At 68.2% G+C, this 54,486-nt stretch carries 54 protein-coding genes and 1 pseudogene (2 of these 55 running past the window's edge); 27 read left to right on the top strand and 28 right to left on the bottom strand.

Annotated elements, in window-relative coordinates; translation table 11 throughout:
• The 3 genes in view from ACSQ9A_RS03140 to ACSQ9A_RS03130 are tightly spaced (at most 41 nt apart) and all read right to left on the bottom strand, a layout consistent with a single transcriptional unit that may run on beyond the window.
• Positions 1–946, bottom strand: partial view of a Bug family tripartite tricarboxylate transporter substrate binding protein gene (locus ACSQ9A_RS03140; protein ID WP_436302651.1) — the 5' portion only. It extends 29 nt beyond the left edge of the window; the window shows 946 of its 975 coding nt (coding positions 1–946); it begins with the start codon at positions 944–946; its stop codon lies off the left edge, out of view.
• Positions 947–987: 41 nt separating this feature from the next.
• On the bottom strand, positions 988–1,218 hold the full coding sequence (locus tag ACSQ9A_RS03135; protein ID WP_093105183.1) for a hypothetical protein: 231 nt from the start codon (positions 1,216–1,218) through the stop codon (positions 988–990).
• Positions 1,215–2,963: an FAD-dependent monooxygenase gene (locus tag ACSQ9A_RS03130; RefSeq protein ID WP_436302650.1), complete on the bottom strand. Its 1,749-nt coding sequence runs from the start codon at positions 2,961–2,963 to the stop codon at positions 1,215–1,217. Before ACSQ9A_RS03130 ends, ACSQ9A_RS03135 begins: the two co-directional genes overlap by 4 nt.
• A gap of 74 nt (positions 2,964–3,037) precedes the next feature.
• On the opposite strand from ACSQ9A_RS03130, the gene ACSQ9A_RS03125 reads away from it, so the two are divergent.
• Both ACSQ9A_RS03125 and ACSQ9A_RS03120 read left to right on the top strand, forming a co-directional pair.
• Entirely contained in the window at positions 3,038–3,835 is a 798-nt protein-coding gene (locus tag ACSQ9A_RS03125) for a response regulator transcription factor (protein ID WP_436302649.1), read from the top strand.
• Positions 3,836–3,938: 103 nt separating this feature from the next.
• A complete protein-coding gene (locus ACSQ9A_RS03120; RefSeq protein WP_436306248.1) occupies positions 3,939–4,109 on the top strand; it encodes a hypothetical protein in 171 nt (56 codons plus the stop codon).
• On the opposite strand, the gene ACSQ9A_RS03115 is transcribed toward ACSQ9A_RS03120, so the two are convergent.
• Positions 4,100–5,122 (bottom strand): fumarylacetoacetate hydrolase family protein, encoded by a 1,023-nt coding sequence (locus tag ACSQ9A_RS03115; RefSeq protein WP_436302648.1) that lies wholly within the window; start codon positions 5,120–5,122, stop codon positions 4,100–4,102. The two genes, ACSQ9A_RS03120 and ACSQ9A_RS03115, sit on opposite strands and share 10 nt — an antisense overlap.
• Positions 5,123–5,220: 98 nt before the next feature.
• Here ACSQ9A_RS03115 and ACSQ9A_RS03110 point away from each other — a divergent pair, with 98 nt between their 5' ends.
• Positions 5,221–6,339, top strand: a complete 1,119-nt coding sequence (locus tag ACSQ9A_RS03110) for a DUF3108 domain-containing protein (RefSeq protein ID WP_436302647.1) — start codon at positions 5,221–5,223, stop codon at positions 6,337–6,339.
• 88 nt (positions 6,340–6,427) lie between these two features.
• The gene (locus ACSQ9A_RS03105) at positions 6,428–6,739 is read left to right on the top strand and encodes a BTH_I0359 family protein (protein ID WP_093105174.1); all 312 of its coding nucleotides are present in this window, start codon (positions 6,428–6,430) and stop codon (positions 6,737–6,739) included.
• Here ACSQ9A_RS03105 and ACSQ9A_RS03100 read toward each other — a convergent pair.
• Positions 6,733–7,806 (bottom strand): AbrB family transcriptional regulator, encoded by a 1,074-nt coding sequence (locus tag ACSQ9A_RS03100; protein ID WP_436302646.1) that lies wholly within the window; start codon positions 7,804–7,806, stop codon positions 6,733–6,735. The two genes, ACSQ9A_RS03105 and ACSQ9A_RS03100, sit on opposite strands and share 7 nt — an antisense overlap.
• A 62-nt stretch (positions 7,807–7,868) precedes the next feature.
• Between ACSQ9A_RS03100 and ACSQ9A_RS03095 the strand changes: the two genes are divergently transcribed.
• Positions 7,869–8,684: a ChaN family lipoprotein gene (locus ACSQ9A_RS03095; protein WP_436302645.1), complete on the top strand. Its 816-nt coding sequence runs from the start codon at positions 7,869–7,871 to the stop codon at positions 8,682–8,684.
• On the opposite strand, the gene ACSQ9A_RS03090 is transcribed toward ACSQ9A_RS03095, so the two are convergent.
• On the bottom strand, positions 8,668–10,002 hold the full coding sequence (locus ACSQ9A_RS03090; RefSeq protein ID WP_436294433.1) for an aminotransferase class III-fold pyridoxal phosphate-dependent enzyme: 1,335 nt from the start codon (positions 10,000–10,002) through the stop codon (positions 8,668–8,670). The two genes, ACSQ9A_RS03095 and ACSQ9A_RS03090, sit on opposite strands and share 17 nt — an antisense overlap.
• Positions 10,003–10,093: 91 nt before the next feature.
• Here ACSQ9A_RS03090 and purU point away from each other — a divergent pair, with 91 nt between their 5' ends.
• Genes purU through ACSQ9A_RS03070 form a run of 4 tightly spaced genes read left to right on the top strand, consistent with a single transcriptional unit; the run spans position 10,094 to position 13,525 of the window.
• Positions 10,094–10,939: a formyltetrahydrofolate deformylase gene (gene purU, locus ACSQ9A_RS03085; RefSeq protein ID WP_093105164.1), complete on the top strand. Its 846-nt coding sequence runs from the start codon at positions 10,094–10,096 to the stop codon at positions 10,937–10,939.
• Positions 10,940–10,952: 13 nt separating this feature from the next.
• A complete protein-coding gene (locus tag ACSQ9A_RS03080; RefSeq protein WP_436302644.1) occupies positions 10,953–12,428 on the top strand; it encodes an FAD-linked oxidase C-terminal domain-containing protein in 1,476 nt (491 codons plus the stop codon).
• A gap of 17 nt (positions 12,429–12,445) precedes the next feature.
• The gene (locus ACSQ9A_RS03075; protein WP_093105159.1) at positions 12,446–12,796 is read left to right on the top strand and encodes a CidA/LrgA family protein; all 351 of its coding nucleotides are present in this window, start codon (positions 12,446–12,448) and stop codon (positions 12,794–12,796) included.
• 3 nt (positions 12,797–12,799) lie between these two features.
• A complete protein-coding gene (locus ACSQ9A_RS03070; RefSeq protein WP_436302643.1) occupies positions 12,800–13,525 on the top strand; it encodes an LrgB family protein in 726 nt (241 codons plus the stop codon).
• Between the two features lie 41 nt (positions 13,526–13,566).
• Here the strand turns inward: ACSQ9A_RS03070 and ACSQ9A_RS03065 are convergent, their stop codons facing one another.
• The 4 genes from ACSQ9A_RS03065 to ACSQ9A_RS03050 all read right to left on the bottom strand — a co-directional run bounded on the left by ACSQ9A_RS03065 (position 13,567) and on the right by ACSQ9A_RS03050 (position 20,363).
• The gene (locus tag ACSQ9A_RS03065) at positions 13,567–13,983 is read right to left on the bottom strand and encodes a YXWGXW repeat-containing protein (protein WP_093105154.1); all 417 of its coding nucleotides are present in this window, start codon (positions 13,981–13,983) and stop codon (positions 13,567–13,569) included.
• A 119-nt stretch (positions 13,984–14,102) separates the two neighbouring features.
• The gene (locus ACSQ9A_RS03060; RefSeq protein WP_436302642.1) at positions 14,103–15,383 is read right to left on the bottom strand and encodes an SGNH/GDSL hydrolase family protein; all 1,281 of its coding nucleotides are present in this window, start codon (positions 15,381–15,383) and stop codon (positions 14,103–14,105) included.
• Positions 15,384–15,447: 64 nt separating this feature from the next.
• Entirely contained in the window at positions 15,448–18,744 is a 3,297-nt protein-coding gene (locus ACSQ9A_RS03055) for a carboxyl transferase domain-containing protein (protein ID WP_436302641.1), read from the bottom strand.
• Positions 18,744–20,363: an AMP-binding protein gene (locus ACSQ9A_RS03050; RefSeq protein WP_436302640.1), complete on the bottom strand. Its 1,620-nt coding sequence runs from the start codon at positions 20,361–20,363 to the stop codon at positions 18,744–18,746. The genes ACSQ9A_RS03055 and ACSQ9A_RS03050 overlap by 1 nt, the downstream gene beginning before the upstream one ends.
• A gap of 74 nt (positions 20,364–20,437) precedes the next feature.
• On the opposite strand from ACSQ9A_RS03050, the gene ACSQ9A_RS03045 reads away from it, so the two are divergent.
• The 3 genes from ACSQ9A_RS03045 (at position 20,438) to ACSQ9A_RS03035 (ending at position 25,692) form a co-directional block, all read left to right on the top strand.
• On the top strand, positions 20,438–21,094 hold the full coding sequence (locus ACSQ9A_RS03045; protein WP_436302639.1) for a TetR/AcrR family transcriptional regulator: 657 nt from the start codon (positions 20,438–20,440) through the stop codon (positions 21,092–21,094).
• A gap of 30 nt (positions 21,095–21,124) precedes the next feature.
• A complete protein-coding gene (locus tag ACSQ9A_RS03040; protein ID WP_436302638.1) occupies positions 21,125–22,375 on the top strand; it encodes a branched-chain amino acid ABC transporter substrate-binding protein in 1,251 nt (416 codons plus the stop codon).
• Between the two features lie 98 nt (positions 22,376–22,473).
• A complete protein-coding gene (locus ACSQ9A_RS03035; RefSeq protein WP_436302637.1) occupies positions 22,474–25,692 on the top strand; it encodes a bifunctional cytochrome P450/NADPH--P450 reductase in 3,219 nt (1,072 codons plus the stop codon).
• A gap of 11 nt (positions 25,693–25,703) precedes the next feature.
• On the opposite strand, the gene ACSQ9A_RS03030 is transcribed toward ACSQ9A_RS03035, so the two are convergent.
• The 7 genes from ACSQ9A_RS03030 to ACSQ9A_RS03000 all read right to left on the bottom strand — a co-directional run bounded on the left by ACSQ9A_RS03030 (position 25,704) and on the right by ACSQ9A_RS03000 (position 29,682).
• The gene (locus tag ACSQ9A_RS03030) at positions 25,704–26,096 is read right to left on the bottom strand and encodes an iron chaperone (protein WP_436302636.1); all 393 of its coding nucleotides are present in this window, start codon (positions 26,094–26,096) and stop codon (positions 25,704–25,706) included.
• Between the two features lie 13 nt (positions 26,097–26,109).
• Positions 26,110–26,478, bottom strand: a complete 369-nt coding sequence (locus tag ACSQ9A_RS03025; protein ID WP_093105462.1) for a VOC family protein — start codon at positions 26,476–26,478, stop codon at positions 26,110–26,112.
• Between the two features lie 336 nt (positions 26,479–26,814).
• On the bottom strand, positions 26,815–27,042 hold the full coding sequence (locus tag ACSQ9A_RS03020; RefSeq protein WP_436302635.1) for an addiction module protein: 228 nt from the start codon (positions 27,040–27,042) through the stop codon (positions 26,815–26,817).
• 57 nt (positions 27,043–27,099) lie between these two features.
• Entirely contained in the window at positions 27,100–27,873 is a 774-nt protein-coding gene (locus tag ACSQ9A_RS03015) for an esterase/lipase family protein (protein ID WP_436302634.1), read from the bottom strand.
• A 72-nt stretch (positions 27,874–27,945) separates the two neighbouring features.
• Positions 27,946–28,581 carry a TetR/AcrR family transcriptional regulator gene (locus tag ACSQ9A_RS03010; RefSeq protein ID WP_093105131.1) on the bottom strand — a complete coding sequence of 212 codons (636 nt, stop codon included), beginning with the start codon at positions 28,579–28,581 and terminating at the stop codon, positions 27,946–27,948.
• A 27-nt stretch (positions 28,582–28,608) separates the two neighbouring features.
• Positions 28,609–29,082, bottom strand: coding sequence for a phasin family protein (locus tag ACSQ9A_RS03005; protein WP_436302633.1), 474 nt, complete (start codon positions 29,080–29,082; stop codon positions 28,609–28,611).
• A gap of 48 nt (positions 29,083–29,130) precedes the next feature.
• A complete protein-coding gene (locus tag ACSQ9A_RS03000; protein ID WP_093105125.1) occupies positions 29,131–29,682 on the bottom strand; it encodes a hypothetical protein in 552 nt (183 codons plus the stop codon).
• A 205-nt stretch (positions 29,683–29,887) separates the two neighbouring features.
• Here ACSQ9A_RS03000 and ACSQ9A_RS02995 point away from each other — a divergent pair, with 205 nt between their 5' ends.
• A complete protein-coding gene (locus ACSQ9A_RS02995; protein ID WP_436302632.1) occupies positions 29,888–31,465 on the top strand; it encodes a WS/DGAT/MGAT family O-acyltransferase in 1,578 nt (525 codons plus the stop codon).
• Here ACSQ9A_RS02995 and selD read toward each other — a convergent pair.
• Both selD and senB read right to left on the bottom strand, forming a co-directional pair.
• Positions 31,455–32,516, bottom strand: coding sequence for a selenide, water dikinase SelD (gene selD / locus ACSQ9A_RS02990; RefSeq protein ID WP_436302631.1), 1,062 nt, complete (start codon positions 32,514–32,516; stop codon positions 31,455–31,457). The genes ACSQ9A_RS02995 and selD overlap by 11 nt on opposite strands.
• A 25-nt stretch (positions 32,517–32,541) precedes the next feature.
• Positions 32,542–33,501, bottom strand: a complete 960-nt coding sequence (gene senB / locus ACSQ9A_RS02985; RefSeq protein WP_436302630.1) for a selenoneine biosynthesis selenosugar synthase SenB — start codon at positions 33,499–33,501, stop codon at positions 32,542–32,544.
• On the opposite strand from senB, the gene senA reads away from it, so the two are divergent.
• The 7 genes from senA (at position 33,494) to ACSQ9A_RS02950 (ending at position 39,375) form a co-directional block, all read left to right on the top strand.
• The gene (gene senA / locus ACSQ9A_RS02980) at positions 33,494–34,714 is read left to right on the top strand and encodes a selenoneine synthase SenA (RefSeq protein ID WP_436302629.1); all 1,221 of its coding nucleotides are present in this window, start codon (positions 33,494–33,496) and stop codon (positions 34,712–34,714) included. The genes senB and senA overlap by 8 nt on opposite strands.
• 32 nt (positions 34,715–34,746) lie before the next feature.
• Positions 34,747–35,610: a putative selenate ABC transporter substrate-binding protein gene (locus ACSQ9A_RS02975; RefSeq protein ID WP_436302628.1), complete on the top strand. Its 864-nt coding sequence runs from the start codon at positions 34,747–34,749 to the stop codon at positions 35,608–35,610.
• A 16-nt stretch (positions 35,611–35,626) separates the two neighbouring features.
• A complete protein-coding gene (locus tag ACSQ9A_RS02970) occupies positions 35,627–36,466 on the top strand; it encodes a phosphonate ABC transporter ATP-binding protein (protein ID WP_244503819.1) in 840 nt (279 codons plus the stop codon).
• Entirely contained in the window at positions 36,463–37,296 is an 834-nt protein-coding gene (locus ACSQ9A_RS02965; RefSeq protein ID WP_436302627.1) for a PhnE/PtxC family ABC transporter permease, read from the top strand. Before ACSQ9A_RS02970 ends, ACSQ9A_RS02965 begins: the two co-directional genes overlap by 4 nt.
• Before the next feature lie 5 nt (positions 37,297–37,301).
• Positions 37,302–38,111, top strand: a complete 810-nt coding sequence (phnE, locus tag ACSQ9A_RS02960) for a phosphonate ABC transporter, permease protein PhnE (protein WP_436306247.1) — start codon at positions 37,302–37,304, stop codon at positions 38,109–38,111.
• Between the two features lie 22 nt (positions 38,112–38,133).
• Complete coding sequence (gene rocF, locus ACSQ9A_RS02955) at positions 38,134–39,048, top strand: arginase (protein ID WP_436294418.1); 915 nt, start codon at positions 38,134–38,136, stop codon at positions 39,046–39,048.
• Positions 39,049–39,147: 99 nt separating this feature from the next.
• Positions 39,148–39,375, top strand: a complete 228-nt coding sequence (locus tag ACSQ9A_RS02950) for a hypothetical protein (protein WP_093105107.1) — start codon at positions 39,148–39,150, stop codon at positions 39,373–39,375.
• A gap of 4 nt (positions 39,376–39,379) precedes the next feature.
• Here the strand turns inward: ACSQ9A_RS02950 and ACSQ9A_RS02945 are convergent, their stop codons facing one another.
• From ACSQ9A_RS02945 to ACSQ9A_RS02930, 4 genes are all read right to left on the bottom strand, one after another.
• On the bottom strand, positions 39,380–40,009 hold the full coding sequence (locus ACSQ9A_RS02945; RefSeq protein ID WP_436302626.1) for a DUF2242 domain-containing protein: 630 nt from the start codon (positions 40,007–40,009) through the stop codon (positions 39,380–39,382).
• Positions 40,010–40,104: 95 nt separating this feature from the next.
• Positions 40,105–40,722, bottom strand: coding sequence for a nucleoside/nucleotide kinase family protein (locus tag ACSQ9A_RS02940; RefSeq protein WP_436302625.1), 618 nt, complete (start codon positions 40,720–40,722; stop codon positions 40,105–40,107).
• Complete coding sequence (locus ACSQ9A_RS02935; RefSeq protein ID WP_436294415.1) at positions 40,719–41,990, bottom strand: Glu/Leu/Phe/Val family dehydrogenase; 1,272 nt, start codon at positions 41,988–41,990, stop codon at positions 40,719–40,721. Before ACSQ9A_RS02935 ends, ACSQ9A_RS02940 begins: the two co-directional genes overlap by 4 nt.
• Positions 41,991–42,075: 85 nt before the next feature.
• Positions 42,076–45,039, bottom strand: a complete 2,964-nt coding sequence (locus tag ACSQ9A_RS02930; RefSeq protein ID WP_436302624.1) for an L-glutamate gamma-semialdehyde dehydrogenase — start codon at positions 45,037–45,039, stop codon at positions 42,076–42,078.
• A gap of 93 nt (positions 45,040–45,132) precedes the next feature.
• Between ACSQ9A_RS02930 and ACSQ9A_RS02925 the strand changes: the two genes are divergently transcribed.
• The gene (locus ACSQ9A_RS02925; RefSeq protein WP_436302623.1) at positions 45,133–45,612 is read left to right on the top strand and encodes an Lrp/AsnC ligand binding domain-containing protein; all 480 of its coding nucleotides are present in this window, start codon (positions 45,133–45,135) and stop codon (positions 45,610–45,612) included.
• An 88-nt stretch (positions 45,613–45,700) separates the two neighbouring features.
• On the top strand, positions 45,701–46,396 hold the full coding sequence (locus ACSQ9A_RS02920; protein WP_436302622.1) for a hypothetical protein: 696 nt from the start codon (positions 45,701–45,703) through the stop codon (positions 46,394–46,396).
• On the opposite strand, the gene ACSQ9A_RS02915 is transcribed toward ACSQ9A_RS02920, so the two are convergent.
• On the bottom strand, positions 46,389–47,087 hold the full coding sequence (locus tag ACSQ9A_RS02915) for a YggS family pyridoxal phosphate-dependent enzyme (protein WP_436302621.1): 699 nt from the start codon (positions 47,085–47,087) through the stop codon (positions 46,389–46,391). The two genes, ACSQ9A_RS02920 and ACSQ9A_RS02915, sit on opposite strands and share 8 nt — an antisense overlap.
• A gap of 39 nt (positions 47,088–47,126) precedes the next feature.
• On the opposite strand from ACSQ9A_RS02915, the gene ACSQ9A_RS02910 reads away from it, so the two are divergent.
• Genes ACSQ9A_RS02910 through ACSQ9A_RS02900 form a run of 3 tightly spaced genes read left to right on the top strand, consistent with a single transcriptional unit; the run spans position 47,127 to position 50,293 of the window.
• Complete coding sequence (locus ACSQ9A_RS02910; RefSeq protein ID WP_093105083.1) at positions 47,127–48,170, top strand: type IV pilus twitching motility protein PilT; 1,044 nt, start codon at positions 47,127–47,129, stop codon at positions 48,168–48,170.
• A gap of 31 nt (positions 48,171–48,201) precedes the next feature.
• Positions 48,202–49,338, top strand: coding sequence for a PilT/PilU family type 4a pilus ATPase (locus tag ACSQ9A_RS02905; RefSeq protein ID WP_093105080.1), 1,137 nt, complete (start codon positions 48,202–48,204; stop codon positions 49,336–49,338).
• A 34-nt stretch (positions 49,339–49,372) separates the two neighbouring features.
• Positions 49,373–50,293 carry an NAD(P)-dependent oxidoreductase gene (locus tag ACSQ9A_RS02900; protein ID WP_436302620.1) on the top strand — a complete coding sequence of 307 codons (921 nt, stop codon included), beginning with the start codon at positions 49,373–49,375 and terminating at the stop codon, positions 50,291–50,293.
• Between the two features lie 104 nt (positions 50,294–50,397).
• Here ACSQ9A_RS02900 and ACSQ9A_RS02895 read toward each other — a convergent pair whose 3' ends face one another.
• The 3 genes and pseudogenes from ACSQ9A_RS02895 to ACSQ9A_RS02885 form a co-directional block, all read right to left on the bottom strand.
• Entirely contained in the window at positions 50,398–51,135 is a 738-nt protein-coding gene (locus tag ACSQ9A_RS02895; RefSeq protein WP_093105066.1) for a BON domain-containing protein, read from the bottom strand.
• Entirely contained in the window at positions 51,132–51,758 is a 627-nt protein-coding gene (locus ACSQ9A_RS02890) for an SIS domain-containing protein (RefSeq protein ID WP_093105064.1), read from the bottom strand. The genes ACSQ9A_RS02895 and ACSQ9A_RS02890 overlap by 4 nt, the downstream gene beginning before the upstream one ends.
• A 97-nt stretch (positions 51,759–51,855) precedes the next feature.
• Positions 51,856–52,213 (bottom strand): annotated as a pseudogene (locus ACSQ9A_RS02885) (YraN family protein).
• Positions 52,214–52,253: 40 nt separating this feature from the next.
• Here ACSQ9A_RS02885 and rsmI point away from each other — a divergent pair.
• Positions 52,254–53,192, top strand: a complete 939-nt coding sequence (gene rsmI, locus ACSQ9A_RS02880) for a 16S rRNA (cytidine(1402)-2'-O)-methyltransferase (protein WP_436302619.1) — start codon at positions 52,254–52,256, stop codon at positions 53,190–53,192.
• Positions 53,193–53,295: 103 nt separating this feature from the next.
• Here rsmI and ACSQ9A_RS02875 read toward each other — a convergent pair whose 3' ends face one another.
• Positions 53,296–54,024, bottom strand: coding sequence for a glutathione S-transferase (locus ACSQ9A_RS02875; RefSeq protein ID WP_436302618.1), 729 nt, complete (start codon positions 54,022–54,024; stop codon positions 53,296–53,298).
• A 436-nt stretch (positions 54,025–54,460) separates the two neighbouring features.
• On the opposite strand from ACSQ9A_RS02875, the gene ACSQ9A_RS02870 reads away from it, so the two are divergent.
• Positions 54,461–54,486 carry the 5' portion of a hypothetical protein gene (locus ACSQ9A_RS02870; RefSeq protein ID WP_093105053.1) on the top strand. 196 nt of this gene lie beyond the right edge of the window, so 26 of the gene's 222 nt are visible here — the first part of the coding sequence; its start codon is at positions 54,461–54,463; its stop codon lies off the right edge, out of view.

Raw genomic sequence — 54,486 nt, 5'->3', positions numbered from 1 at the left:
TGATCGGCCCCCAGCGCTTCGACTCGGCACGCGACAACGCAGCGAATTGCTGAGGCGTCCCCGGTATCGCCTCCATCCCGAAATCGCTGAAGCGCTTCTGCACTGCCGGCACGCCGAAGGCGCGGTTCAAGTCGGCGTTGAGCTTGGCGACCACGGGCGCCGGCAAGCCGGCCGGGCCCAGAATCCCCTGGAACGCGAATACCTCGCTGTTGGGCACGCCCACTTCGGCCAGCGTCGGCACCTCCGGCAGCAGCTTCGAGCGCGCGCCCGAACCGATGGCCAGCACGCGCACCTTGTTGCCCTGCATGATCGGAAGGCCCGAGGCAAGGTCGAGGAACATGCACGGCACCTGGCCGCCCATCACGTCGGCCATCGCCGGCGCCGCGCCGCGGTAGGGAATGTGCGTGATGAAGGCGCTGGTGCGGTTCTTGAACATCTCCATCGCCAGGTGGTGCGGCGAGCCGTTGCCGGGCGAGGCGTAGTTGACCTTGCCGGGGTTGGCCTTCACGTAGGCCAGGAAGGCCTTGAAGTCCTTGGCCGGGAAGTCCGGATGGACCACCAGCGCGAGCGGGAACCTGCCGATGGCGCCGATGTAGCTGAAGTCCTTTTCGGGGCTGAAGGGCAGCTTGCTGAACAGGTATTCGTTGAAGGCCAGCACCGCGTTGTCGGCCGACATGATGGTGTAGCCGTCGGGCTTGGCCTTGGCGACCAGGTCGGCGCCGATGTTGGTCGAGGCGCCGGGGCGGTTGTCGATGACGATCTGCTGGCCCAGCGTCTGCCGCATGGCTTCGGCCAGGGTGCGCGCGATCACGTCGGTGCCGCCGCCGGCCGGATACGGCACCACCCACTTGATGAGCTGCTCGGGGTAGTTCTGCGCGCGCGCCCACGGTGCGGCAGCGGCAGCCGCGCTGGCGGCAAGGGTGGTGAGCAGGGTTCTGCGATCCATTGGAAAAGTCTCCTGGGTTTTAGTGAGTTGGCGTGAAAGGGTCAGCTCGCGCGCTCGTCGGCCGGCGCGGCAGACAGCGAGGGTGTGGGCAGTCGGTCCAGCGCATGCGCCAGCGCGGCCCGGCAGCGCGCTTCGTCGCCGACCTGCTCGAACAGCAGCAGCGCGAGCCGGGCAAGGAACAGCGATTCTCGTTCCACGCCCGCCTCGCTGATGGCGCGCGCGCAGTCGGCGTAGAGACGGTCGCGCGCTTCGGGGCTCAGTGCAGCAGTCATGCGGCCTCCTTTGTTGCCAATGCGGATGCGCGCGCCAGCGCCTGCGAGAGCGCGCCCGGCGGCACGCGGCGCCAGCGCGCGGCGACGTGGCCGTCGGGGCGCAGCAGATAGACGGCGCCGTCCTGCGCGCCCAGGGCCGCGAACACCGCGGCATCGGCGGCGCCCGGCGGCAGCTTGCGCAGCACCGCCTTCAGCGGGCCGGCCTGCGCGGCCGCGAGTTCGGCTTCGAGCGCGGCGTCTTTTTTGCGATCGATGTTGAGCACGAGCACGGTGAACACCGGACCCAGCCAGTCGGTGAGATGCAGCTCGGCCGACAGCTGCTGCTCGGGCATCGCTTCGCCCGGCTTGGGTCCGGCCGAGAGTTCGTCGCTCGCGCTGGACAGCGCCGAGGCCTCGTATTGCACCGCCTGCGTCTGCCGCGGATTGATCAGGTTCGCGATCTCGCGGTGCGCGCCCGAGAGCGAAAGCGCAGCTTCGCGCAGCAGGTCGAAGCCGCGCGAAGGCGGCGACATGAATTCGGTGCTGCGCATCGCGCTTTCGGCATTGATGTGGAAGGCCGCGATGCGCTCCTGCGAGTAGCTGCCGAGCAGCGCGGCATCGGACGCGCCGCGCGCCACCAGCGCCAGCTTCCATGCGAGGTTGTCGGCATCGTCGAAGCCCGAATTGAGGCCGCGCACGCCGAAGATCGGCATTGCGTGCGCGGCATTGCCGGCGAAGAGCACGCGCCCGTGGCGGTAGCTGTCGAGCGTCATCGCGCCGGCGCGGTAGACCGAGGTCCAGACCGTCTTCCAGGGCAGGTGGCCTTCGCCGATGGCTTCCAGATGGCGCTGCACGAATTCCTGCACCGCAGCGGGCTGCAGCGCCTCCTCGGTGCTCTGGCCGGCGCGCAGCTGGTAGTCGATGCGCCAGATGTCGTCGGGCTGGCGATGCATCAGCACGGTCGAACCCGGGTTCCAGGGCGGATCGAACCAGGCGCGGCGCTCGGTGGGGTGCGTGCTGTGCAGCTCGATGTCGATGATCACGTAGCGGCCCTCGTAGGCCGTGCCCTCGAGATTGAGGCCCAGCGACTTGCGCACGAAGCTCTGGCCGCCGTCGCAGCCGACCAGCCACCGGGCCTGCAGCGCGTAGCTGCCGAGCGCGTTGTGCGCCTGCAGCCGCAGACCTTCGTCATCCTGCGCGAAGCCGGCGAGCTCGGTGCCCCAGCGGATGTCGATCGTTCCGGGCGATGTTTCGTTGCGGCGATGGATCGCGTCCAGCAGGTACTGCTCGATGTAGTACTGCTCGAGGTTGATCATCGGCGGCAGCTTCTGGCGCTCGTCGTGCGGCATCTCGAAGCGGAACACCTCGTCGGTCTTGTAGAAGCTACGCCCGCCGGTCCAGGGCAGGCCCTTGGCCAGGAAGGCCGGCAGCGCGCCGAGGCGTTCGATGATCTCCAGGCTGCGGCGCGAGATGCAGGCCGCGCGGCTGCCGACGCAGACCGTGTCGTCGGCTTCCAGGATCACGCTCTTCATGCCGTGGTTGGCCAAGCCCAGCGCGAGCGACATGCCGACCGGGCCGCCGCCGGCGATCACGACCGGATGGCGGCCCGGTTCGACGCCGTCCTCGAGCGCCGGCAACCGCGGATCGAAACGCGTGTAGTGGAAGTCGCCGACCGACGGCGGCAACTCGCCGGCCACCGGAGGCAGCGGCCCGGTGGCGGCATCGCCGGCGCGTGCGGCGGGCTTCGGGGCGACAGCGGTGTTCATGCGAAGGGATTGTCCCGATGCCTTCCTTCCGCCGATGTCGTAACTTCGTACGAAGTGTTAACCCTGAGATCCCCATGAGGCGCTGGCCTCTTCGCGCCGCCGAGCATGCGCTGGCGGCCCCCGTGGTAAGCGGCGTGCTCGCCGGCGTCGGCACGCCGCACCTGGCGGCCAGCTACCTCGGCGCCATGCACCGCGTGCTGCCGGTGACCTTCTGCACCGTGTTCGCGGTGAGTGCCACCGGCCGCATCGAAACGGTGTCCGCCGCGAGCACCTACGGCAACACGGCCGAGCGCACCTCGGAGCGCTACGTGGCGCAACGCTTCGACCTGCTCGATCCCAACATGGTCTGGCTGGCGAAGCGCAAGCTGCCCAAGCGCCCGCAGCTGTGGCTCGGCCACCAGCGCGCCGAGGAGGTGGCAGACCCGGCCTATCGCGCCGCCTGCTACGGCGACGTCGGCATCCGCGAGCGCGCCTCGATCCTGCTCTTGTTGCCGACCGGCCAGCGCACGGCGGTGAGCTTCTACCGCAGCCTCGCCCAGCCCGACTTCAGCGACGCCGATTTCGCGCTGCTCGAAACGCATGCCACGCTGCTGGCCGATGCCACGCTCGCGCACGGCCGCAGCGCCATGGCCGCGCGCGAGGCTGCCGAGCCCACGCTGGCCACGCGCCTGCTCGCTCTGAGCCTGCGCGAGCGGGAGGTGATCGGCCACCTGATGGCCGGCAAGACCGCCAAGGAAGCGGCGCGCGAGATCGGCATCGAGCTCACGACGGCGCGGACCCACCAGTACCGCGCGTTTCGGCGGCTGGGGATCGGAGGCCTGAAGGCCTTGCTGCGCGGTGCCTCTCAGCCGATCGTGTCGCCAAAAGCGTAAATTTGTGACACGTTCCAACTTCATGTCCCGACGCGCAAGGGCTGACATGTTGTCAAAATCAAAAAATGACGACACGTTGAATTGACCTGTCGCCGCCGGCAACCTGGTCAACAAGCAGATCGCGCAGCGCCAGGCGGCGTCACGCTACCTGAAGGATCTGGTCGGCGTGGGCGTGCTGGCAGAAGTCCAGGCGGGCAAGGAAAAGCTCTTTACCCATCCCAAGCTCATTCAGCTTCTGAAGCGAGATGGAAACGAATTCGCGCGTTATGGCTGACCGGTGCTGCCCGGCGCCGCCACTTCCTGATCGATCGCCCCGAAGATCGACTGCCCGTCCTTGCCCTTCATCTCGATCCGGATCGTGTCGCCGTACGTCATGAACTCGGTCGCCGGCTGGCCGTCCTGGATGGTCTCGATGCAGCGCTTCTCGGCGATGCAGCTGTAGCCCTTCGGCCATTCGGTGCGGCCGTTCTTCTCGACACCCTTGTTGCTCACCGTGCCGCTGCCGACGATGCTGCCGGCGCGCACGTTGCGCGTCTTGGCGATGTGCGCGATCAGCTGGCCGAAGTGGAAGGTCATCTCCTCGCCCGCGTCGCACATGCCAACCTTGCGGCCGTTCCAGGTGCTCTGCAGCGTGAGGTGTACGCGGCCGCCCTGCCAAGCCTCGCCCAGCTCGTCCGGCGTAACGGCCACCGGGCTGAAGGCGGTCGCGGGCTTGCTCTGGAAGAAGCCGAAGCCCTTGGCGAGCTCGGCCGGGATCAGGTTGCGCAGGCTCACGTCGTTGGCGAGCATCACCAGGCGGATGCCGTCGAGCGCTTGCGCGGGGCTCGCGCCCATCTTCACGTCGCCGGTGACGACGGCGATCTCGGCCTCGAAATCGATGCCGAAGGCTTCGCTCGCGACCACGATGCGGTCGCAGGGGCCGATGAAATCATCGCTGCCGCCCTGGTACATCAGCGGGTCGGTGTAGAAGCTTTCGGGCACCTCGGCGTTGCGCGCCTTGCGCACCAACTCGACGTGGTTGAGGTAGGCCGAGCCGTCGGCCCACTGGTAGGCGCGCGGCAGCGGCGCCATGCATTGCGTGGGATCGAAGGGGAAGGCGTGGCGCGCGCGGCTGGCGTTGAGCGAATCCGACAGGTCCTGCAGCTGCGGGCTCATGAAGCCCCAGTCGTCGAGCACCTGCTGCAGGCGGCTGGCGATGCCGGTGGCGTAGTGGGCGCTGGCCAGGTCGCGCGAAACGACGACCAGTTGGCCGTCGCGCGAGCCGTCTTTGAGGGTGGCGAGTTTCATGGGTGGCGGCGGATGCCGGCACGGCATCGCTACTAAACTGATTGAACGGGCGGCAGTGTACCGAGCGAACCTTGGCGCCGCGTTCCGATCCACATCCGATGCCCCCGCACGCCCTCCCCGCCCAGCCCCCGGTTCCGCGCCCGCCCTGGCGCGGGCTGGCGCTGCTGGCGGCTGCCGTGCTGCTCGCCCACCTGGCGCTGCTGGGCCTGGCACCCATGGCCGTGGGGCTGCATCCTTCGCCGCTGGCCAACAAGTTCAGCACGCGCACCATCGTCATCGCGCCGCCGGCGGCGGAGGCGGTCGCGCCGCAGCCTGCAGCCACCGCCAAGCCGCCACCCCCCAAACCCGCGCGCCCGCGCCCTGTGGCCCGTCCGCAGGCGCCCGCCCCTGCGCCCGAGAATTCGGCGCCGGCCGAGGCGGTCGGACCGGATCTGACGGCCCAGGCGCCGGTCGAAGCCGGCGTTCCCGCAGAGCCCGCGCCGCAGGCGGTGGCCCCGGCACCCACTGAGGGCGCATCGGCCGCGGCCGGCGGCAGCAACGCCGCAGGCCAGGCCGAAGCACCGGTACCGCAGCGCATCCCGGGCTCGGTGCGGCTCGCCTTCGCGGTCACCGGACAGCAGGGCACGGCGCCGATGCAGGGCGTGTTCGGCAACCTGACCTGGCTGCAGGATGGCCAGCAGTACGACGCCCAGCTGTCGCTCAACTTCCTCTTCCGGACCATCCGCAGCCAGCAGAGCAACGGCGTGATCGGCGCCAACGGCATCGAACCGGCACGCTTCTCGGACAAGCGCAGGAACGAGGTGGCCTCGCACTTCATGCGCGATCAGGGCACGGTGGTGTTCAGCAACAATACGCCGAGCGTGCCGCTGATGCCGGGCGCGCAGGATCGGCTGAGCGTGATCCTGCAACTCGGCGCCTTGATGGCCGGCGATCCGGGGCGCTATCCGCCCGGTGCGGCTTTCGCGATCCAGACGGTGGGCCCGCGGGACGCCGACATCTGGATCTTCAAGGTCGAAGACGATGAAAAACTGAGCCTGCAGGCCGGCGAATTCACTGCGCGCAAGCTCACCCGCAACCCGCGCAAGCCCTTCGACGACAAGGTCGAGCTCTGGCTGGCGCCTGAACTCGGCTATCTGCCGGTGCGCATCAAGCAGACCCAGAGCAACGGCGATTTCGCCGATCTGCAACTGCGCAGCGTGGAGTCGATGCGTCCCTGAAGCCGAATGAAGTACAAAAAATCACGGTCTGTACCTACAAAACAACAGCCCATATTGAAACTGGCGCGTTGATTGCTATCTAACCAACATGAATGCCATCGACATCCTCACTGGACCCGCCATGCAAATGCTTTACGACTCCGACTCCTTCGTCGTCGTGCACGTGCAGCCGACCGAAGGCGACTCGCCGGTAGCGCCCGACATTCCGGTGCTGGCGCGCCACGGTTTCGAGATTGTGGACAAGCGCTCCGGCAAGGAGGTCTACCTCGACGGTTCCTGGGCCGAACTGTTCCAGCAGCAGATTGCCGCCTGGCAACTCAACACGCCGACGCAGGAAGAAGTCGAAGACACGCTCGAGGGCTACGCCGAACTGGCGCACACGCCCGTCCTCGTTCACTGAGCGCCGCGGCGCTTTCCATAGAGCTGACCGTACATCGGTCCGACGATCAAGAGCACGGCCACCAGCCGGCACACCTGAAACGCCGTCACCACCGGCACCCCCAGCTGCAACACCTTCGCGGTGATCGCCATCTCGGCGATGCCACCGGGCGAGGTGCCCAGGATCATGGTGGCCGGATGCAGCCCCGTGCCCAAGGCCAAGAGCCACGCGAACGCGCCACAAAGCGCGATCATCGCCAGCGTGCCGAGCGCCACCGTGGCCAGCCAGCGCGGCGCCGTGTGCAGGAACTCGCGGCTGAAGCGCACGCCCAGGCTCACCGCGATCACCAGCTGGGCCGCATTCGACAGCCACACCGGCACGGCCGACAGCTGCTGGCCGGCCATGGTGAATCCCATCGACACCACCAGCGGCCCCATGAACCAGGGGTTGGTGCGCCCCGCGATCCGCATGACCAAGCCGCCGATGCCGGTGGCCGACGCGAGCAGCGCCAGCCCGCCCCAGCGCACCTCGCGCACGCTGGCCACATTGATTTCGAGCCCGTGCAGCCCGCTCCATTGCATCGCGAACGGAATCGCGATCGTGACCAGCACCAGCCGCAGGCTGTGCGCGGCAGCGACCAGATCGGTGCGCGCGCCAACGCGTTCGGCCAGCAGCGTCATTTCGGACGCGCCGCCGATCGCACCTGCGAAGTAAGTCGTGGCTCTCATGGAACGTGCAGGCACATGCGGCATCCGATCCGCATGCAAGCGCTGCAAGCTCCAACCGAAGGCCCAGCCCAGCGCCAGCGCCCAGACGATGGCGAGCACGATGGCCCACCACACGCCAGCCACCAGAGCGACCACCTGCGGCGTGAAGTAGAGGCCCAGCGCGACGCCGATCACCCACTGCCCCGCATTGCGCAAGGGCGTGTGGCTGGCGGTCGGCGCGCCGGCGATCGAGGCCAGGGACACCGCCAGCAGCGGCCCGATCATCCAGGGCAGCGGCGTGTGCAGGGCAAGGCAGAGGCCGGCCGCCACGAGTGCAAGCAAGAGCGTGGCGAGGACGCGAACCGAAAAGCGGAGGGACACGGACAGGAAAACGGGGAAATGGACGGCGGCGCGCTGCGGCCGCCGTCGCATAGTATGGCTCGATGCTGTTTCGACGCTCTTTCACACCGTCCTTGATCGTGGCCGCGGCCATCCTCACCGGTTGCACGGTCTTCGCGCCGCGCGCGGATGCACCGGTCGCCCAACGCGCGATGGCGCTGCTGCCGGCCGACGCGCTGCTGCTGGGCGAACAGCACGACGCCGCCGAACACCAGGTGATCGAGCGCGAAACGGTCGAGACACTGGCCGCACGCGGCCGCCTGGCCGCCTTGGCGCTCGAGATGGCGGAAGAAGGCGCGACCACGGCTGGCCTCGCGACCACTGCGACCGAAGCGCAGGTGCAGGCCGCGCTGAACTGGAACGAGAAGGCCTGGCCCTGGAGCGCCTACGGCCCGGCCGTGATGGCCGCGGTGCGCGCGGGCGTGCCCGTCGTCGGCGCCAACCTTCCGCGCGAACGCATGAAGGATGCGATGGCCGACGTGTCGCTCGATGTGCAGCTCGGCAAGGAAGCGCACAAGACGCAGCAGGACGCGGTGCGCAACGGCCACTGCAACCTGCTGCCCGAATCGCAGATCGGCCCGATGACGCGCATCCAGATCGCGCGCGACCGCGCGATGGCGCAGGCGATCGTCAAGGCGCGGGTGCCGGGCAAGACCGTGCTGCTGCTGAGCGGCGCCGGCCATACCGCCAAGGCGCTCGGCGTGCCGCAGCACCTGCCGAGCGACCTGGCGGTGAAGACGGTTCAACTGCAGGCCGGCGTACCGATGACATCGCGCGAGCCCGGCGCCTTCGACGCCGTGTGGCTCACGCCTGCCCTGCCGGAAAAAGACTACTGCGCCGGGGTCAAGCGTTCTTCTTGATGGAGTCGGCCAGCGTGTTGACCAGCGTGTCGATATGCGACTTCTCGACGACGAAGGGCGGTGCGATCACGATCACGTCACCCGCCGGCCGCACCAGCGCCCCCTTGTGATAGCAGTCCAGGAAGATGTCGTAGGCCCGCTTGCCCGGTGAGCCCGCGATCGGCGCGAGTTCGACCGCAGCGGCCAGGCCCAGGCTGCGGATGCCGATCACGTTCGGCAGGCCCTTGAAGGTGCTGTGGAAGGCATCGCCCAGCACCTTGCCCATTTCGCCCGCGCGCGGGAACAGCTGCTCCTTCTGCAGCAGCTCGAGCGTCGCAATCGCTGCCGCGCAAGCCACCGGATGGCCCGAATAGGTGTAGCCGTGGAAGAACTCGACCACATGCTCGGGCGCCGAGGTGTTCATCATCGCGTCGTACAGCTTGTCGCGGCAGATCACGCCGCCCAGCGGGATCACGCCGTTGGTCACGCACTTGGCAAAGTTCAGCATGTCGGGCACCACGCCGTAGTAGTCGGAGGCGAAGTTGGTGCCCATGCGGCCGAAGCCGGTGATGACCTCGTCGAAGATCAGGAGGATGCCGTGCTTGTCGCAGATCTCGCGCAGCTTCTGCAGGTAGCCTTTGGGCGGCAGGTACCAGCCGGCGGAACCCGCCACCGGCTCGACGATGATCGCGGCCACGTTGCTCGGGTCGTGCAGCGGCAGGATGCGCTGCTCCAGGTCGGCCAGCGGATCCTCGGCCCACACCGGCTCCTGGTTGTGGATGTAGGCATGGTTCACCGGATCGTGGATGAAGCGCATGTGGTCCACGCGCGGCAAAAAGGCCGAGCCGAACACCTTGCGGTTGCCCGGAATGCCGCCCACCGACATGCCGCCGAAGCCGACGCCGTGGTAGCCCTTCTCGCGGCCGATGAAGAGATTGCGGTGCCCTTCCCCGCGCGCGCGGTGGTAGGCCAGCGCCACCTTCAGCGAGGTGTCGGCGGCTTCGCTGCCGGAGTTGCAGAACAGCACCTTGTTGAGGTCGCCCGGCGCCATCGCGGCGATCATCTCGGCGGCCTTGAAAGCACGGTCGTTGCTGACCTGGAAGGCGGTCGCGTAGTCGAGCGTGTCGAGCTGCTTCTTGATCGCCTCGTTGATGGGCTTGCGGTTGTGGCCCGCGCCCACGCACCAGAGCGAGGAGATGCCGTCGATCACCTTCTTGCCGTCATGGGTGGTGAACTCCATCCCGTCGGCGGCCACGAAGACCCGCGGGTCCTTCTTGAAGTGGCGGTTGGGGGTGAAGGGCAACCACTGGTTGTCCATGGTGAAGTCGTTGTAGGCCATGGGTCACTCCTGCCGGGGAGGCGCTGAAGGTGAGAAGGGCATTTTGGCACCGGCTGCGTTGCCCGGCAGCCCTGCGACAATCTCCGCCCTTATGACCCCCGCGTACATCCTCACCCTTTCCTGCCCCGACCGCACCGGCATCGTCCATGCCGTCTCAGGCTTTCTGCTCGAGCGCGGCGGCAACATCGAAGAAGCGGCGCAGTACAACGACCACGGCACGGGCCTGTTCTTCATGCGCGTGCGCTTTGCCTGCGACCAGAGCGAAGCCGCCTTGCGCGAGCAGATCGCCGGCCTGGCCCAAAGCTTCGACATGCGCTGGAAGCTGCACGCCGCGGCCGAGCCGATGAAGACCGTGATCCTGGTCAGCAAGGAAGGCCATTGCCTCAACGACCTGCTGTTCCGCTGGAAGAGCGGCCTGCTCGCGATCGACGTGCGCGCCATCATCTCGAACCACCGCGACTTCTACCAGCTGGCCGCCAGCTACAACGTGCCCTTCCACCACATCCCGGTGACGGCCGCGACCAAGGCCCAGGGCGAGGCGAAGCAGCTGGAGATCATCGAAGCCGAAGGCGCCGAGCTGGTGGTGCTGGCGCGCTACATGCAGATCCTCAGCAACGAGCTGTGCACCCAGCTGGCCGGCCGCGCCATCAACATCCACCATTCCTTCCTGCCCAGTTTCAAGGGCGCCAAGCCCTACTACCAGGCGCATGACCGCGGCGTGAAGCTGATCGGCGCCACCGCCCACTACGTGACCGCCGACCTCGACGAGGGTCCGATCATCGAGCAGGACGTGGAACGCGCCGACCACACCGACACCGTCGAAGACCTGACGGCGCGCGGCCGCGACACCGAGAGCCAGGTGCTGGCCCGCGCCGTGAAGTGGCACAGCGAGCACCGCGTGCTGCAGAACGGACACCGGACGGTGGTGTTCAAGTAGTAGAGTCTTTTCCATGAACGCGCTCCACGCCTCCGAACGCCAGCCGCAGGTGGTGCGCGCGCTGCAGGCCCACCTGCCGGCGCATGCGCTGATCTGGAACGCCGAGGACACCACGCCCTACGAGTGCGATGGCCTCACCGCCTACCGCCAGCGGCCGCTGGCCGTGGCCTTGCCGGAGACCGAGGCGCAGGTTGCGGCCGTGCTCAAGACCTGCCACGCGCTCGGCGTGCCCGTCGTGGCGCGCGGCGCGGGCACCGGGCTCTCGGGCGGCGCGATGCCCAACGCCGTCGGCGTCACGCTCTCGCTGGCCAAGTTCAACAACATCCTGAAGATCGACCCGGTCAGCCGCACCGCGGTCGTCCAGTGCGGGGTGCGCAACCTCGCGATCAGCGAGGCGGCCGCGCCTTTCAACCTCTACTACGCGCCCGACCCTTCGAGCCAGATCGCCTGCACCATCGGCGGCAACGTGGCCGAGAATTCGGGCGGGGTGCACTGCCTCAAGTACGGCCTCACGCTGCACAACGTGCTGCGCGTGCGCGGCTTCACCGCCGAAGGTGAGGCGATCGAGTTCGGCAGCGAGGCGCTCGATTGCGCGGGTCTGGACCTGCTCGCGCTCGTGATCGGCAGCGAAGGCATGCTGGCCGTGACCACCGAGGTCACCGTCAAGCTGGTGCCCAAGCCGCGGCTCGCGCGCTGCATCATGGCCAGCTTCGACGACGTGCGCAAAGCCGGCGATGCGGTGGCGGCCGTGATCGCGGCCGGCATCATCCCGGCGGGTCTCGAGATGATGGACAAGCCGATGACGGCCGCGGTCGAGGACTTCGTGCGCGCCGGCTACGATCTCGACGCCGAAGCCATCCTGCTGTGCGAATCCGACGGCACGCCCGAGGAGGTCGAAGAAGAGATCGGTCGCATGAGCGCCGTGCTGCGCGATTGCGGCGCCACCGCGCTCTCGGTGAGCCGCGACGAGGACGAGCGCCTGAAGTTCTGGAGCGGCCGCAAGAACGCCTTCCCGGCCTCGGGCCGCATCAGCCCCGACTACATGTGCCTCGACTCGACCATCCCGCGCAAGCGCCTGGCCGACATCCTGCTCGCGATCCAGCAGATGGAGAAGAAGTACAACCTGCGCTGCTGCAACGTGTTCCATGCCGGCGACGGCAACCTGCATCCGCTGGTGCTCTTCGATGCCAACGACCCCAACGAGCTGCACCGCTGCGAGCTCTTCGGCGCCGACATCCTGGAGACCAGCGTCGCGATGGGCGGCACGGTGTCGGGCGAGCACGGCGTGGGCGTAGAGAAGCTCAACAGCATGTGCGTGCAGTTCACGGCCGAGGAGAACGAGCAGATGTTCGGCGTCAAGCGCGCCTTCGATCCGGCAGGTCTGCTGAACCCCGGCAAGGCCATTCCCACACTGCAGCGCTGCGCCGAGTACGGCCGCGAAGTGGTGCGCGGCGGGCGCGTGGCGCATCCGGACCTCCCTCGCTTCTGAATGAGAAGGCACGCACGATGAACGGCTTGCGCGGCCTGGCCTGGCTGCTCGTGTTCCAGTCGATCGGCGAAGTGCTCTCTCGTGGCTTGTCGCTGCCGCTGCCCGGGCCGGTACTCGGCTTGATGTTGCTGCTCGGCGCGCTCTACTTCCCCGCGGTGCGCGAGCCGGTGGCCGAATGCGCGAGCTTCATGCTCGCGCACCTGTCGCTGCTGTTCATTCCGGTCGGCGTCGGTGTGATGACGCATCTCGCGCTCCTCGGCCAGTACGGTGGGCGCATGCTCTTCGTCGTCGTGCTGTCGACCTGGATCGGGCTGGCGGTGACCGTGCTGGTGCTCCACGGATTCAACCGCAAGAAGAACAAGACCTGAGCCGTGCCGCGCTTCGTCGAACTCTGGATCTATCTCTCGGCCACGCCGCTCTTCGGCCTCACGGCCACGCTGGTGGTCTACCTGCTGGCAAACGCGGCCTACGCGAAGCTGGGCAGCGCGCCCTGGGCCAACCCAGTGCTGTGGTCGGTGATCGCGCTCGCGGGCGGGCTGCTGGCCACGGGCGTGGACTACCCGAGCTACTTCGCGGGCGCGCAGTTCATCCACTTCCTGCTGGGTCCGGCGGTGGTGACGCTGGCCTGGCCCTTGTGGCAGCGGCGCGCCGAACTGCGCGCGCGCTTTGGCCGCCTCTTGCTCGCGGCGCTGGCAGGCGGCGTGGCGGCGGGCGGATCGGCCGTCGCGCTGGGCTGGGCGGTGGGCCTGCCGCACGACGTGGTGCTCTCGCTCGCGCCCAAGTCGGTCACGGCGCCGGTGGCTATGGGCATCTCGGAAAAGATCGGCGGCATTCCGGCGCTGTCTGCAGTGTTCGCGGTGCTCACCGGCATGATCGGCGCGCTCTCGGGGAAGTACCTCTTCGACGCGCTGCGCATCGGTACCGATGCCACCGGCTATGCGGCGCGCGGCTTTGCGCTCGGCACCACGGCCCATGGCATCGGCGCGGCGCGTGCGTTGCACGTGGATGCCGATGCGGGCGCGTATGCAGGCTTGGCGCTGGGCATGCAGGTGGTGCTGGCTGCGTTGCTGATGCCGCTGGTGTTCCGGATGCTCTAGAAAGAAAAACGCCCGGCGAGGCGGGCGTTCTTCCTGGCTACTCAATTTCTGTTCGGATTGTTGGGCCGGCTGTCGTAGCGATTGGGCACGCCGTCGTTGTCGCGGTCGCGGTCGTAGCGGTTCGGCACGCCGTCGCGGTCGCGGTCCCAGCGGCCGCGGTTGTATTCCCAGCGGCCATCGCGTTCACGCCATTCCGGCGCACGGTAGGCATAGCCGGATCGTGCGCGAACCCATCCGCCGCGAACCCAGACATGGCGCCCACCATGCCACTCGTAGTGGCCGGGCGCCCACACATAGCCGCGGCGCGGCGGCGGCATGCGTTCGGAGCGCGGCGGCGGTGGCGGCGTCTGGATGATGACCGCGGGCTGGGCCTGCGCGGTGGTCGGTATCGTCACGGCGGCGCCCACCGAAAGAAGGGACGCGGCGCCCACGGCCAAGGTGACAGCAAGTTTTTTCATGGGGGGGCTCCTCATGAGTTGTTGGAGCCTTCATCGTCCCCGGCCGATGTGAAGCCCGTGTAAGCCTCACGCGAAATCTTGTGTAAAGCTGTGTCGCCTCTTGCTGCCTGCCGAAGGCGCTATTCCCGCAGTTCGCGCACGTCGATGGCATCCGCCATCGCGGCATAGCCGGCGTTGCCGGGATGCAAGTGATCACCCCCGTCGTGGAGCGGATCGAGCGCCGCCGGATCGGCCGGATTGCGCAAGGCCCGATCGAAATCCACCACCGCATCGACGTCCTGGCGGCCGCGGATCCAGCGGTTCACCGCCTGCCGGCGAATCTCCTTTTCCTCGCTCCAGGAGACCGCGCCCTTGAAGGGCGTGATGGTGCCCAGCAGCACCTTCACGCCCTTGGCATGCGCCTCCTCGATCAGCTGCTGCAAAGCGGCCGTGATCTGCTCGGCGCTGGGCGGATGGAACACCGGCGCGAGCCCCTGTACCGCGATGGGCAATCTGAGGCCGATGTCATTGATGCCGATCAGGATCACCGCATGCGTGACGCCGCTTTGCGCCAGCACGTCGCGCCGGAAGCGCTCGATGCCCCGCGGGCCGACGCCATCGGTGAGCAAGCGGTTGCCGGCGATGCCGGCATTGATCACCGCCACGGACCCGGCACTGCCGGGCTGCTCGCGCATGCGCGTCGCGAGTCGGTCCGGATAGCGCGAGGGCAGCGCCTGCCCCTCGCCGGCACCCAGGCCTTGGGTGATGGAGTCGCCGAATGCGACCACCACGCGCGGCGCGGCCGGGCTGGCGACGTCGAGGCCGGTCACGATGTGGTTCCATGACGACGGCGTTGCATTGCGCCACTTCGGCTGCATGAGCGCAGGCCCCGGCACCATCGATGTGCTTCCAAGATGATGCACGGTCGCGAAGGACGTGCGCGCCTCGACCTGAAAGCTCACCGCCACGGCCTGCCCGGGCTCGACACCGAGCCGTGCGCCATCGCTCCAGAGCTCCTCGCCCGGAGCGATCGTCGCGCTCGCCAGGCCACCGAAACGCAGGTCTTGCAGCGTCGCCGGCGACACCGCATCGGGGCCGGTGCTGCGCGCCACGCTGGCGCCGACGATGCGCAAGGGCTCTTTGCCGAACAGGTTGGAAAAGCGAACACGCACACGCTCGCCGCCCAGCGTCGGCAACACGCGCAGGCGCAGGGTCTGGCCGTCGATGACAGGGGGCGGCGCACCCGCCGGCGAAGTCTGGATGCCGGGGAGCGCGGGCGCCTTCAGGTAGTCCTGCGGCGCGGCGGCCCAGCTGGCGACCCAGCGAATGGCGGGCACTGCCCGCGGCTGGGCCGGCAACGCGACGGGCAGAAGGCTCAGCAGCAGCGCGGTGCAGGCGACGAATCGTGAAACCAGGTTCATGCGCAAAAGCACCCCAGTTTACGGAGCCTTCGCGGCCCCCGTGTAACTCAGGGCCTTGCGCGCCTCACCAGGTATCGACGTAGGGCGCGACCGAGTGCTGTGCAGCAGCGGACGATGCCAGCCCGCGCACCAGCCAGGCGCGCGTGTCGGCGGGGTCGATCACCGCATCGATCTCCAGCGTCTGCGCCATGTGGATCGCTTCGCCGTTCGCATACTGCTGGGCCACCAGCTTCTTGAACAAGGCATCGCGTTCCACGCCCTCGGCCGCGGCCTCGAGTTCCTTGCGGAAACCAAGCCGCACCGCGCCCTCGAGCCCCATGGCGCCGAATTCGCCCGTGGGCCAGGCCACGGTGAAGACCGGCGCATCGAAGCCCCCGGCCGTCATCGCCTGCGCGCCCAATCCATAGCCCTTGCGCAGCACCACGGCGAAATAGGGCACGCGCAGGTGCGAGGCCACCATGAACATCCGGCACACGTGGCGCACTTGCGCCTCGGCTTCGATCTCGGGCCCGACCATGAAGCCCGGCGTGTCGCACAGCGCGACCAGCGGCAGGCCATGCGCGTTGCACAGCTGCATGAAGCGCGCGGCCTTGTCGGCCGCTTCGACGTCGATCGCGCCGCCGAGATGGTGCGGGTTGTTCGCGAGCAGGCCCACGGGCTTGCCCTCGATGCGCGCCAGCGCCGTCACGATGCCGGCGCCGAAACCGGCGCGCAGCTCCAGCAGCGAGCCGCTGTCGGCCACGCCGCGCATCGCGGCGCGCACGTCGTACACGCGCAACCGGTTCTCGGGCACCGCATGGCGCAGCGCACGCGGATCGGCGCACTGCCAGTCGCTCGTCGGCCCCTGGAAGTAGGAGATGTATTGCTTCGCCGCGGCGACCGCATGCGCTTCGTCCTTCACCAGGATGTCGATCACGCCGTTGCGCGACTGCACGCTGCTGGGCCCGATCTGTTCGGGCGCGAAGGTGCCGAGGCCACCGCCTTCGATCATCGCGGGTCCGCTCATGCCGATGTTGCTGGCCTCGGTGGCGATGATCACGTCGGCGCAGCCGACCAGCGCCGCGTTGCCCGCGAAGCAGCGGCCGTGCACGATGCCCACCACCGGCACCTTGCCCGACAGCGCCGCGAACTGGCTGAACGTGTGGTTGTTGAGGCCGGCGACGATGGGCATGTCGGTATCGCCCGGCCGCCCGCCGCCGCCTTCGGCGAACAGCACCACCGGCAGCTTCAGCTGGTGCGCAATGCCCAGCATGCGGTCGGTCTTGTGGTGGTTGCGCATGCCCTGCGTGCCGGCCAGCACCGTGTAGTCGTAGGCCATGACCACGCAGCGCGACCTCTCGGGGCCGAACTGCTTCGCGTTGATGCTGCCGATGCCGGTCACCATGCCGTCGGCCGGCGTGTTGGCGATCAGGTCTTCGAGCGTGCGGCGGCGCGTCTGTGCGGCGATGGCGAGCGCGCCGTATTCGGTGAAGTTGCCGGGGTCCTCGGCCAGCTCGCACAGGTCCGCGATGTTGGCGCGCGCGGTGCGGCCACCCTGCGCGTGGCGCTTCGCGACCGCGGCGGCGCGGTTGGCGTCGAGCGTGGGCGCATGGCGGTCGATCACCTTCTGCAGGTCGGGCCGGATGGCATCGAGATCGTGCTCGGCGCGCGCCTCGGCCTCCACGGCCTGCGCATCCACCGCTTCGAGCCGCACCAGCGACTGGCCCTCGACCAGGTAGTCGCCGGGCACGGCCAGCAGCGCAAGCACGCGGCCGGCCGCGGGCGCGTGCAGCAGATGCTCCATCTTCATCGCCTCGAGCACGCCGAGCTGTGCGCCGGCCGGCAGGACGTCGCCGACCTCGACCTCGAACTGCACCAGCCGCGCGGGCATCGGGGCCTTGATCACGAGGTCGTTTTCCTCATCCTCCTGCGGCACGGCCACGTCGTTCGTGCCAGCAACGGGCCCTGCCGACTTCGCCGCATCGATGTGCACGGCCGCGGCGAGCAGATCCGCCAGATGCTCTTCGACGAAGCGCGTGTGCACCTTCTGCGTCGCGAACTCGGGCCGCGCTCCGATCGCGCGCAGCAGCGCCAGGTTGGTCGTCATGCCCTCGATGGCGCATTCCCCGAGCGCGCGCAGCGAGCGCCGCAGCGCGTCGGCGAAGCTCGGCGAGGACGAATGCACGATCAGCTTGGCGAGCAGCGTGTCGTAGTGGGGCGAAGGCGCGAGGCCCGCGTAGCCGTGCGTGTCGACACGCACGCCGGGACCGGCCGGCAGGTCGAAGCGCGACAGGATCCCGCCGGACGGCCTGGCGTTGCTCTCTACGTCGAGCGTTTCGGCATTGATGCGCCATTGCACCGCGAAGCCGCGCTGCGCCGCGCTTCGATTCGCATCGATGCCGAGCGCGGCCAACGGCTGCCCGGACGCGACCGCGATCTGCAACTGAACCAGGTCGAGCCCGGTGACGGCCTCGGTCACCGTGTGCTCGACCTGCAACCTCGGATTGGCTTCGATGAAGACGAAAGGAAGATTCTTCGACTGCTCGTCGACCAGGAATTCGAAGGTGCCCAGCCCCTCGTAGTCCACGGCCTGCGCCATGCGCAGCGCCGCCTGCGTGATGCGCTCGCGCAGCGCGGACGAGAGCGAAGGGCTCGGCGCGATCTCGACCAGCTTCTGGAAGCGCCGCTGCAAGGTGCACTCACGTTCGCCCAGGCTGGCGACCGCGCTGCCGTCGCCCAATACCTGCACCTCGATGTGGCGCGCATTGCGCATCAGCCGCTCGACATAAACGCCCTCGACGCCGAAGGCCGCCTTCGCTTCGGACACGCAGCGTGCATGCGCTCCCGGCAGATCCGCCGCGTTCAGCACGGCCCGCATGCCGCGACCGCCACCACCGCCGATGGCCTTCACCATGACGCCGGCACCCTCTGCCTGCTGCGCGGCAAAGAAGGCCTGCGCTTCGGCCAGCGTCACCGCGCCGGCGCTGCCCGGCATCACAGGCACATCGCACTGCTCCGCCAAAGCACGCGCACGTGCCTTGTCGCCGAAGAGGGCAAGCTGCTCTGGCGTCGGGCCGATGAAGCGCAGCCCGGCCTCCGCGCAAGCCTGCGCGAAGTCCGAGCGCTCGCTGAGGAAGCCGTAGCCGGGATGGACCGCATCGCAGCCCTGCTCGCGCGCGATTGCGATCAGCGCCGCAATGTCCAGATAGGCCGAGGGGCCCGTGGTGCCGAGCGCGATGGCCGTGTCCGCCAGTTGAACATGCAGCGCATTCGCATCGTCTTTCGCATGGACGGCAACGCTTTCGATACCCAGGTCGCGCAGCGCGCGCATCAGGCGCACCGCGATCTCGCCGCGATTGGCAATCAGAATTCTTCGGAACATCAGGGTTGGTCTTTCAGCAGCCGGCGCAGCACCTTGCCGGCACCCGTGGTGGGCAAGGCATCGATGAAGCGCACCGCGCGCGGCGCCTTGTAGCTGGCCATGTTCTCGCGCGACCAGGCGATCAGCGCATCGGCGTCGAGCTCCAAGCCCGGCTTCTTCACGACGAAGGCCTTGACCACCTCGCCCTTCTCCGCATCGGGTTGCGCGACGACCGCGGCCAGCGCCACCGCCGGATGCTTGATGAGAATGGTCTCGACCTCTTCCGGAAACACGCTGTAGCCCGAGACCTTGATCATCTCCTTGAAGCGGCCGATGAACGTGAGATAGCCGTCGGCATCGAGCTTGCCCATGTCGCCGGTGTGCACCCAGCCCTTGCGCAAGGTCGCGGCCGTGGCCTCGGGCTTGTTCCAGTAGCCCTTGAAGGTGCCCGGGCTCGTGAGCACGATCTCGCCGACCTCGCCCACCGCCTTGTCTTCGCCGGTGTCGGCATCGACGATGCGGATCGTGACGCCCGGCACCGCGACGCCCTGCGTGCCCCAGCGCGGCGCGTGGTGCGGCGTGTAGGTGTCGCAGGTGTGGGTTTCGGAGAGGCCGTAGGCGGCTTCGAAGGAGGTGCAATTCTTCGCGAAGCCGCGCCATTGCGCAGCCAGCGGCTCGGTGAAGGTGATGCCGAAGCTCGTGACCGGGTTCATGCGCAGGCTAGCCAGATCGAAGCGCGTGATGCCTTCCACCTGCATGCAGGCCACGTTCATCGGCGCGATGCTGTACCACCAGTTGACCTTGTAGCGTTCGATGGCCTGCAGCACAGCGCGCGGCTCGAAGCGGTGCAGCAGCACCGAGGTGGCGCCGGTGAGCACCGGCACGTCGACCCCCATCAGCATGCCGGCGATGTGATAGAGCGGCGCGATCGACAGCAGCACGTCGCTCGCGGCAACGCCGTTGCAGTCGGCGGCGGCGCGCGTCTTGAAGAGCGCATTGCCGTAGCTCAGCATCGCGCCCTTGGGCAGGCCGGTGGTGCCGGAGGTGTAGGTCATGAGCGCAATGTCGTCCATCGACAGCGCGACCGGCGAGGGGCGCGCACCGCTTTGCATCACGGCGAGGAAATCTTCGCAGCCCGCCGGCACGTTGCGCGGCTCGCGCTGCGTCGCAGCGAGGTCAGCCGGGAGGTCGAGCGTCGGGTCATCCGGCAGCAGGTCGGCGTAGTGCACCACGAACACATGTTCCAGCGCACTCGCCGGCTTCACCTTGTCGACCACCGGCAAGAGCGACGAAGCCGCGACGATCACGCGCGCCTTCAGGTCATTGACCTGGTAGGCCAGCTCATGCTCCTTGTTGAGCGGCCCGCTCGGACACACGATGGCGCCGATCTTCTGGATGCCGAAGTGCGCCGCCAGGTACTGCGGGCAGTTGTTGAGGAAGAGCACCACCGGATCGCCCTTCTTCACGCCGATGGCCTGCAGCCGCGCCGCGAAGGCATCGCTCGCGGCATCGAGCTCGGCGTAGCTCATCGTGCGCCCGTACCAGATGCAGGCTGCGTGATTCCCACGCTCGCGCGCATGGTTGCGCAGGTACTCGTGCAGGGGCTGCTGCGGGCGGTCGGGAAGCGCGGTTGTCTCCATGGCGTCAGTCTCACAGGGTTATCGATAGGGCTGGCCGCTTGCCATCGCCGCATGGTGCTCCAACAATCCTACCCATGGGTATAACTTCGGCGACACCGCACAAACCCCACCTGCCGCAGGGCACCGGTCGCCAGCGCGCCGCGACGCAATCGACCGACGCGCAGCGCGAGCGGATCCTCCAGGCCGCGACCGACCTCTTCGCGCGGCAGGGCTACGCGAACACCACGATGGCGCAGATCGTGCGCGCGCTCGGCGTGACCAAGCCCTTCGTCTACTACTACTTCCGCGACAAGCAGGAGATCTTCGAGACGCTCTCGTGGCGCCCCACGGTCGACTGCTTCACCTCGCTGGACTTCGCCGACGGCGACGAGCGCCCTGCGGTCGAGAAGGTCAAGGAAGGGATCGAGCGGCTGATCCGCGCCACCGTCACGCACCATCCCTGCGCCTTCTTCCCTTATCGCGAACCGCAGGTCTACCGCCCCGAGTACATCGCCGCGCAGAAAAAGCTCGCGCACCACTTCTACGACCGGCTCTTTCCGCTGCTCGAGGAAGCCCGCAGCGACGGCGACCTGGACTTCCAGGACACCCGGATCACGGCATTCGCCGCGCTCAGCCTGCCGGGCTTTCTCTACAGCTGGTACCGGCCCGACGGCCGTCTTTCCCCCGACGAGGTGATCGCCCAGTTGTCGAAGCTTGCATGGCGCGTGCTGGGCCTGCGCACAACGACCTGATCCTCACCGACGACCCCAAGGAGACAACGCATGATTTCCCTTCGCCTCGCGCCCCTCGCGTTGGCAATGCTGGCCGCATCGGGCCTCGCATCGGCCCAGCAGACCTACAAGATCGCCTACATCGACCCGCTCTCGGGCCCCTTCGCGAACGTCGGCGAGCTGATGCTCACGCACATCCAGTACGCGGTCGAAGACCTCAATGCCAAGGGCGGCGTGCTCGGCGGTACGAAGCTGCAGCTGCTGCAGTTCGACAGCAAGCTCTCCGCGCAGGAGAGCCAGAGCGCGCTGCAGGCCGCCATCGACCAGGGCGCGCAGGTCATCATCACGGGCGGCTCGGGCTCTTCGGTGGTGACGGCGCTGGTGCAGTCGGTGAACCGCTGGAATCAGCGCAACCCGGGCAAGGAACTGCTGGTGCTCAACCATTCCTCGATCGATCCTGAGATGACCGGCAAGGGCTGCAGCTTCTGGCACTTCCAGACCGAGGCCAACACCGCAATGAAGATGAAGGCGCTGGCCAACTACATCAAGAAGACGCCGGACATCAAGAAGGTCTACCTGCTCAACCAGGACTATGCGCACGGCAAGCAATGGGCCAGCTACGGCCGCCAGCTGGTGGGCCTGGCGCGGCCCGACGTCCAGTTCGTCGGCGAGGCGCTGCATCCCATCGGGCGCGTGAAGGACTTCTCGCCCTACCTCGCGAACGTGCGGCAGGCCGGCGCCGACACGGTGATCAGCGGCAACTGGGGCCAGGACATGACGCTCTTGCTCAAGGCCGCGGGCGACGCCGGCTACAACCTGCGCTACTTCAATCACAGCGCCGGCTCCGTGCCGGGCACCGTGCTCGCGGTGTCGCAGGCCAAGCTGGGCCAGCTGACCTGGGTGGCCGAATGGCATCCGGGCGAGGCCGACACGCCCAAGGCCGATGCGCTCGCCAAGGCCTACAGGGCCAAGACAGGCAAGGACTTCCTCGCGCCGCGCATCGAGTTCACGCCGCGCCTGCTGGCGGCCGCGATCAACAAGGCCGGCAGCACCGATACCGTGAAGGTCGCGCGCGCCCTCGAAGACCTGAGCTTCGACTCGGTGGTCGGCCCCGTGCGCATGCGCGCCGAGGACCACCAGTTGCTGCTGCCCCAGGTCGTCAACACCATCGCACCGGTGGACGGCAAGACGGTCAAGGTGGGCTGGGAAGGCACGAACTATGGTTTTCGCACCGACGCGGTCTACACCGGCAACGAGCTGGCGCAAGGCACGGAATGCAAGATGGTCCGACCTGCCTTCTGATGCCCTCGCGCTAAGGGATAGCCCTGCCTGCCGCGCGCAGCGGCATCGAGATACTGCGATGTCGCACGCAACGGGCTGACCGGAGGCATCAGAACACCATGGCAGGCAAGAACGCGCTCTACCCGATCCCGCATCCGGCGAAGAAACCCTTCGTCGGCAACATCCTGTCGATCGGCTCCGACTCGCCGGTGCTCGACATGTGGAAGATCGCGCAGGAGCTCGGCGCCATCTACTGGCTCGACATGCCGGGCATGCCGGTGATCGTGGTGTCCTCGGCCGCGCTGGTCGACGAGCTGTGCGACGAGAAGCGCTTCGACAAGAGCACCAAGGGCACGCTGCGCCGGCTGCGCGCGCTCTCGCACGGCCTCTTCACCTCCGACACGCACGAGGCGACCTGGTCGAAGCCGCACAACATCCTCTTGGCCAACTTCAGCCAGCGCGCGATGCAGGCCTACCACCCGATGATGTTGGACATCGCCGAGCAGCTCGTCACCAAGTGGGAGCGGCTCAACTTCGACGAAGAGGTGGACGTGGTGCGCGACATGACCGCGCTCACGCTCGACACCATCGGCCTGTGCGGCTTCGGCTACCGCTTCAATTCCTTCTACCGCGAGGGCTTCCACCCTTTCGTCGACGCGATGGTGCGCACGCTCGAGACGGTGCAGAACCGGCGCGGCATCCCGCTCGAGGAGCTGATGCTCAAGAAGGAGCTGGCGCAGCAGCGCAAGGACATCCGCTTCATGCACAAGATGGTGGAAGACATCATCCAGGAGCGGCGAGCGAGCGGCGCCGACATCGCGACCAAACCCGACCTGCTGAGCTACATGATTGCCGGGGTCGACAAGAAGACCGGTGAGCGGCTGGACGACCGGCAGATCCGCGACGAATGCATCGAGTTCCTGATCGCCGGCCATGAGACCACCAGCGGCCTGCTGTCCTTCGCGATCTACTTCCTGCTGAACAACCCCGAGGCGATGGCCAAGGCCCAGGCCGAGGTCGACAACGTGTTCGGGTCCGACCTCTCGGTGAAGCCCAGCTACGCGCAGGTGAACCGCCTGGTCTACGTGCTGCAGGTGCTCAAGGAATCGCTGCGCATGTTCCCGACCGCGCCGGCGATCGCGATGGCGGCGAAGGAAGACACGACCATCGGCGGCCAGTACACGATCAAGAAGCGCAACATGGTCATCATGCATGCGCTCGCGCTGCACCGCGACAAGACGGTGTGGGGCGAGGATGCGGAACGGTTCAACCCCGACCACTTCAGTCGCGACGCCGAGCGCGAGCGGCCCGTCAATGCCTTCAAGCCCTTCGGCAACGGGCAGCGCGCCTGCATCGGGCGGCAGTTCGCGCTGCAGGAGGCGGTGCTCACGCTGGGCATGATCCTGCAGCGCTTCACGCTGGTCGATCACACGGGCTACAAGCTCAAGATCAAGGAGGCGCTCACGATCAAGCCGGAGGGCTTCAAGATCAAGGCGCTGCTGCGCGATCCGGCCACACGGCCGCGCGGCGAGGCCTCCTCGCAGTCGGTGCAGGCCGCGGTCGAGCGCCCTGCCGCCGCGAAGCCGCAGGCCGCGCGCCACGGCACATCGCTGCTGGTCCTTCAGGGCTCCAACCTCGGCACCGCCGAGGACTTGGCGCGCCAGCTGGCCGAGGCCGGCGAGATGCGCGGCTTCTCGACCCAGCTCGCCTCGCTCGACGACTATGCGGAGCGGCTGCCCGCGAACGGCGCCGTCGCCGTCGTCTGCGCCTCCTACAACGGCGTGGCGCCCGACAACGCGGCCGAGTTCCATCGCTGGCTCGACAAGGCCGACGACTCGCTCAACGGCGTGCGCTTCAGCGTGTTCGGCTGCGGCAACACCGACTGGGCCTCGACCTACCAGGCCGTGCCTCGGCGCATCGACGAGCGGCTCGCCGCGCTCGGCGCGACGCGCGTCCACGCACGCGGCGAAGGCGATGCGCGCGAGGACATGGACGGCGCTTTCCAGGACTGGAGCGATGCGCTGTGGCCGCAGCTCGTCGCGGCCTTCGACCTCAAGCAGGGCGACTACACGCCGGCGCAGAGCGAGCCGCTCTACACGCTCGAGGAACTGCCGCCGCCGCAGAAGAACGCGCTGGTCGACGCTCTGGGCGCCGTGGGCATGCGCGTGATCGAAAACCGTGAGTTGCAAAGCGCCGGCAGCAGCGATGTCGAAGGACGCTCGACACGGCACGTCGAACTGCAGCTGCCCGAGGGCGTGAGCTACCGGCCCGGCGACCACCTGAGCGTGGTGCCGCGCAACGGCCCGGCGCAGGTGGAGCGCGCGATGGCGCGCTTCGGCTTCGACCGCAAGGCGCATGTGCGCCTGCAGGCGCAACCCGGGCGAAAGGCCGCGCTGCCGGTGGACCAGGTGATCGCGGTCGACCGCCTGCTGGGCGACTACGTCGAGCTCCAGGACGTAGTCACGCGCAAGCAGATCGCCCAACTCGCGGCGCACACCGAATGCCCCTTCACGAAGCCGAAGCTGGCGGCGCTGTCGGGCGCCGACGAGGCCTCCGCGGCGCTCTACAAGAGCGAGGTGCTGCAAAAGCGCAAGTCGGTGCTCGACCTGCTGGAAGAGTTTCCGGCCTGCCAAGTGCCGTTCGCCGTGTTTCTGGAAATGCTGTCGCCGCTCTCGCTGCGCTACTACTCGATCTCCTCATCGCCCTCGGTCGACAGCGGGCGCTGCAGTGTCACGGTGGGCGTGGTGGCGGGCCCTGCGCGCTCCGGTTTCGGCCAGTTCGAAGGCGTGTGCTCCAACTATCTCTCGCGCACCGAGGCCGGCGAAATGGTGCATGGCGTGGTGCGCGAAACCACGGCCGAGGGCTTCCGCCTGCCCGACGACCCGCAGCGTCCGATGATCATGGTCGGGCCGGGCACCGGCCTCGCGCCCTTTCGCGGCTTCCTGCAGGAACGCGAGGCGCAGATCGCCAAGGGCGCGACGCCAGGCAAGGCCATGCTCTTCTTCGGCTGCCGGCATCCCGATCAGGACTTCATCTATGCCGACGAGCTCAAGAGCTGGGCCGAGCGCGGCGTGGTGCAGCTCCACACCGCGTTCTCGCGCGCGGGCGACCGCAAGGTCTATGTGCAGGACCGCATCCGCGAGCAGTCGGCCGAGGTCTGGCGGCTGCTGGAACAGGGCGCGATCGTCTACGTCTGCGGCGACGGCTCGCGCATGGAGCCCGACGTGCGGCGCGCGTTGTCGGACATCGCGCGCGAGCATGGGCAGGACGGCAACGCCTGGCTGGACAGGATGATTGCCGAGAAGCGCTATGTGCTGGATGTGTGGGCGGGGAACTGAAGTCGCGATGATCAGCTTCGCCGCTTCCCCACCTTCGCGCTTGCGTTGGCCAGGTTCTGCTTGACCCTGAGTTTCACGATCCGCTCGATCAGCCCGTACGGCATCGGCTGGTCGAGCGGGAATCGCAGGTTGCCCTTCTCCCCCGCGTAGACGGACACGGCCTTCTCCAGCCGCGCGTCGCCCCGCACCGGCGGATAGAAGCCGATGTGCTTCTTGAAGGCCGCGAAGTACGCCAGAACACCGCCCAGCGTGAAAGCGGGGATCTGGTAGCTGATCGTCTCCTCGGCGTCGGGTGCGGCCTTCCTGATCGTCGTTCGTATCTCTTCGAGGATCGCCTGCACCTCGGGCGAAAAGGCCGCGATGTACGCGTCGATGTTCTTCGGCGTCGTCCGGGTCGTCGCCATGCTGTGCGGAAGCTCAAGCCTCCGGCGCGTGGCACACGGCCTCGACGTTGTGCCCGTCGGGACCGATGACGAAGGCGCCGTAGTAGTTGGCGTGATAGTGCTCGCGCAGCCCCGGCGGGCCGTTGTCCTTGCCCCCTGCGGCGAGCGCTGCGTCGTAGAACCGACGGACCTGCTCGCGGTTCTCGGCCGCGAACGCGATGTGAATGGGACCCGGGCTGCTGCCGAACGAGCCGATCCAGAACTGGGGTCTGCCGGGGCGGCCGAGCATGACCCAGCCTTCACCGTCCATCGCGACACCGATGCCGAGCGGCGCCAGCGCCCGGACATAGAAGGCCTTGCTGGCCTGCAAATCGCTCACATTGAAGCCGATGTGATCGAAGATCATGGCCCACCTCCATCGTGGTTCGTCCCAAAATGATGTCCGAACGCACGGACTATCGTCTCGCTCCACCGTAGTTGGGCTTTCGGTGCTGATGGCGGACGATGAGGATGCGAATATCGGAATCGAGCTGACGATACACGACCGTGTAGGGAAATATTCGCAAGGGGAAAGGCCCTGCGCCCGCTCGCGGTCGGCGTGCCGAAGCGCGGATGCTCCACCAACAATTCGGCAACACGCTCGAACTCGGCGAGGAAGCGCGCCACGAACCCGCGCGCTCGGAGTAAAAATCCAGAATGCCCGCGAGATCCTGCACGGCGCCTGGATGCAGAGACCAGGTCACCGCGAAAGGTTGGAGCGCAGCTGACCCATGGCCTCGTGCCCAGGCACGGCCGCGACAGCGCCGGAACTCAGTTCAGCTTCCCTTCTGTTCGCCTCGCGTTCCCAAGCCTCTTCGACTTCAGGATCCGGATCAAGACTCGCGATGAGCCGCTCGAGAAGATGTGACCGATCGGAAGGATCAAGCTTCAGTACCTCGGCTTCAAGGGCTTCCAGGTCGGTATTCACGCTGATCTCCTGGTGGAATTGCTCGATGAAGCGTAGCTTGCCACAACCGCCGCGCGCCTACTCCGGCCGCGCCGGATCAGGAAACACCAGCGGCCCGAGCGCGCCTCGATTGAAAGGCTTCCACGCCCCCTCCGGCTGCGCCAGCCGATCCGCCAGCGCATAGAGCACCGCCGGATGCGCACCCAGCCCCAGGTGGCTGGCCACCACTTCGATGTTCTCCGAGCTCGGCCCGGTCTCTTCCACGCTGCATTGCCACGCGACCACGCCGTCGCTGCGGCTGAAGATCGAGGTGGTGGGCACCTTGGGCGTCGGCCGCACCTGCTTCATGCGCCGCGGGTCTTCCGAGCTCTGGCCACTCACGCCTTCGTAGACGCGCCATGCATTCGTTGCACGTGCGCTGCCCGTGAAGGGGCTCCCCAGCGTGACCACGCTGCGCACCAGGTCCGGCCGGGTCGACGCGAGCAGGCGCGCATAGACGCCGCCCAGGCTCCAGCCGATCAGGCTGACCTTGCGGCCGGTTTCGGCATGCAGCGATTCGAGCTTTTCGATCATGCCGTCCTCGATGCCCTCGCGCGGGCCGAGGTTGCGCCCCAGGCCCCAGCCGTGGGCGTCGTAGCCGCGGCTTCGCAGGTAGTGCCGCAGCAGCTTGGTGGACATGTCGCTCGCCACCAGGCCGGGCAGCACCAGCACCGGATGACCGTCGCCGCGCGGCGTCAGTTGCAGCAGCGGCCAGAGGGCGACGGCAGCGCCGGCCTCCCAGAGCGCGCGCGCCTCAGCAAGAAGCAGCAGGCGCGAGGGCGGCGGGATCGGGTTGTGGGTGGCTGCCATCATGAAGTTCTCCTTTGTCGTTCTGGGTGAATGTGCGGTCGCGCAGGCCGAATACCAGTCGGACGGCAAGCTCATTTATCGGAGGTATTTGCCCCGGAGGTAATCAAGGTAAGCCCTCGATTCGCGGGAAACGTAGGGGGAAACCAACGTCAGCGTGTAGAAGGCCGCCAGCCCCGGATCGGCCTGCTGCAGGGCGTCGCGGCCCGGCACCAGCCGCTCGAAGGAAAGCCAGCAGGTGGTGGTGAACACCATCTGCAGCGCGAGCATCTGCGCCTCCTCGGCTGTCGCATCGATGACACCGGCGGCCACCAGCGTTTCGCACAAGGATTGCGCCGCCAGCAGGTTCTGCGCCGTCAGCCCCTGCGCCCGCTGCCCGAGTTCGGGGTACTCGCCGGAGAGGTAGGCCATGTCGCGGTAGACGAAGCGGTAGGCGTCGATGGCCTCGAAGCGCAGGTGCAGCGCGAGCCAGAGGTCGTCGATCGCGCGCACGGTATCCGACGAGGCGTTGAGCAGTTCGAGCCGGTCCTCGAAGCGCCGGAACAGCCGATCGACGATCAGCTGCTTGGCCTTGAAGTGGTAGTGGAGGTTGCCGGGGCTGATCTCGAGCTCGGCCGCGATCCTGTGCGTCGACACTGCCGCGAGCCCTTGCGCGTTGAACAGCGCCAGGCTGGTCTGCAGGATGCGTTCGCGCGTCGTGTTGGAGCTGGCCACGGGCTGAAGGGCTCGAAGCGTTGTGCCTCAGCGCTTGCGCCGGCCGGATTCGATGCGCTCGAGATGCTCGAGCAAGAGGCGCATCTGCTCGCGCAGTTCCTGGATTTCCTGTGCGCTGGGCATGCCCAGTCGCTGCATCGCCGTGGCGACGCGCTGGTCGAACACGTCTTCGAACTTGCGGATACCGAAGCTGTCGAGCCCCGGAAAGCCGCGCGCCGGGGCATCGGGCTTGGGTTGCCCGATGCCGAGCAGGCTTTCGATGACGTTGGTCTGGCGCTTGACGACGTCGTTGCGCACGTTGCCCAAGGCCTTCAGGCCTGCGCGCAGCAGGCCTTGCGCGCCGGCCTTCTTTGCAGGCGCGGCGGCTGTCGTTTTCTTGGCTGGAGCCGCCTTGCGCGGCGCCGACTTCTTGGCCGGCGCCGACTTCTTGGCCGGCGCCGCTTTCTTGGCGGCCGCCGCCTTCTTCTTCACGCTGACAGTTTCATCGCGGCGAGTCGCCATCGTTGCTCCGGAGGACGTTGAAAGAAAGGCGGCCGGCCGCCACGGCCATCAGGCCTTGCGCGTGGTGCTGCGCACGGCGCGTCGCACCACCGGCTTGGCCTTGGCCTTCACGGTCTTGACGACCTGGGCGGCGCTCGTGTCGCCGGCCACGCGGCTTTCGATCTGCTTGGCACCGGCGGCGATCTTGTCGGCGATCTGCACCGAAACGTTGGCGATCGGCATGTGGACGCTGCCCAGCGTGTTCAGCACCGAGCTGCCGAGCGGCGACTCGACGCGCGCTGCGACCTTGGCGACCGACTCGATGCCGCTCGTGGTACCGGCGGCGACACGGTCCATCACCGAGACCACGCGGCCGGTGTCGATGTCGAGGCGGTTGGCCAGGAAGCCGTTGATCTTGTCTTGCGCGCCGATCAGGCGGGCCTTGATGTCGTCGTTCAGGAGCGGCAGTTGGCGTTTGCCGAGGAAGGCGCTGTAGCGCGAAGCGGCGCCGTTCAGCAGCCGATGCGCGCCGGTGCGGTAGGCGCTGACCAGCGTCTTGCCGGCCTCGTTGTACTGACCGACGACATGGATGGCGGCCGTGGAGATGTTTTGCGTGGACATGGTGGTTTCCTGGTGAAGTTGATGAGGCTCATCTTCTTCGCAAAGGCCTAGGCCTGAAAAACTAGAACGGTTCGATAGTTAGTCCAACTGCCCCAATTTTCTTCGGCCCCCGCGATGCTACGACGAGACGCCCTCGGGGCTTACCCGCTATCCGGCGCCTGCCACATTGCCGATCATTTTGACGCGCAAGACACAGGACACCCGAATGAAACACCTGAGCGGCCTCGATGCAACCTTCCTCCACACCGAGACGCCGGAGACGCCCATGCACGTCGGCGGCCTGCACCTGCTCGAGCTGCCCGCCGGCTACAAAGGCGATTTCTACGAGGACGTGAAAGCGCACATCGCGAGCCGCATGCACCTCTCGGAGATCTTCACGCGCAAGCTCGCGCTGATGCCCTTCGAGCTCTCCAACCCCGTCTGGGTCGAAGACGACGATGTCGATCTCGACTACCACGTGCGGCGCGTCACGCTGCCGCGACCCGGCACGATGCGGCAGCTGGAGCAGTACGTGGGCCGCCTGCATTCGACGCTGATGGACCGCAGCCGGCCGCTGTGGGAGTTCTTCGTGATCGACGGCCTGCAGGGCGGCGGCATGGCGATGTACTCGAAAGTGCACCATGCCGGCATCGACGGCCAGGCCGGCGCCGCCTTCGCGCAGGCGATCATGGATCTGACGCCCCATCCCGACCCCATCAAAGCGCCGCGGCAGATCGCGCGGCGCAGGAATTACCAGCTCGGCGTGGCCGAACTGGCGGGCGCCGCCTTCACCAACACGCTGCAGCAGTACGTGAAGCTGGTGAAGACGCTGCCCGACATGGCGCGCGCGGTGCGCAGCCTCATCGTCCCGCAGCCGACCAGCGAGGGCAGCAAGGCCTGGGCGCTGCCGAAGAATCTCAACGTGCTCGGCCCGCGCACGCCGCTCAACGTGGCAATCACCAACCAGCGTTCCTATGCGGTGCGCTCGATCCCACTGGCCGAAGTCAAGCAGGCCGGCAAGAAGCTCGGCGCCAGCCTCAACGACGTGGTGATGGCCATCTGCGCCGGCGCGCTGCGGCGCTACCTGTCGGACCACGGCAAGCTGCCGAAGAAGCCGATGAGCGCAGCCATCCCGGTCACGCTGCGCGCGCCGGGCGACACTTCGTCGAACAACCAGGTCTCGATGACCGTCATGACGCTGGCGACCGACGTCGCCGATCCGATCGAGCGCATCAAGGTCATCTCCGAATCCTCGGCCGCCGCGAAGAACCTGATGGGCAGCATCAAGGCCGCGATCCCGACCGACTTCCCTTCCTTCGGCGCGCCCTGGCTGATGTCGGGCCTGGCCTCGATGTACGGCCGCTCCCGGCTGGCGGACCGGCTGCCGCCGGTGGCCAACGTGGTGATCTCGAACGTGCCGGGCGCGCAGACCGCGCTCTACTTCGCGGGCGCCAAGCTCTTGACCTACTACCCGGTGTCGATCCCGAGCCATGGCATGGCGCTCAACATGACGGTGCAGAGCTACAACGGCATGCTGGACTTCGGCCTGATCGCCTGCCGCCGCGCGGTGCCGGACGTGGAGGACATCGCGGACTACCTGTTGGAAGAGCACCACGCGATCCTGGCGCGCATCAGGTCGCTCGAGGCCGCCGAGGCGACCCCGCATCTGGCGGCCGCCACGGCGGCCAACGCCGCGAAGCCGCTCAAGGTACCTGCCCGCAAGAAAGCCGCGCCCGCCAAGGCCGCGGTCCGCAAGGCGCCGGCGCGCAAGAGGACGGCGACCGCTGCCGCGGCTACGCGCTGACGCGCAGGCCGGCCGGCCCGGCTTCCATGCGGCCGATCACGCGCGCGGCTTCGAAGCCCTGCGCATGGAACAAGGCCAGCACCTCATCGACGGTGTCGGGCGCGCAGCTCACGAGCAGGCCGCCCGAAGTCTGCGGATCGCTCAGCAGGTCCTGCGCCACCGGCGGCAGCGCCGCATCGAGCTGCACCTCGGCGCCATAGCCGGCCCAGTTGCGCCCCGAGGCGCCGGTCACGAAGCCCTGCGCCGCCATTTCGGCGACACGCGGCAAGAGCGGCACCTGCGGCCAGTCGATCACCGCCCGGAGCCCGGCGCCGCGCGCCATCTCGAGCGTGTGGCCCGCCAGACCGAAGCCGGTCACGTCGGTCAGCGCATGCACGCCTTCGAGCGCGGCCAGCGCGATGCCGGGCTTGTTGAGCCGCGTGGTGTTGGCGATCAGCTGCGCATAGCCCTCGGCATCGAGCTTCTCTTTCTTCAACGCGGCCGAGAGCACGCCCACACCCAGCGGCTTGCCGAGCACGAGCAGGTCGCCGGCCTTGGCATCGGCGTTGCGCCGGACCTTGTCCGGATGCACCAGGCCCATCACCACCAGGCCGTAGATCGGCTCGACCGAGTCGATGGTGTGGCCGCCCGCGATCGGGATGCCGGCTTCGCGGCAGACCGCCTGGCCGCCGCGCACGATCTCGCCGATCACCTCCACCGGCAGCTGGTTGACCGGCATCGCGACCAGCGCGAGCGCCATGATCGGCGTGCCGCCCATCGCGTACACGTCGCTGATCGCATTGGTCGCCGCGATGCGGCCGAAGTCGAAGGGGTCGTCGACGATCGGCATGAAGAAATCGGTGGTGGCGATCAGCGCCTGCTCGTCGTTGAGCCGGTAGACCGCCGCATCGTCGGCGGTCTCGATGCCGACCATGAGCTCGGGCGGAATCAGGCCCCCGCCGCTGTTGCGCAGGATTTCCGACAGCACGCCCGGCGCGATCTTGCAGCCGCAGCCGCCGCCGTGGGAGAAGCTGGTGAGCCGGATGCCTGGAGAGAGGGTGCGATCGTTCATGGAGGGCTTTCGTGGGTCGCAAAGATTATGGTCGCGCGAGCAGATCGCGCAGCAGGCGCCGCACGCTTTGGCGTTCGGCCTGTGGGGTGAAATCGGGTTCGTGCAGCGCGCACTGTGCCGCCAGGCGTGCCGCGAACGCGGGTTCCGACACGAAGCGCTGCATCAGCGCGGCGAGGGCCGCATCGTCGCCGGCGGCGAAGCAGCCCTCGTAGTCTTCGCCCAGCAATCCCAGATTGCCGCCGATGCGGCTCGCCAGCACCGGCACGCCGGAACGCACGGCCTCGATCACCACCTGCGCGCCGCCCTCGATGCGGCTCATGTGCACCAGTGCGCCGGCGCGCGCGATCCAGCGCCGCGCGGCTTCGCGCGGCAGCCCGCCGAGCCACCGGTAGTGCGGGCACTCGGCCATGGTGCGGCGCGCCGCTTCGCCCAGCTCCGGCGCCAGCGCGTCGCCGATGTGCGCGATGCGGATCGGCGTCTCCGGAGGCAGTCGGCGCGCCGCAGCCATCAGGGTGAGCGGGTCTTTCTCGTCGCGCAGATGGCCGATCGCCACCAGGTCGAGGCTGCGGGCGCCGTCGCGGCGGCGCATGCGGCTGGCCGATTGCAGGATCACGCGGGCCTTGGTGCGTTCGCCGGCACCAAGGCGATCGAGCGCATCGGGCTGCAACACCACGAGTTGGCTGGCACACTGGAGCGAATGCTGCGCTGCCTTGCTCTCGTCGATGTCGCGGTACACATCGGTGCCGGTCAGGACCAGCGCGATCGGGCAGTCCGGTCGCGCGGCCCGCAGGCGTGCGATCGAATCGGCGGAACGGCGCGCATGCAGCGCGATCATCGCGTCGCAATGCCCGCCGTCCCACGTGCGTGCAATCTCGACCTCGGCCACCCCCGACAGGAACTGCGCCCAGCGCGAGGCGGTGCGCCAGTTGCCGTTGTTGGCGTCCGCCAGTGCCGGCGTAACGATCAGGACTCGGGGTTTGAGCACCGGGCCATTCTGGCAGGGCGGCGCGTCCTGCGTGACCATGGCTGAGGCGCGAACCCTCGCCGGCGAAGCGCTCGCGGCCGCGCTGCGCGAGAGCCGCGCGCGCACGCGCGCCTGGACCTTCGACCTGAGCGATGCGCAATGGCGCGTGCCTCAGCAACCCGGCGTAAACCTCGTCGCATGGGAGCTGGCGCACCTCGCATGGTTCGCCGAATTCTGGGTGCTGCGCGGCCCGCACACGGTCGATACCGACGGCTGGGTGCAGGCCAGCGAGCCCGCTCGACTGGCGGGCCCCGATGCGCTGTTCGACTCGGCGCGCCTTTCCCACATCGCGCGCTGGGCTGCGCCGCTGCCCTCGCGCGACGAACTCGGCGCGCGGCTCGACGCGCAACTCGACGCCTGCCTCGCCGGGCTCGCGCAGCAGGACGACAGCGACGAAGCCCTGTACTTCCACCGCCTGGCGCTGTTCCACGAAGACATGCACGGCGAGGCCTTCGCCTGGCTGCGCGCGACGCTGGGCTACGGCGCACCCGCAGGCCTGGCCCTGCCGCGCCTCGCCGCAGCGCCCGCGATCACGGTGCCCGCTGCGCAGGTTCGCATCGGCTGGCCGGCAACCCGCGGCGGTTTCGCCTTCGACAACGAGCTGCCGGAGCATCCTGTTCCCCTGGCCGCCTTCGAGATCGATGCCACGCCGGTCATGGCCGGCCAGTACCTGCGCTTCGTCGAGGCCGGCGGCTACGACGATCCGGCCTTCTGGCCCGGCGATGCAGGCCGTTGGCGCGCGGCGCAGTCGCGCAGCCATCCCGCGCGCTGGCGCCGGCAGCCGCAATGGCAGACGCGATGGTTCGACCGCTGGCTGCCGCTAGACCCCGACCAGCCCGTGATCCACCTCAACGCCTGGGAGGCCGAAGCCTATGCGTGCTGGGCCGGACGCCGCCTGCCCACGGCCGCCGAATGGGAACAAGCGGCCGCCTCGCAGCCCGACTTCGCCTGGGGACACAGCGTATGGGAATGGACGGCCAGCACTTTCGAACCCTACGCGGGTTTCGCGGCCGGGCCCTATCGCGACTATTCCGCCCCCTGGTTCGGCGACCATCGCGAGTTGCGCGGCGGGGCCTTCGCCACCCATGCGCGGCTGCACGACCTCCGCTACCGCAACTTCTTCCAGCCCGATCGCGACGACGTCTTCGCGGGCTTCCGGACCGCCGCTCCTTAAACTGCAGCCCTCCCTCCAACCGGCAGCGCGCCATGAAACGACAACTCCTCCAGCTCGCCCTCTTCTCCCTGCTCGCATTCGCCGCCGGCACGCCAGTCCATGCGCAGAGCGGCGTACTGCGCGTGTCGGCCATTCCCGACGAGGCGCCCACCGAGCTGCAGCGCAAGTTCAAGCCGCTCGGCGACTACCTGAAGAAGGAGACCGGCCTCGACGTGCAGTTCACGCCCGTCACCGACTACGCCGCGGTGGTCGAGGGCCTGGCGACGAACAAGATCGACCTGGCCTGGCTCGGCGGCTTCACCTTCGTGCAGGCCAAGCTGCGCACCAACGGCGCGGCCGTGCCGATCGTGCAGCGCGCCGAGGACGAGAAGTTCACCAGCAAGTTCATCGTGCCGACCGACAGCAAGGCCAAGACGCTGGCCGATCTCAAGGGCGCCACCTTCGCCTTCGGTTCGCCCTCCTCGACCTCGGGCCACCTGATGCCGCGCTACTTCCTGCTGCAGGCCGGCATCAATCCCGACAAGGACTTCAAGACCGTCGCGTTCTCGGGCGCGCACGATGCCACCGTGGCCTTCGTGGCCGCGGGCCGGGCCGAAGCCGGCGTGCTGAACGCCTCGGTGATGGACAAGCTGATCGAATCGGCCAACCCCAACGCCGCCAAGGTGCGCGTGCTAGCGACCACGGCGCCCTACTACGACTACAACTGGACCGTGCGGCCCGGCCTCGATGCCGCGACGACGAAGAAGCTCGCCGATGCCTTCCTCAAGCTCGACGCGGCGAATCCGGAGCACAAGGAGATCCTGGCGCTGCAGCGCGCCTCGAAGTTCATCCCGACCAAGGCCTCGAACTACGACGGCATCGAAGCCGCTGCCAAGTCCGCGGGCCTCATCAAGTAAGGGCTTGGGGCAGCCGGTGAACGCCGAAGCCGCGCTGGCGCTCGAGGATGTCGGCCTCGTGCATCCCAACGGCCAGCGCGCGCTGCAAGGCGTGACGCTGGCCGTCGAACGCGGCGCACGCATGGCCGTCATCGGTCCATCGGGCGCGGGCAAGACCAGCTTGCTGCGCATCGCGGCGACCGCGCTGCGCGCGAGCGAGGGCCGCGTCGAGCTCCTGGGCGCGCGGCCATGGCAGCTCGGGGCCCGGCCGCTGAAGGCGCTGCGCGCACGCATCGGCCTCGTCCACCAGGCGCCGCCGATCCCGCCGCGCCTGCGCGTCATCACGGCAGTGCTCGCGGGCCGGCTCGGCGCCTGGTCGAGCGCTCGCGCGCTGGTCTCGCTGCTGGTGCCGAGCGACATCGCCGGCGCGCAGGCCGCGCTCGCGCGGCTGGACCTGGCCGACCGGCTGTTCGATCGCTGCGACCGGCTTTCGGGCGGCCAGCTGCAGCGCGTCGGCATGGCGCGCGTGCTCTACCAGGCGCCCGAACTGATGCTCGCCGACGAGCCGGTCTCCGCGCTCGACCCCGCGCTGGCCGACATGGCGGTCGGCGAACTGATCGCGCAGAGCGAAGCCACCGGCGCGACGCTGGTGGCCTCGCTGCATGCGGTGGACCTGGCCTTGAAATGGTTCGATCGCATCGTCGGCTTGCGCGCCGGCGTGGTGGTGTTCGACGCACCGGCCGCGGCGGTCAGCCGCGCGATGCTGCAGGAGCTCTACGCCACCGAAGGCGGCGTGCTGCCGACCCAGGCACAGGGCGGCTTCAACGACATCGAACGCGGCAGCCGCGAGCCCGTGCTTCCGGCCGCCTGCCGATGAGTGCCGCGAGCCCGCCCGCAATGCGCGATCCGCTCGCACGCCGGCGCCTCGGCGCGCTGCTGCTCGGGTTGCTGGTGTTGTGGCCGATGCTGGTGATCGCAGAGTTCAAGCCGCAGGCGTTGCTGGCCCCCGCCAGCCTGCGCGTGATGGGCGGCTTCCTGGCCGGCTTCCTGCCACCGGCGCTGTCGGCCGACTTCCTCGGCCTGCTGGCGCGCGCGACGCTGGAAACCCTCGCCATGGCCACGGCCGGCGTCGCGCTCGCCTTCGTGCTCGCCGTGCCGCTGGCCTTCGCGGTGACGCAGGCGCTGTCGATCTCGCGCATCGGCCCCGGGCCGGGGCGCTGGCGCGGCCAGGCGGTGCGCACGGCAGCGCGCGGCGTGCTCACCCTGCTGCGCGCCATCCCCGAAGTGGTTTGGGCGCTGGTACTGGTGCGCGCCCTCGGCCTCGGCCCGGCGGCCGGCGTGCTCGCGCTGGCGATCACCTACGGCGGCATGCTCGGCAAGGTCTACGCGGAGATCCTCGAGTCGGGCGACACGCGGCCCGCGCGGGCGCTGCTGGAGGCCGGCAGCGGGCGCGTCGCCGCGCTGTTCTACGCCCTGTTGCCGGGCGCCGCGCAGGAGCTGGTCTCCTACACCGTCTACCGCTGGGAATGCGCGGTGCGCGCCTCGGTCGTGATGGGCTTCGTCGGCGCAGGCGGGCTCGGCCAGCTGATGGACCAGTCGATGAAGATGCTCAACGGCGGCGAGGCCAGCACCATCCTGATCGTGTTCCTGCTGCTGGTGCTGATGGCAGATGCACTCAGCGCGGCGCTGCGAAAGTGGCTGGCGTGAAGCCTATGCAGCCGTCAGCCTCGGAGCGCGCGCGGGCCGCCGGGCCCTGCCTCGGCTGCATCGCGGCGACTTCCGCGGTGGCGATCGCGGTGGTCGCAAGCTTCATCTACCTCGGCATCGACTTCCGCGCCATGTTCGCGCGCGAGTCGATCGCGGCGATGGCGAAGTTCATCGCCGAGTTCTTCCCGCCCGACCTCTCGCCCGCCTTCCTGGCCAAAACGGCCTGGGGCGCGCTGCAGACGCTCGCGATGTCGGCGCTCGGAACGCTGCTTGCGATGCTGGCCGGCGCCGCATTGGCGCTGCCCGCCTCGGGGCGCTTCGGGCTGGCGCTGCGCCAGGCCTCGCGCTTCGTGCTGAACTTCCTGCGCAGCGTGCCCGAGCTGGTGTGGGCCGCGCTGATGGTGCTCGCGGCCGGGCTCGGCCCCTTCGCGGGCGTGCTGGCGCTCGCTTTGCATACCACCGGCGTGTTCGGCCGGCTCTTCAGCGAAACGCTGGAGAACGTGCCCGAAGCGCCGGAGCGCGCGCTGCTCGATGCCGGCGGCGGCGCGGTCGCGGCCTTCGCCTACGGCAGCCTGCCGCTGGTCTGGCCCCAATGGCTGGCCTATACGCTGTACCGTTGGGAGATGAACATCCGCATGGCGGCGGTGCTCGGCTTCGTCGGCGCCGGCGGGCTCGGGCAGATGCTGTACTTTCATCTTTCGCTGTTCCAGCAGGCACAGGCGTCGACTGTGATCGGCGCCATGTTCGTGCTGGTTTTCATCGTCGACAGCGCGAGCAGCCGACTGCGCCGCGGACTGGCTCCGGCCTACGCCTGATACCCATCGGAGGTTTTTTCCAATGAACACTCCCACCATCCAGCTGATCGGCGCGCCCACCGACATCGGCGCCAGCGTGCGCGGCGCCGGCATGGGGCCCGATGCGTTGCGGGTCGCCGACATCGCCGGCACCCTCGCGCGACTCGGCTTCGCGATCGTCGACCGCGGCAACCTGGCCGGGCCGGCCACGCCCTGGACCGAGCCGGCGAACGGGCTGCGCCATCTCGACGAGGTGGTGACCTGGAATCGATCGGTCTACGCCGCCGTCGACGAGGCGCTGCGTGCCGGCCACCTGCCGCTGCTGATGGGCGGCGACCACTGCCTCGCGATCGGCTCGATCAGCGCCATCGCCTGGCATGCGCGCCAGCGCCGCAAGAAGCTGCGCGTGCTGTGGCTCGACGCGCACTCCGACGTCAACACCGAGCGCACCAGCCCGAGCGGCAACATCCACGGCATGCCGGTCTCCTGCCTGCTCGGCCACGGGCCGGCGGCGCTGACCGGCTGGAGCGGCGAGGCCGCAGCGCTCGAGCACGACGCGATCCGCTTCCTCGGCATCCGCAGCGTCGATGCCGACGAGAAGGCCGCGATCCGCGCGCTCGGGCTGCACGTGTTCGACATGCGCCACATCGACGAGCACGGCATGCGCACGACCATGACCGAGGCGCTGCAGGACATCGACGAAGACACGCACCTGCACGTGAGCTTCGACCTCGACTGCCTGGACCCCGACTACGCGCCGGGCGTCGGCACCGGCGTGCGCGGTGGGCCGACCTGGCGCGAGATGCAGCTGTGCATGGAGATGATCGCCGACACCGGCCGGCTGGGTTCGCTCGACGTGGTCGAACTCAATCCGGCGCTGGACGTGCGCAACCGCACGGCGGAAGTGGCGGTGGAACTGATCGAGAGCCTGTTCGGCAAGTCGACACTGGTGCGCTGAGGGAGCGCAAAAGCCACCGGAGCGTGACTTTTTCACCTCCGCCAAATAGACACATAGTCTTACATTCTTTAGTACTCATTTTGAAAACGGAGTACCGAGATGGACGTGCGAAAGATTGGCTTGCTGGTGGAACAACCCTTTGACGGTTCCTACTACTGGGTGATTCACGAGGACGTGCGCCACGACGGCCATTTCGAGCCGCTGCACCGCGCCGACCGCGCCTTCGCCACCTATTCCGCGGCGCTGGCGCAGGGCTACGGCGTGCTGCAGCGCCTCTGCGGATTGACTGGTCTGCCGGCCTACGCGGCGCGCTCGGTCGCGCTTTGAGTTCTCAACCTCGGGAAGGCGACAGGGGCACCGGCCGCAGCGGCGCGTCGGTGCTCGGCTTCGGCGGCTCGGGCGGCGCGACCGGCGTGACCTCGACCGATTCGGGCACCAGAAAGCGGTCGATCAAGGCAAAGAAGCGGTCGTAGAAACGTTCGTCGGTCAGCGTCTCGCTGGCCACCTTGACCAGCGCATCGTCGCTGGACGAGAACGGCAGCGACAGGGAACCCAGCGCGCCCACGCCCACGCTCGCCGAGTTGTTGACCTTCTTCAGGCTGTAGCGGTCCTGCAGCGCGCTGGCGAAGGCGACCGTGCTGTTGGCGCTGCCCTCGCGCGCGCAGACCACGCGCAATTCGACCTCCACATGCACCTCGCCGGTCGGCTGGAAGCTCTTGCGGCCGGCCACCAGGTCGGCATTCGCCGCCGTCACCAGATAACCCTGGCTCAAGAGCGCGCGCCGCGCGGCCTCGCAGGTCTGCGCCTGCGTGGCGCGGAAGACGCGCGTGTGCGTGGTGGTCGAATCGAACTCCTCGGGGTCGTAGGAGACGCGCTTGGCAGGCGAGATGCAGCCCGCCAGGAGGAGCGAGAACAGCAGCGCGGCGGCGGTGCATGAAGACGAAAGGCGCATGACAGGCATCGAAGCATCGGAATGGGCGAGCCGCAGATGCTAGCGGCATGCCACCGGCGTAACCGGCTTCTTTTGGACGTCCTGATCCGCGCCGCGTTCCCGCCTCAGGCGTCGCGATGAATCACGCGGTGCGCCCGGCCGCGCGTGGCGGCGATGCGGCGCGCGTTGGGCTCGTCCGTGTCTGCCACCCAGGCCAGCGCTGCTTCGCGGCTGCGGCCGAACTGCTGGTGGCGCTGCACCAGGCGCTCCATGCGCAGGCCGTCGTCGACTTCCACGTACCAGACCTCGTCGAGCAAGGGCGCAACCTCGGCCCACGGGCCTTCCTGCAGCAGCAGGTAGTTGCCTTCGGTGATGAGCAGCTGCGTCTGCGGCAACACCGCGATCGCAGCTGCGATCGGTTCCTCGATCTCGCGGCGGAATTCGGGCGCGTAGACGATCTCGTCCTCGCGCTGCTCGCGCAGGCGCCGCAGCAGCGCGACATAGCCCGCGCTGTCGAAGGTGTCGGGCGCACCCTTGCGATCGGCCCGACCCAGCCGCTGCAGCTCCGCGTTGGCAAGGTGGAAGCCGTCCATCGGCACCACCTGCACGCGCCCGGGCAGGGCCTGCCGGAGCGCCAGCGCGAGCGTCGACTTGCCCGAGCCTGGCGCCCCGACCAGGCCGAGCAGCTTGCGCCGGCCATCGGCCAACAGGGCATCGATGTGCGCGCTGTAGTCAGGCGTCATGGATAGAGGCCGCGTTCCTGCCGTGCCATCAGGATGCGCTCGCAGGCCACCGCGAAGGTCGCCGTGCGCAGCGTGATCCTGTGCTTGTCGGCTGTGTCCCAGATGTGGTTGAGCGCGTTCATCATGATGCGGTCGAGCCGCACGTTGATCTCGTCCTCGTCCCAGAAGAAGGACGAGAAGTCCTGCACCCACTCGAAGTAGCTCACCGTCACGCCGCCTGCATTGCAGATCACGTCGGGCACCACGAGCACGCCGCGCTCGGCCAGGATGTCGTCGGCCGTCGGCACGGTCGGGCCGTTGGCGCCTTCGAGCACCAGTTTGGCAGTCGTCTTCTGCGCGCGCTCGGCGGTCAGCTGGCCTTCCAGCGCGGCCGGGATCAGGATGTCGCAGGGGATTTCCCAGAAGGCCTCGTTGTTGATGACGTCGCCGCCCTTGAAGCCCACCACGCCCTCGGTGCGCGAGAGCGGCACCAGTTCTTTCAGATCGAGGCCCTTGCTGTTGACGATGGTGCCGGTGTGGTCCTGCACCGCGACGATCTTGGCGCCGGCCTCGGCGAACAGCTCGGCCGCGACCGAGCCCACGTTGCCGAAGCCCTGCACCGCGATGCGCGCGCCACGCAGCTCCAACCCGAGGCGCCGCGCCGCCTCGCGGCCGGTGACGAAGACGCCGCGGCCGGTGGCCTTGACGCGGCCCAGCGAGCCGCCCAGGTGCAGCGGCTTGCCGGTGACCACGCCGGTGGCGGTGCCGCCGACGTTCATCGAGTAGGTGTCCATCATCCACGCCATGATCTGGGCGTTGGTGTTGACGTCGGGCGCCGGGATGTCTTGCTGCGGGCCGATGATGATGCCGATCTCGCTGGTGTAGCGACGCGTGACCTTCTCGAGTTCCTGCAGCGAAAGCTTCTTCGGATCGACGCGGATGCCGCCCTTGGCGCCGCCGTAGGGCAGGTTCACCGCGGCGGTCTTCACCGTCATCCAGGCCGACAGGGCCATCACTTCTTCGAGCGTCACGTCGGGGTGGAAGCGCACGCCGCCCTTGCCCGGGCCGCGCGACATGTTGTGCTGCACGCGGTAGCCCTCGAAGTGGGCGATGGTGCCGTCGTCCATCTCGATTGGCACGTCGACGATCAGCGCGCGCTTGGGGCGCTTGAGCGTCTCGACCCAGCGGGCCAGGCCGCCCAGGTAGGGAACGACGCGGTCGACCTGCGAGAGATAGGTGCCCCACGGGCTGTTGGCGGTCGGTTGAACGTAGGACAGATCGGCGCTCATGGCACTCCTGGTTGCTGTTGGGATGCGGCGGACGATAGCTGCGCGGCGCCCGCTGCGCCATGGCCTATGCGCGTTGCGTTGCCCCTTATGCGCTTGCGGCAAGCAGCGCGGCATTGCCGCCGGCCGCAGTGGTGTTGATGGTGAGCGTCTGCTCCGCGCAGAAGCGCAGCAGGTAGTGCGGCCCGCCCGCCTTCGGGCCGGTGCCGCTCAGGCCCTCGCCGCCGAAGGGCTGCACGCCGACCACCGCGCCGATGATGTTGCGGTTGACGTAGATATTGCCCACGTGGGCGCGCGCAGCCATGGCCTGGGCACGGCTGTCGATGCGCGTCTGGATGCCGAGCGTGAGGCCGAAGCCGAGCGCGTTGATCTGGTCGATCACGGCCTGTGGCTCGCCCGACCAGCGCACGATGTGCAATACCGGGCCGAAGATCTCGGTCTTCACGCGCTCGATGGAGGGCAGCAGGTAGGCATGCGGCGCGATCAGGTTGGCCACCGCCGGTGCGGAGGACGCCGGCGCGACCAGCACGCGGGCTTCCGCGTTCAGGCGCTGCAGGTGGCGCTGGATGCCCTCGAAGGCTTCGCGGTCGATCACCGGGCCGACGTCGGTCGCGAGCTCGGACGGGTCGCCCGCCGCAAGCTCCTGCGCCGCGCCGCGGATCATCTCGATCACGCCGTCGGCGATGCTCTCGTGCAAAAGCAGCAGGCGCAGCGCCGAGCAGCGCTGGCCGGCCGAGCGGAAGGCGCTCTGCACCACCGCATCGACCACCTGCTCGGGCAGCGCGCTGGAGTCGACGACCATCGCGTTGATGCCGCCGGTCTCGGCGATCAGCGGCACGATCGGGCCGTCTTTGGCGGCCAGCGCGCGGTGGATGATCTTCGCCACCTGGGTCGAGCCGGTGAACACCACGCCGGCCACACCGGGCGCCGCCACCAGCGCGGCGCCGACGGTCTCGCCGGGGCCGTGCAGCAGTTGCGCCGCATCGGCCGGCACGCCCGCCGCATGCAGCAGCCGGACGGCTTCGAGGGCGACGGCCGGCGTCTGCTCGGCCGGCTTGGCCAGCACCGTGTTGCCGGTCGCGAGCGCGGCCGCCACCTGGCCCAGGAAGATCGCGAGCGGGAAATTCCAGGGGCTGATGCAGACCCAGGGCCCGCGCCCCGTCAGCCGCAGTTCGTTGCTCTCGCCGGTGGGGCCGGGCAGCACGACCGGCCGCATGACGCGCTCGGCCTCGTCGGCGTAGTAGCGCAGAAAGTCGACCGCCTCGCGCACCTCGGCGACCGCATCGCCCCAGGTCTTGAAGGCTTCCTTGACCAGCAAGGCGCAGAAGCGCGGCAGCTCGGCATCGAGCGCATCGGCCGCGCGGCGCAGCACCGCGGCGCGTTGCGCGACCGGGGTCTTGCTCCAGGTGCGATAGCTGGCCGCCGAAACGGCCACTGCATCGGCGGCTCGCTGCGCGTCGAACTCGGCCACGGCCGGCACGGTGCATTCATCGTAGGCGGCAAGAAGCGGCGCACGCATCGATTCGACCGCCAGATCCACGCCGTTGCTGTTGCGGCGTGCCGGCGGCGGACCGTAGAGCGTGCTCGGCAGCGGCAGCGAGGCATCGCGCTCCAGCCACAGCGGCGAGACCAGCAGCTCGTCGATCGCGATCGCCTCGTCGCCCAGCTGGTTGACGAAGGAGGAGTTGGCGCCGTTCTCCAGCAGCCGGCGCACCAGGTAGGCCAGCAGGTCCTTGTGCTGGCCTACCGGCGCATAGATGCGCACCGGCGCGGTGGTGCTCTTCATCACCTCGCGATAGACGCCCTCGCCCATGCCGTGCAAGCGTTGCAGTTCGAAAGGGGTGTCTCCGGCCATCTGGAGAATGGCCGCAATGGTCCCCGCGTTGTGCGTCGCGAACTGCGGGTAGACCGCATCGGGCGCGGCCAGCAGCGCGCGCGCGCAGGCCAGATAGCTGATGTCACTGTGGTGCTTGTGCGTGAACACCGGGTAGTGCGGCAGGCCCAGCTCCTGGGCGCGCTTGATCTCGGCATCCCAGTAGGCGCCCTTGACCAGGCGGCACATCAGGCGCAGCCGATACTTGCGGGCGATCGCGGTGATGTGCTCGACCAGTTCCAGCGCGCGCGTCTGGTAGGCCTGCATCGCAAGGCCGAAGCCGCGCCATTGCGGACGCTCGGCCGCCACCTTGGCGGCCAGCACTTCGAACACCTCGAGCGAGAGCTCGAGCCGGTCGACCTCCTCGGCGTCGACGGTGAGGTTGAGATTCGCATCGGCCGCGAGTTCGCACAGCTGCCACGCGCGCGGCACCAGTTCGCGCATCACGCGTTCGCGCTGCGCATCTTCATAGCGCGGATGCAGCGCGCTGAGCTTGATCGAGATGCCGTCGTTGTGTTCGGGCGTGCCCCCGCTGTCGGCGCCGGCCGCGATGGACCGGATCGCGTTGACGTAGCTGTCGAGGTAGCGAAGCGCGTCGACATCGGTGCGCGCGCCCTCGCCCAGCATGTCGTAGCTGAAGCGCAGGGCCTCCTGCTTTCTGTGCGCCGATCGGGCCTCGGCCATCGCCTCCTCGATGGTCTGGCCCAGCACGAACTGGCGGCCCAGCAGTTGCACGGCGCGCAGCGTGGCTGCCACCACGGTGCGCGCGCCGAGGCGGGCCATCAGGCCGGGCTCCGATCCGGGGTGCCCGGGGTCGGGCAGGAACCTCTTCGACAGCGCGATCGCGGAGGAGGACAGGCGCGACAAGGTCGAGTCGGCGGCACCCTCGAAATCGGCGCGGCCCAGCTGGTCTGCGGTGAGCGCGATGGCGGTCTCGGCATCGGGCACGCGCAGCAGCGCTTCGGCCAGGCGCATCAGCGCCAGGCCCTCAGCGCTCGAGATCGGGTACTCGCGCAGCAGGCTTTCCATGGCCCAGAAGGGCGGCGGCCGGTCGCGCACGGCACGCACCCAGGGCGCGGCGGCACCGGCCGCCGCGGTCCAGTCGAGCGCACCCTTCAGGGCTGCGAGGCGGTGCGAAACGATGTCGGCTTCCGGCCGATAGGGGGTAGGCAGGCGCATGGGAAAAGCTCCGGTATCGATGCAGCGATGGTCCGCCTTTCGCCGCCGAGTTATTCACCAAATATCGGCCTTTCGCTGGATAATTCTCCAGTCATGAGCACTGAAGCAGCCAGTCTGGATCGGATCGATATGAAACTCCTGAAGATTCTTCAGGAGGACGGACGCATTTCCAACCTCAAGCTGGCCGAGACCGTCTCGCTATCGCCCACCGCCGTGCTGGCGCGCGTGCAGCGGCTCACGCGCGAGGGCTTCATCCAGGGCTACGAGGCTCGGCTCGATCCGCACAAGCTCGGCCGCGGCTTCACCGTCTTCGTCGAGGTGCTGCTCGACCGCACCACCCCCAACGTGTTCGATCAGTTCAAGGCCGCGGTGCAGGTGCGCGACGAGATCATGGAATGCCACATGGTCGCGGGCGGCTTCGACTACCTGCTCAAGACGCGCATGGCCGACATGGCGGCCTATCGCGAGTTCGCGGGCACGGTGCTGTGGCAGCTGCCGGGCGTGCGGGAGACACGGACCTATGCGGTGATGGAAGAGGTGAAAAGCAGCGCGCGGATTCCACTCTTGATGTGACTTGCGGCCAGTGCGCGCGCACAATCCCCGGCGGCGCAATCGCCATTGCGCCGCTGTCTTGGGCCAGGAGCAACCAAGAGCGCAAAGCATGAAAGAGATCTTTGAAAGGCTCGTCGGTCTGATCCCGACCTACTTCGAGGCTCTTTTTCCTCTGTTGACCGGGCCGAAACGCTTCATCGCCGAACGTCTTTCCAGCGACGAATCGGCGACGCAGAAAGCACTGATCTTCCTGGCGATTTCCTTTGCGATCGGCTGGATCCTGAAGATCCCCTTGAGTCGGGGCGACCCCTTGCTCGAGCTCGGCACCGACAGCGTGTTTGCCCTGATGAACGTCCTGGCGTATGGAACTGCGCTGTACCTGGCGTGGCGCATCGCCGGAGGCAGAGCGGGACTTCAGAAATTCCTGACCATCCACTTCTACTACGCCGGCGTTCTCCTGCTCCTCGCGACAGGTCTTTATCTGGGCTTTGCCGGGACGGTCAGGGCCTTCGATCCCGCTCTGTTCAAGGAACTGCACGACGCCGCATACGCTGGCAATCTTGCGGCTTTCCTCATCGAGAACAAGGAGCGATTGCTCGCAAGCTCCGCCTACCGGGCGTCGCTGTTGGTGCAGTTCGCCGTATTCGGCGCCATGCTCGCGTGGATCTTTGCCGGATGGGGCGCCTATCGAGAGCTGAATCGACTCTCGCGGCTGCGGTCGATGGGGGCCGGCCTCTTGTTCTTCGTCTTTTGTTTCCCTGTGACGGCATTTATCTTTGTGGTGGGGAACGCCCTCGTCAAGTAGACACCACCCGCCCCCCGAAGATCGCCGTGCCCACCCGCACCATCGTGCTGCCGGCCGCGACCGCCGCTTCGAGGTCGGCCGACATGCCCAGCGAAAGCGTGTCGAGCTCGAGGCCCGCCGTGCGCAATGTCTCGAAAAGCACCGCCGCATGCAGGAACACCGCGCGCTGCGCCTCGAAATCCGGCGCCGGCTCCGGGATCGCCATCAGCCCGCGCAGCCGCAAGCGTGGCAAGGCCGCCACAGCCCGCGCCAATTGCAGGGCCTCCTCGGCCGGCACGCCGGACTTGTTGGCGCCGCCGTCCACGTTGACCTGCAGGCACACCTGAAGCGGTGGCAGATGCGCCGGCCGCTGCTCGGCCAGGCGCTCGGCGATCTTGAGCCGGTCGACGCTGTGCACCCAGTCGAAATGCTCGGCCACGGGCCGCGTCTTGTTGCTCTGCAGAGGGCCGATGCAGTGCCATTCGAGCTCGCTGCGCAGATCGGCCAGTGCCTGGATCTTGGCCACCCCCTCTTGCACGTAGTTCTCGCCGAAGGCAATCTGTCCGGCGGCGCGGGCCTCGCGCACGGCCTCGGCGGGGAAGGTCTTGGACACCGCAAGCAAGCGCACGCTCGCCGGATTGCGGCCGGCCGCCGTGCATGCCGTCACGATCCGGGCCCGAACTTGCTGGAGCTTGTCACCAATCATCGTCATAATCGTCAAAAGCGTATCAAAACGTCACCGAGGAGCTTCGTGGACATCACCCAACTGTTGGCCTTCAGCGTCAAGAACAAGGCATCGGACCTGCATCTGTCGTCCGGCCTGCCGCCCATGATCCGGGTCCATGGCGACGTGCGGCGCATCAACGTCGACGCGCTCGATCACAAGGCTGTGCACGCCATGGTGTACGACATCATGAGCGACACGCACCGCAAGCACTACGAAGAATTCCTCGAGGTCGACTTCTCGTTCGAGATCGACGGCCTGGCGCGCTTCCGCGTGAACGCCTTCAACCAGGCGCGCGGCGCGGCGGCGGTGTTCCGGACCATTCCTTCGAAGATCCTCACGCTGGAGCAGCTCAACGCGCCGAAGATTTTCGGCGACCTCGCGCTCAAGCCGCGCGGCCTGGTGCTGGTGACCGGGCCCACCGGCTCGGGCAAGTCGACCACGCTGGCGGCGATGGTCAACTACCTGAACGAAACCGAGTACGGCCACATCCTGACGGTGGAAGACCCGATCGAGTTCGTGCACGAGTCGAAGAAGTGCCTGATCAACCAGCGTGAAGTCGGGCCGATGACGCTCTCCTTCGCCAACGCGCTGCGCTCGGCGCTGCGCGAAGACCCGGACGCCATCCTGGTCGGCGAAATGCGCGACCTCGAGACCATTCGCCTCGCGATGACCGCGGCCGAAACCGGCCACCTGGTGTTCGGCACGCTCCACACCTCCTCGGCCGCCAAGACCATCGACCGGATCATCGACGTGTTCCCCGGCGAGGAGAAAGAAATGATCCGCGCCATGCTGTCGGAGTCGCTTCAGGCCGTGATTTCGCAGACACTGTGCAAGACCAAGGACGGCCAGGGCCGGGTGGCGGCGCACGAGATCATGCTCGGCACCTCCGCGATCCGGAACCTGATTCGCGAAGGCAAGGTCGCGCAGATGTACTCGACGATCCAGACCAGCAGCGGCCAGGGCATGCAGACCCTCGACCAGAACCTGACCGACCTGGTGCGTCGCAGCGTCATTTCCGCGGCCGAAGCGCGCGGCAAGGCCAAGATTCCCGAGAATTTCCCGGGCTGAAGAACAGCCCCGCCCGCACCGGAGTACCGACATGGAACGCGATCAGGCCAGCCAGTTCATCAACGAACTCCTCAAGCTCATGGTGAGCCGCAACGGCAGCGACCTTTTCATCACGGCCGAGTTTCCGCCCGCGATCAAGGTCGACGGCAAGGTCACCAAGGTCTCGCAGCAGGCCCTCGGCGCGCAGCACACGCTGGCGCTCACGCGCTCGATCATGAACGACCGCCAGACGGCCGAGTTCGAGCGCACCAAGGAGTGCAACTTCGCGATCTCGCCTACCGGCATCGGCCGCTTCCGCGTCAATGCCTTCGTGCAGCAGGGCAAGGTGGGCATGGTGCTGCGGACCATTCCGGCCAAGCTGCCGACCATCGATGCGCTCGGCATGCCGCAGGTGCTCAAGGACGTGGCGATGACCAAGCGCGGCCTCACCATCCTGGTGGGCGCCACCGGCTCGGGCAAGTCGACCACGCTGGCCGCGATGATCGACTGGCGCAACGAGAACTCCTACGGCCACATCGTGACGGTGGAAGATCCGGTCGAGTTCGTGCACCCGCACAAGAACTGCGTGGTGACGCAGCGCGAAGTCGGCATCGACACCGACAGCTGGGAAGCCGCGCTCAAGAACACGCTGCGCCAGGCGCCCGACGTGATCCTGATGGGCGAGATCCGCGACCGCGAGACCATGGAGCACGCGGTGGCCTTCGCCGAGACTGGCCACCTGTGCATGGCCACGCTGCACGCCAACAGCGCCAACCAGGCGCTGGACCGGATCATCAACTTCTTCCCCGAGGAGCGCCGCGCCCAGCTCCTGATGGACCTTTCGCTGAACCTGCGCTCGCTGATCTCGCAGCGCCTGGTCCCGACCGAAGACGGCCATGGCCGCATCGCCGCGGTCGAGATCCTGCTCAACACGCCGCTAATTGCCGACATGATCTTCAAGGGCGAAGTGGGCGAGATCAAGGAGATCATGAAGAAGAGCCGCAACCTCGGCATGCAGACCTTCGACCAGGCGCTGTTCGACCTGTTCGAAGGCAATGCGATCTCCTTCGAAGAAGCGATCCGCAACGCCGACTCGGCCAACGACCTGCGCCTGCAGATCAAGCTCAACAGCCAGCGCGCGCGCAGCACCGACTTGTCCGCGGGCACCGAGCACTTCGCGATCGTCTGATCGCGCTAAACGCATGGGCGCTAAGCTTGCGCCCATGAGCAGCCTCAATCCCCAAACCTACGACTCCGTCCCCGCGCAAAAGCTCGCCTTCCTCGGCCTCGGCGTGATGGGCTTCCCCATGGCCGGCCACCTCGCGCTGGCGGGCCACGATGTCGCGGTCTACAACCGCACGGCCGCCAAGTCCGCCGACTGGCAGAAGGAATTCGCGCCCCAGGCCAAGGGCGCGCTGCGCCCTGCGGCCACGCCGCGCGAAGCCGCCGCAGGCGCAACAATCGTCTTCTGCTGCGTCGGCAACGACGACGATCTGCGCTCGGTCGTGCTCGGCGACGACGGCGCCTTCGCGGGCATGGCCCAAGGCTCGGTGTTCGTCGACCACACCACGGCTTCCGCCGATGTCGCGCGCGAGCTCGCGAAGGCGGCGCTGGAACGCGGCCTCCAGTTCATCGACGCCCCAGTCTCCGGCGGCCAGTACGGAGCGCAGAACGGCGTATTGACGGTGATGTGCGGCGGCGACACGGCGGCCTTCGAGCGCGTCAAGCCGGTGATCGCGGCCTTTGCGCGCGCCGTCACCCTGCTCGGCGACAGCGGCGCAGGCCAGCTTGCGAAGATGGTCAACCAGATCGCGATCGCCGGCCTGGTGCAGGGCCTGTCGGAGGCGATCGCCTTCGGCCAGCGCGCCGGCCTGGACATGAACGAAGTGCTGGCCGTGATCGGCAAGGGCGCGGCGCAGAGCTGGCAGATGGACAACCGCGGCAAGACCATGATCGAAGGCAAGTTCGACTACGGCTTCGCCGTCGACTGGATGCGCAAGGATCTCGGCCTGGTGCTCGACGAAGCCAAGCGCAACGGCGCGCGGCTGCCGGTGACCGCGCTGGTCGACCAGTTCTATGCCGACGTGCAGCAGGCCGGCGGAAACAGGTGGGACACCTCGAGCCTGATCACCAGGCTGCGCTGAGCCCACCCCCAGGCTTCGCGCACTTCGTGTCGCTACGCCAACCCCCTTGCAGGGGGCAACACCAGCGGCCCGGCAAAGCCGGTTCCGCGGTGTTCCTGGAATTCCTATCGAACCGGCGTGGCAGTGGCGCCGCCCGCTGGCGGTGAACCCGCCGGCGGCAGCGGCTCCATCGGCGGCAGCGGCACGTTGGAGCGCGAGGCCGGCGCCGGACCGGTGCCGCCCTGCTGCGCCTGGTTCGCGAGCTCCGCTTCGCTGACGATCTCGACCACCCGCACCACCTTCTCCACGCCCGAGACGCCGCGCGCGATGTCGGTCGCGCGATCGGTTTCGCGCCGCGTGGCCAGGCCCATCAGGTAGACCGTGCCGCGGTCGGCGACGATCTTGAAGGAATTGGCGAAGACGTCCTTGGCATCGAGCAGCGAGGCCTTGATCTTGCCGACGATGAAGGCGTCGTTGGAACGCTGCTGGAACGTGCTCGGCGGCCCCACCGTCAGTTCGTTGACCACGGAACGCACGTTGTCGACCCGGCGCACCACCTCCTCGACGCGCCGCCGGTCGGCCTCGCTGCCCACCGCGCCGGTCAACAGCACCTGCCGATTGAAGCTCGTGATGCTGACGTACATCTGGTCGTTGGCAATCTCGCGCACCCGCGCGCCGCCGCGCAGCTCAATGCCCTGGTCGTCGATCTGCGCGCCCGAGCTGCGGCGGTCGGTCGCGACCATCCCCGCACCAACGACCGCGGCCCCTCCGACCACCAGCGGCACGCAAGCGGAAAGGCCGGCAACCAGTGCGGCGCCGGCGGTCAGGGTCAACGCGATGCGCCGGATGGATGTCTTCGTCATATGGAACCTTCCTGTTCTCCGAGTAGCTGGGCGTCCACGCCGTCGCACAGGCAGTGCAGCGCAAGCAGGTGGACTTCGTGGATTCGCGCCGCGCGTTCGTGCGGCACGCAGATCTGGACATCGGTTTCGCGCAATGCACGCCCCACGGCGCCGCCGGGGCTGCTGCTGGCGCCACTGCCCGCGGCGTTGCCCAGCAGGGCAACCACCGTCATGTCGCGTGCATGCGCTGCCTCGACCGCGGCCAGCACTGCGGCCGACTGGCCGCTGGCGCTCAGCGTCAGCAGCACGTCGCCGGCCTGGCCGAGGGCACGCACCTGGCGCGCGAACCGGTCCGCATCGCTTGCGTCGGCGGTGTCCGCGGCGGGGTCGGTGGTGTCGCCCGGCAGCGCGATCGCGCCCAGCTCGGGCCGTTCGCGCTCGAAGCGGCCGACGAACTGGGCGGCGAACAGCGCGGCGAGAAGCCCCGAGACGCCCGCTCCACAGGCCAGGATCTTGCCGCCGCTGGTCACGCAGGCGAGCAGGGCCTGCATCGCCTGCCCGATCGGTTTGCTCAGGAGCGGACCTGCCTGGTACTTGAGGTCCGCGCTGTCGATGAAGTGCTGCTGGATCCGTTGCTCGAGCATGGGCCGGGATGATAACTGTGGGTTCTGAAACAAGACGTAGGTGCTGCGCTTGATGCACTTGAGTATGGGGCAACGCATCGGTTCCCTCGGCGGAGGCTCAATCCGCGTCGAAGGCGGCCTGGATCCAGGCGATGCGCTCCTCCACCAGCACGACGTCGAAACGGCAAGGCGGCGGCGTGCGCAGCCGGCTCAGGTAGTGCCGCGCCGCGAAGACGATGCGCCACTTCTTCACCGCGGTGATGCTCCCGGCCGCGCCGCCATGCGTGGCGCCGGCGTGCTGGCGCACCTCGACGAACACCAGCGTGCCGTCGCGCGGATCGCGCACGATCAGGTCGATCTCGCCGCCGCCGCGGCCCCGGGGTTCGATAATTGCGCGCGACCAGCACCAGGCCGGCCGCTTGGAGATGGGCGAGCGCGGCGTCTTCCGCCGCATCGCCGCGCTGCTTGGTCGTCACTTGAAATGCCTCCCCGCCGTCTTGTTCTGGAGAAAACCCATTGAACTCTCTCGCCCCCGCTTCGTTCGGCGCCGCCCTGCAGGCCGCGCGCGATGCTGCGGGTGCGCAGCATTATCCGCAAGCGACGCTCTATGTCGTCGCCACGCCGATCGGAAACCTGGCAGACATCACGCTGCGCGCACTGCAGGTGCTGCAGCTGGTCGATGCCGTCGCCTGCGAGGACACGCGCCACACCCAGAGCCTGCTGCGCGCCTATGGCATCGATCGCCCCTCGGCCCAGCTGCTCGCCCTGCATCAGCACAACGAGGCCGAGGCGGCACAGGCGGTGATCGCGCGGCTCGCGCGCGGTGAACGCATCGCCTATGTCAGCGATGCCGGCACGCCCGGTGTGAGCGACCCGGGCGCGCGCCTGGTCGCGGCCGTGCGCGAGGCAGGCTACCGGGTGCTGCCGCTGCCCGGCGCGAGCAGCGTGACGACGCTGATCGGTGCGGCCGGGCTGGTCGCGGCGGGCGATGCGGGCAGCGCTTTCGTGTTCGCCGGCTTCCTGCCCAGCAAGTCCGGTGAGCGCGATGCCGCCGTGCAGGCACTGGCCGCCGAGCCGCGCAGCGTGGTGCTGCTCGAAGCGCCGCACCGCATCGAAGCGCTGGCACGCGCGCTGGCCATTCTGGGCGAGCGGCGTGTGACGGTGGGCCGCGAACTCACCAAGCAGTTCGAGGAGATCGCCACGGTCGCCGCTGCCGCCCTGCCCGACTGGTTTGCAGCCGGCCGCGACCGCACGCGCGGCGAGTTCGCGCTGGTGCTGCATCCGAAGGCCGTGGCAGAGGACGATGGCAATGCCGAAGCCGAACGCGTGCTGCGGCTGCTGCTTGCCGAGCTGCCGCTCAAGAGCGCGGTGCGGCTTGCGGCCGAGATCAGCGGCGCGCCGCGCAATGCGCTCTACGACACCGCGCTGCGCCTGCGCGACGAGCCCAGCGACTAGGGCCTGTTAACGCTATTTGCGGGGTCGCGAAGGCATGCCAGGGCGTGCCAATCAAAGCGCGCGACGCCGTGCGTGCGGTCCCCGCAAATAGCGTTAACAGGCCCTAACCGTCGAGTTCCGGATAGCGCCTGAAGATACCGTCTTCGTTGAAGGCGATGCGACGCGGGCTCTGCAGGTAGTCGTGCACGCGCTGGCGGCGGCTCACGTTGGCATGCAGCTTGGCGACCGCGGGCGTCTCGGCCAACACGCGCGCCGTGGCCTTCGAAAAGGCATAGCGCAGACCCGCCACCAGCTGGAACAGCGACAGGTCGGCGTAAGTCAGCGTATCGCCGACCAGGTGCAGGTCGCCCGCGGGATTGCGCCCGAGCACGCGCTCGAACCAGCCGAGGAATTTCGGAATCCGCTCTTCGCGAAAGCACTTGGCGCGCTCCAGCGCGGCCTCGCGCTGGTCTTCGTAGTAGCGGCCGGCCGAGATCGGATGGTGCGTGTCGTGCACCTCGGCCACCATGTCGGCGATGGTGAGCTGCAGCTGGTGCGTCCAGAGCCCGTCGGCCTCGCCAATGCCGGCGAGGCCGAGCCGCGGGCCGAGGTAGAGCAGGATCGCGGCGGTCTGGCCGACCACGATGTCGCCGTCGATGAGGAAGGGCGGCGCGAAGGCCGCGCGCGGATTGTCCGGATCGCTAAGCCGCCGCGCGAGCGCGGCCTCGCCGCCGCCTTTGCCCGGCGGCTCGCGCGCCACGTCGACATACGCGGCGCCAGCTGCCTCGAGCGCGAGGCGCACGAATTCGCCGCGGCCCTGGATGGTGGGCCAGTAGTGGAGTTGGTAGGTCAAGAGGCCCTCCGCGTGCAGATGGGAAGGCCTGAAGGAAATGCCGCGAGGAATCACAAACCCCTCGGCACCCCGCATGAATGCTGAACCTTGGCGACTTCGGCTTCCCGGATACAAAAATACCGACGAAATTCAAGATGTCGCGCTGGCGCAACGCCCCAAGCGAGCGACGATGCGCCACAGCATAGCAACTTCATTAACAGGTGGAGGCCACGGCGCCATTCCGCTAGCGCCCAGACGTGCGGGTGCACTTCCCCTCTGTTTCCCCCACGTGCCCCGCTGTTTCCCTACGGCCCCCGCGCGTTCGGGGCAACGCATCGAAAAAGGCCGCTATCAGCGCTCTGAATGACAAACATCAGGAAGCTGAACTTCCCAGGCATAAGGGAAAACCCTAATATTCCCTCTTCGGCCTCGGCCACTCGTTCCTGGGAGGAACACGATGACTTCTTTCGTCGACCTGCGTCC

The organism is Variovorax sp. LjRoot290 (assembly GCF_964253985.1).
Taxonomy (GTDB): domain Bacteria; phylum Pseudomonadota; class Gammaproteobacteria; order Burkholderiales; family Burkholderiaceae_C; genus Variovorax.
The sequence above is the reverse complement of the archived record's forward strand: the minus strand, read 5'-3'. Positions and strand labels throughout refer to the sequence as shown.

Excerpts from the sequence above, each read along its gene's own strand:
- ACSQ9A_RS03135 (WP_093105183.1), bottom strand. The coding sequence starts at position 1,218 with ATGACTGCTGCACTGAGCCCCGAAGCGCGCGACCGTCTCTACGCCGAC.
- ACSQ9A_RS03130 (WP_436302650.1), bottom strand. The coding sequence starts at position 2,963 with ATGAACACCGCTGTCGCCCCGAAGCCCGCCGCACGCGCCGGCGATGCC.
- ACSQ9A_RS03125 (WP_436302649.1), top strand. The coding sequence starts at position 3,038 with ATGAGGCGCTGGCCTCTTCGCGCCGCCGAGCATGCGCTGGCGGCCCCC.
- ACSQ9A_RS03115 (WP_436302648.1), bottom strand. The coding sequence starts at position 5,122 with ATGAAACTCGCCACCCTCAAAGACGGCTCGCGCGACGGCCAACTGGTC.
- ACSQ9A_RS03110 (WP_436302647.1), top strand. The coding sequence starts at position 5,221 with ATGCCCCCGCACGCCCTCCCCGCCCAGCCCCCGGTTCCGCGCCCGCCC.
- ACSQ9A_RS03105 (WP_093105174.1), top strand. The coding sequence starts at position 6,428 with ATGAATGCCATCGACATCCTCACTGGACCCGCCATGCAAATGCTTTAC.
- ACSQ9A_RS03095 (WP_436302645.1), top strand. The coding sequence starts at position 7,869 with ATGCTGTTTCGACGCTCTTTCACACCGTCCTTGATCGTGGCCGCGGCC.
- ACSQ9A_RS03090 (WP_436294433.1), bottom strand. The coding sequence starts at position 10,002 with ATGGCCTACAACGACTTCACCATGGACAACCAGTGGTTGCCCTTCACC.
- purU (WP_093105164.1), top strand. The coding sequence starts at position 10,094 with ATGACCCCCGCGTACATCCTCACCCTTTCCTGCCCCGACCGCACCGGC.
- ACSQ9A_RS03080 (WP_436302644.1), top strand. The coding sequence starts at position 10,953 with ATGAACGCGCTCCACGCCTCCGAACGCCAGCCGCAGGTGGTGCGCGCG.
- ACSQ9A_RS03075 (WP_093105159.1), top strand. The coding sequence starts at position 12,446 with ATGAACGGCTTGCGCGGCCTGGCCTGGCTGCTCGTGTTCCAGTCGATC.
- ACSQ9A_RS03065 (WP_093105154.1), bottom strand. The coding sequence starts at position 13,983 with ATGAAAAAACTTGCTGTCACCTTGGCCGTGGGCGCCGCGTCCCTTCTT.
- ACSQ9A_RS03060 (WP_436302642.1), bottom strand. The coding sequence starts at position 15,383 with ATGAACCTGGTTTCACGATTCGTCGCCTGCACCGCGCTGCTGCTGAGC.
- ACSQ9A_RS03055 (WP_436302641.1), bottom strand. The coding sequence starts at position 18,744 with ATGTTCCGAAGAATTCTGATTGCCAATCGCGGCGAGATCGCGGTGCGC.
- ACSQ9A_RS03050 (WP_436302640.1), bottom strand. The coding sequence starts at position 20,363 with ATGGAGACAACCGCGCTTCCCGACCGCCCGCAGCAGCCCCTGCACGAG.
- ACSQ9A_RS03045 (WP_436302639.1), top strand. The coding sequence starts at position 20,438 with ATGGGTATAACTTCGGCGACACCGCACAAACCCCACCTGCCGCAGGGC.
- ACSQ9A_RS03040 (WP_436302638.1), top strand. The coding sequence starts at position 21,125 with ATGATTTCCCTTCGCCTCGCGCCCCTCGCGTTGGCAATGCTGGCCGCA.
- ACSQ9A_RS03035 (WP_436302637.1), top strand. The coding sequence starts at position 22,474 with ATGGCAGGCAAGAACGCGCTCTACCCGATCCCGCATCCGGCGAAGAAA.
- ACSQ9A_RS03030 (WP_436302636.1), bottom strand. The coding sequence starts at position 26,096 with ATGGCGACGACCCGGACGACGCCGAAGAACATCGACGCGTACATCGCG.
- ACSQ9A_RS03015 (WP_436302634.1), bottom strand. The coding sequence starts at position 27,873 with ATGATGGCAGCCACCCACAACCCGATCCCGCCGCCCTCGCGCCTGCTG.
- ACSQ9A_RS03005 (WP_436302633.1), bottom strand. The coding sequence starts at position 29,082 with ATGGCGACTCGCCGCGATGAAACTGTCAGCGTGAAGAAGAAGGCGGCG.
- ACSQ9A_RS03000 (WP_093105125.1), bottom strand. The coding sequence starts at position 29,682 with ATGTCCACGCAAAACATCTCCACGGCCGCCATCCATGTCGTCGGTCAG.
- ACSQ9A_RS02995 (WP_436302632.1), top strand. The coding sequence starts at position 29,888 with ATGAAACACCTGAGCGGCCTCGATGCAACCTTCCTCCACACCGAGACG.
- selD (WP_436302631.1), bottom strand. The coding sequence starts at position 32,516 with ATGAACGATCGCACCCTCTCTCCAGGCATCCGGCTCACCAGCTTCTCC.
- ACSQ9A_RS02975 (WP_436302628.1), top strand. The coding sequence starts at position 34,747 with ATGAAACGACAACTCCTCCAGCTCGCCCTCTTCTCCCTGCTCGCATTC.
- ACSQ9A_RS02965 (WP_436302627.1), top strand. The coding sequence starts at position 36,463 with ATGAGTGCCGCGAGCCCGCCCGCAATGCGCGATCCGCTCGCACGCCGG.
- phnE (WP_436306247.1), top strand. The coding sequence starts at position 37,302 with ATGCAGCCGTCAGCCTCGGAGCGCGCGCGGGCCGCCGGGCCCTGCCTC.
- rocF (WP_436294418.1), top strand. The coding sequence starts at position 38,134 with ATGAACACTCCCACCATCCAGCTGATCGGCGCGCCCACCGACATCGGC.
- ACSQ9A_RS02950 (WP_093105107.1), top strand. The coding sequence starts at position 39,148 with ATGGACGTGCGAAAGATTGGCTTGCTGGTGGAACAACCCTTTGACGGT.
- ACSQ9A_RS02945 (WP_436302626.1), bottom strand. The coding sequence starts at position 40,009 with ATGCCTGTCATGCGCCTTTCGTCTTCATGCACCGCCGCCGCGCTGCTG.
- ACSQ9A_RS02940 (WP_436302625.1), bottom strand. The coding sequence starts at position 40,722 with ATGACGCCTGACTACAGCGCGCACATCGATGCCCTGTTGGCCGATGGC.
- ACSQ9A_RS02935 (WP_436294415.1), bottom strand. The coding sequence starts at position 41,990 with ATGAGCGCCGATCTGTCCTACGTTCAACCGACCGCCAACAGCCCGTGG.
- ACSQ9A_RS02930 (WP_436302624.1), bottom strand. The coding sequence starts at position 45,039 with ATGCGCCTGCCTACCCCCTATCGGCCGGAAGCCGACATCGTTTCGCAC.
- ACSQ9A_RS02925 (WP_436302623.1), top strand. The coding sequence starts at position 45,133 with ATGAGCACTGAAGCAGCCAGTCTGGATCGGATCGATATGAAACTCCTG.
- ACSQ9A_RS02920 (WP_436302622.1), top strand. The coding sequence starts at position 45,701 with ATGAAAGAGATCTTTGAAAGGCTCGTCGGTCTGATCCCGACCTACTTC.
- ACSQ9A_RS02915 (WP_436302621.1), bottom strand. The coding sequence starts at position 47,087 with ATGACGATGATTGGTGACAAGCTCCAGCAAGTTCGGGCCCGGATCGTG.
- ACSQ9A_RS02905 (WP_093105080.1), top strand. The coding sequence starts at position 48,202 with ATGGAACGCGATCAGGCCAGCCAGTTCATCAACGAACTCCTCAAGCTC.
- ACSQ9A_RS02900 (WP_436302620.1), top strand. The coding sequence starts at position 49,373 with ATGAGCAGCCTCAATCCCCAAACCTACGACTCCGTCCCCGCGCAAAAG.
- ACSQ9A_RS02895 (WP_093105066.1), bottom strand. The coding sequence starts at position 51,135 with ATGACGAAGACATCCATCCGGCGCATCGCGTTGACCCTGACCGCCGGC.
- ACSQ9A_RS02890 (WP_093105064.1), bottom strand. The coding sequence starts at position 51,758 with ATGCTCGAGCAACGGATCCAGCAGCACTTCATCGACAGCGCGGACCTC.